The sequence below is a fragment of the Nonomuraea cypriaca genome (assembly GCF_015645445.1).
In the GTDB taxonomy this organism is placed as follows: Bacteria; Actinomycetota; Actinomycetes; order Streptosporangiales; family Streptosporangiaceae; genus Nonomuraea; species Nonomuraea cypriaca.
The window spans coordinates 1-41941 of sequence record NZ_JADOGI010000082.1 but is presented as its reverse complement, the minus strand read 5'-3'; the positions used below and the strand labels follow the sequence as shown (position 1 = coordinate 41941).

Sequence of the window (41941 nt, the reverse complement as noted above, 5' to 3'; positions counted from 1 at the left end):
TGGAGCAGGCGTGGTCCGCGGGCCAGCGCGAGTGGCTCGCGCTGTCCGGCCGCAGCAAGCTGACCACGGCCACGAACAGCGAGCACTACATCTACCTCGACCAGCCCGATGTCGCCGTCCAGGCCATTCAGCGCGTCACCGCGCAGGCCGCACACCAGCGTCCGTCGGCGCTCACCGCCACCGCGAAGACCGGATCGGTGTGACCGAAGAGCTCCCGCTGCCCCTCGCCGGTCGCCAGACCCCACACGCGGATGACCGTACCGTCTCCGGTGAGCCCGATCCGGCCGTCGGCACTCATCGCAAGAGCCTCGACCCGGTCGGCGTCGCCACGCAAGACGTGCGGGCACCGTCCCCGCTCGACATCCCAGACCCGCACGGTACCGTCCAAGCCGCCTGCCGACAGTGCGACCCGATCGTCATCGCTGAGGACGAGGTTGCTGATATATCCGCTGTGACCCTCCAGAAGGTGGCGCCGCCTGCCCTCGATCACGTCCCACACCTGAACGGCATGACCATCCGTGCTGCGGTTCAGCACCATCAGGGCCTCCCGGCCCGCCACGCGCGGTGCGGCCGCGTGCTGTTGCGGGGGTTGGTGCGGTGCGGGTGCAGGGCGCCCAGCCCTCGTCGCACGGTGGCCGGGTCGCGCGGCGTTCACAGGCCGGTGATGGTGACCGGGCAGCACCCGATCAGCGCCACCCGGACGGGGCCGGCCGTGGGCCCTTTGACGCCGACGACCACGCTGCTGCCCTGGCAGCGCGAGCGTGGCGTCCGTAGCCCGGCTCCGCCCTTTGGACTCGACGCCGAGGGCCTGCGCGAATGGCCGGGCGGCGTCCTTTCCCCGCGCCGGCTGACTCGGGCGGGGTGTCCGGGTCAGGGGTCGCCCACGCGGAGGGCGGCGTCGAGGTTGCGGCGGCGGCTCATGGCGGTGTGCACGTACGCCCCGAGCACGGCGCACAGCCCCAGCCCGGCCGCCAGCGCCACGGGCGTGAGCAGGCCCGGCGTGTGATCGGCGACGGGCAGGCCACCGGCGAATGCGGACATGTCCACGCCCGGCCCGAGCGCGGCCGGCAGGGCCAGGCCCAGAGCCAGGCCCACCGGCGCCGTGACGAGGACGACGGGCAGCAACTCCAGCAGGGTCAGCCGCCGGGCCTGCCGGTCGGACAGCCCGAGCGTACGCAGGAGCGACACCGCCCTGGCCCGCCCGGCCGCCCCGACGACCAGCGACAGGACGATCGCGACCAGCGCGTACGCCCCCAGCGCCACCGTCACCACGACCATCGTCGTGCGGACCGTCCCGGTGAGCGGGTCGGCCTGTATGGCCGCCAGCGCCGCCTCCTGCGTCTCCACGGTGGCCGACGGGACCAGCCGCGCCAGCTCGACGGGCGAGATGTCGCCCTTGATCAGCAGCGTGTCAGCCGCGGGCCAGGGCAGCACCTCCCGCGGCACGAGGACGAACTGCCCGCTGGAGTAGAAGCCGGGCACCGCGTCGATCATGCCCTGGGCGGTCAGCCGCACCGGCGACAGCCACATGATCTCGAAGGCGCCCCGGCTGCCCAGGGCGGGCGAGAGCAGCGCGGACGTGTCCCCGGACAGCGCGGGCAGGCCGATGGGCGCATCCTCGTTGACCCGCCCCCACTGCACGAGGTCCACGGCGACGGCGTACGGCCGCTCTCCGGTGGCCCTGATCTGCACCCGGCCCGTCAGCGCGAGCGCCACCTGCTCGACGCCGGGGGCCCGGCGTACCCGCTCGACGGCGTCGGGCGGGATGTTCGCGACCGACGTCAGCTTGATCGGCGCGCCCACCTTCTGCCAGGACGCGAGCCGCTGCGTGGTGGTGATCCCGTCGTGGACCACCGCGGCGAACACCGACAGGCTCAGTGCGGGCAGCAGGATCAGCACCGGCAGCGCGCCCGTGGACCGCCCCCTGGCCGCCCTGGTCAGTCCCAGGAACGGCAGGGCCGCCCGCCCTCGCGCGGTCAGCCGGACGAGCAGCCGCAGCGGGTACGGGTAGCACCGCAAGGTGATCAGCGCGGCCGCGAGCGTCAGCGCGACCGGGATCAGCAGCAGGAACGGATCCTGCTGCGCGGTGCCGGACGGCCCCCGGGCCCTCAGCAGGTACGCCCCCGCCAGCGCGAGCACGACGACCAGCGCCTCCACTGTCACCCGCCGCGCGGACGGCCGGGCGGTGACCAGGTCGGCACGGCGCTCCCGCAGCGGCGCACGATGCGCGAGCATCAGGCGTGCCATGGCGAAGGCCACGGCGGTGACGAGCACGACCGCCGGTCCGAGGTGCACGATCGGCAGCACGGGCCCCGGCAGGAGGAACGACAGGGCGTACCCGGCCAGGGCCGCGGGCCCCACCGTGAGCGCGGTCAGCGCGGCCCCGGCCGCCGCCACCTGCCACAGCGCGGCGCCGCGCGCCCGCGCCAGGGCCATCGTGCGCTCCATCCGGTCGGTCAGCAGCCGCACGCCCAGCGCGATCACCCCGAGCGCGACCGCGAACAGGCCGCCGAGCACCAGGTACGTGACGGTCTGCGCGGCGGACAGCGCGGCCAGGAAGCCGGCGAGCAGCTGGGGCAGCCCGGTGACCAGGCGGTAGCTGGTGGTGCCCGTCCCCTGGACGTCCACCTGCCGCTGGAACTCGGCGACCGCGGCTTCGACGCCCAGCACGTCCAGGGTGCTCGCGGCACGCCCGTCGAGGGGGAGGACCCAGCGGTAGGCCAGGGTACCGCCCTTGTTGGTCAGCGCGCTCAGTCCGTCGTCCGACATCAGCGTCGTGGTGTGGAACTCCTCCGGCCCGTCCGCCGGCACGACCCTGGTGACGTGCAGGACGTCGGCGTCGTGGCTCCAGGAGCGGTCGGCCGGGTCCTTGGCCCTGAAGACGCCGACGATCTTCGCGGCGGTGTGCACGCTCTCGCCGAGCATCCTGGTCTGGCCGACGCGCAGCCCCATCCGGGCCACGGCCTCCTCCACGACGCCCACCTCGATGACCGGGATCGTCGCACCCAGGTACCGCATGGTGGACGGCTTGCCGGGCGCGCGGCCCCGCACCCAGTCCACGCGCCGGCCGGCGTCGGACAGCCAGCCGAGGTTGACGAAGGCGCGGGTCCCGCTCGTCTCGTCGACGGGCGTGCGGTAGGTCTTGGCGCTGATGTGGCCGCCGGGCCCGATCAGGGGCCGCAGCGCCGCCGGGAGGAGTCGACGCCAGTCGAGGTCGCCGCCCTCGAACTCCGCGCGTGAGTGCAGCTCCCCGGCGGGCAGGGCCGGAGTCCCGGTGACGGTCAGGTCGATCCGCACCGCGGCGGCCTCGGCCAGCGACCGGCGCAGCGCCTCGTCGAACGACGCCTGCATCGTCCTGGGCAGCCCGGCGACGAGCAGGCAGGCGACCGCCGTCAGCACGACGAGCAGCGCCGACGTGCCCGCGTGCGCCCGGAGGCCCAGGGGGATTCTCACCGCTCCTCCAAGGTCTGTCCCCGCCACCCGCGCCTGGCCAGCCCGGCGACGATCGCGACCAGCACCGCCGTCACCAGGGCCAGCATCGCGGCGACGGCCGCCCACGGAATGTGGAACAGCACGCCGGGCGTGACCGCCGACGCCTGCCCAGTCAGTACGACGCGCGGGACCACCAGGTTCCCGACGACCACGGCGAGCCCGGTGCCGGCCGCGAGCGACAGCCCGATGACGAACGCCTGCTCCGTGGCCAGCATCCCGAGCACCTGGCGGGAGCCGGTGCCCAGCGCCCGCAGCACGGCGAACTCGGCCCGCCGCTCCCGCGCCGCGACCACAGCGTTCACCAGGAACCCGAGCACCGCGAACCCCAGCGCCGCGGCGAACCCCAGGGTCAGCGCGCCCTGCAGCGCACCGGCCAGCGGATCGTCACGCAGCTTGGCCGCCAGCTCCCGCCGGTCGACCGCGGTCACGTCCCATTGGGGGTTGCGGCGGAGGATCTCCCGCGCGGGCGCGGTGTCGGCGGCGGCGAGCCACCATTCGGTGGCGGGCCGGGACGGCTGCGCCGCGGCCAGCTCGTACGCCTGCAGCGTCTCCCAGTCGGCGAGCACGGCCTGCTGGTCCGGGGCGCTCGTGGGCATGCTTGTCACGATGCCGGCAACCTCGACCCGCACGACCCGGCCGGCGAGGCGGACTGGCCCGCTCTGCCCGACGTCCAGCTTGAGCGCGGCGGCCAGGCCGGAAGTGAGCACCACGGGCAGCGGACCGGGCTCCCGCGACGGCCCGAAGGCGATCACGCCCTGCGGGTGAGCAACGGCCCCGGCCACCGGCACGTCCCGGCCGTCCGCGCTCAGCCCGGTCAGCCTCAGGCCGGCCTGCTCGCCCGCCACGAGGCCGCGTACCGACAGCGGGTAGGTGATCGTGCCGGCGCGTCCGGCCAGCGGGGCCAGGTCGAGTTCGATCCGGTTGCCGCCCTCCCGCAGGTCGTCGAGCGGCAGGTCGTGCCACACGCCCAGCGCGTCGGACAGCACCAGCCGGGCCGGCACGGCGGCGCGTGACTCGACCCGCACGGTGAGGGCGCGCGGCCGTCCGGGCAGCTCCAGCCGGCCCGCCCGATCTCCGGCGAGGGCCGCGGACAGCTGCGCGACCGTCCGCGCCGAGAGGTCGGGGCGCAGGCGGAACAGCTCGCCGAGCCTCCCCGCGTCCAAGGCGAGAAGCAGCGAGCTCTCGCCGCCCACCGCGGTCGGCGCCCGGAAGGCGGGGGAGGCGGCGGTGACGCCGGGCAGCGCCGTGAACGCCGTGCCACGGCCGAGCGCCCCCAGCTCGGGCCCCTCGGCCGGCCCCGACAGGCGCAGGTCGGCCGCCGCCTGGTGATCGGCCTGGTCGAGTTGCGAGGCCTGCCAGGTGGAGGTGGTGGCCATGGAGATGACGCCGATCGCGATCGCCAGGGTCAGCAGCAGCGCGGGGCCGGCGTACTTGAGCGGCCGCCTGCTGACCTGCCAGGCGCCCAGCGCGGGGGCGAGGGTGGGCCGGCGCGAGGTCAGCCGCTCGGCCAGCCGCGACACGCGCGGCACCAGCCGCAGCCCCAGCAGGCCACCCGCGAGCAGGGCCAGGGCCGGGCCGGAGATGATCAGCGGGTCGATGCCGAGCCCGCCCGCCGCCGTCGCGGTGACCGCCGCGCCGTAGCGCTGGAGCTGCCAGATCGCCAGCGCGGCCACCGTCAGCAGTGCCAGGTCCGCGCCCGCCCCTTGGATCAGCCCGCGCCGGCCGCCGCGGCCGCGCGCCGACTGCTCCTCCACATACGTGCGCCGCGCGCCCGCCACGGCCGGCAGCGCCAGCAGCACGGCCGCGGCCAGCGCCACCCCGGACGACACGAGGAAAGTGCCCAAATCCGCCTGCGGCGCCAGCCGCACCCCCGAGGCCCTGATCCAGGGCAGCAGGCTGATCAGTGCGAGCAGCGGCGGCCCGAGGAACGGCGCCACGATCGCGCACGGGACCGCCACCAGCAGCGCCTCGCCTCCCGCCAGCGCCGCCAGCCGCGCCGTGCCCGCGCCGCGCGAGCGCAGCAACGCCATCTCCATGCGACGGTGGCCGGCCAGCAGCCGCGCGGTGAGCATCAGCGCGTACGCGGCCAGCAGCAGCAGTTGCAGCACCGGGATCAGCACCATGGAGCGGGCCACCAGGGACGCGGTGTCGAGCTGGGTGAGGAGCTCGGGCAGGTCGCCGGCGGTCAGGCAGTTCACGCAGCCGGCCGTCGACAGCCGCTCGCCCACCCGGCCGACGGCCTCGGCCAGCGGGCGCAGCCGCTCGGGCGTCAGCGCGCCGAGATCCGGCTCGGCCGCCCAGACGGCCTTCACGCCGGTGGCGAAGCGCGCGACGAACGCCTCCTGCGTCACCATCAGGGGCCCGTACGTGGTGTACTCGCCGCGCTCCACGCCCCTGCTCAGCAGCTCCTCACCGGCCCAGCGCTCACCCACGGGGTCGTCGAGCCGTAAGACGCCGACGACGCGGACCTGGACCGGGTGCCCGCCGAGCCGCGCCTTCGTGACGAACTCCCCGCCGAGCTCGAACCCGGTTGCCGCGGCCGCCGACTCCGAGATCGCCGCCTCGACGGCCTGCCCGCCGGTCCGCGGCCACCTGCCCGCGACCAGCCGGGCGTGCCGGTCGAGCCCGTCGTGGCTGCCGAATCGCAGCAGCTCGGGCAGCTTCTTGCCGTCCTGCCCCGGCATGACGTACGAGTCCGAGCGCAGGCTGGTGGTGACGGCCGGCGGCGCTCCGTAGGCCGCGGCGAGCTCGTCGCGCACCATCCGGTCGTACTGCGGGAAGGTCTTGGCGTCGACCTGGGCGGTGATCATGGTGGTCGTCTGGCTGTACGAGGCCGTCTCCATCGCCCTGCGCACACCCGCGCCGGCGATGGAGGAGGCGTACATCGTCAGCGCCACCAGCGTGGTCGTCGTCAGCAGGATCGAGCCGAACGCGGCCAGGAGGAGCAACGGCTCACCGAGCGCCCGCTTGACGACCAGCGGCCCCCGCATCGTTCCTCTCTTTCCCCGATGACTAGACCTTCGGGTCCGGCAGGACTGAGGGCAAGGGTGATGACGAACCTGATACGCGCATGTGATCGACCGAGGGCGCCCTCGACAAGGCCCCCACCGAATCGTTCAACTCCACCCTGAAGGTCGAATACGTGCACTGCTTGTGTTTGCCGCTGTAGTACGGCCGCAGCGCATCAGCAAGTGGCCGCGGCGGAATCGTTCATCCTCCAAAGGCTCGCGCAACATCCGCCCCACCTCGACGAACTCTTCCTTGCGGGCCAGGTCGGCCAAGTCGTCGATCGGCCACCGGTAGGCCGGCGTGACCTTGTGGTCGAACTGCAGCACCGGACCGCCCTCGGATTCGAAGAAACCGAGCAGGAGGTAACCACCCGGAGCCAGCACCCGGCGGAACTCGGCGAAGTACGGCGGCAGCTCCGGTGGCGGGATGTGGATGGCGGAGTACCAGGAGAGCAGACCGCCCAACTCGCCGTCGGCCACGTCGAATGCGCCCATCGAACCGACCTCGAAACGCAGGTCAGGATGGTCTTTGCGGGCGATGTCGATCAGCGCGGGAGACAGGTCGATGCCGAAGGCGTCCAGTCCGAGGTCACGCAGGTGCGCCGTCATGTACCCGGGACCGCAGCCGGCCTCGGCGACGGGCCGGGGTCCGCCGGCCCGTACGAGTTCGGCGAAGGCGCCGACTATCGCGCGATCCAGTGGCAGACGGTCGAGCGAGTCTCGGGCGAGGTCGGCGTAGAGGTCGGCGACGGCGTCGTAGGCGGCCGCCGTCGCGGTCAGATAGGGGGAGGATTCGGCCATGGCGGACGACTGTAGTTCATCGGTCGGCTAAGGTCGTCGATCACCGACAGGTCGGCGCGTCCGTTCCGTTCCGGTCGGCTGACCGCGACCTCAACGAGTGCGCTTTTACATCTTGGGGAACGGTCCTCTTCGACGAGTTGCAGCACCAGGATCGCGTGCACGAGCGCGGTCGCGCGAGGTGTCGATCAGGCCGACCGTACGAGCGGCGGTCACATCGTGCACGGCAGTGCGGGTGAAGCCCACACCAGTCGGCCCATGGGATCGGCCGGCAGTTACACGTTCATTCCAAGTGGTTAGGCTTGCGGGCATGCCGGACACGCAGTACGAAGACCTGCTCCGCCACGTGCTCGACACGGGCGCCCGTAAGGAGGACCGCACCGGCACGGGGACGCGGTCAATCTTCGGTCACCAGCTGCGCTACCGGCTGTCCGACGGCTTCCCGCTGATCACAACGAAGAAGGTCCACTTCCGCTCGATCGCCTATGAGCTGCTGTGGTTCCTACGCGGCGACGCGAACGTCACGTGGCTCCGGAACAATGGCGTCACGATCTGGGACGAGTGGGCGGCGCCGGACGGTGATCTCGGCCCGATCTATGGCGTGCAGTGGCGGTCGTGGCCGACCCCGGACGGCGGGCATGTCGACCAGATCAGCGAGGTGCTGCGCACGCTGCGCGAGAATCCCGACTCTCGGCGGATCATCGTGTCCGCGTGGAACGTCGCCGACATCCCGCGGATGGCGCTGCCGCCCTGCCATGCGTTCTTCCAGTTCTACGTCGCCGACGGCAAGCTGTCCTGCCAGCTCTACCAGCGAAGCGCGGACCTGTTCCTCGGCGTGCCGTTCAATATCGCGAGCTACGCCCTGCTGACGCACATGATCGCCGAGCAGGTAGGCCTCGGCGTCGGTGACTTCGTCTGGACCGGAGGCGACTGTCACATCTACGACAACCACGAGGACCAGGTCCGCACGCAGCTCGCACGCGAGGCGCGGCCGTTCCCCATGCTTGGCCTGAAGCCGGCGGACAGCCTGTTCGACTACACCTACGAGCACATCGTGCTCGACGGCTACGACCCGCACCCCGCGATCAGGGCATCGGTGGCGGTGTGATCGGGCTGGTCTGGGCCCAGTCGGCGAACGGCGTCATCGGCCGCGACGGCATGCTGCCGTGGCACCTGCCAGAGGACCTGAAGCACTTCCGCTCCCTGACTGCGGGCGCGACCGTGCTCATGGGCCGCCGCACGTGGGAGTCGCTGCCGCCACGGTTCCGGCCGCTGCCGGGCAGACGCAATCTTGTGCTGTCGCGCACGCCGCAGGAGGGCGTGGAAATGTTCCCCGACCTGCAGCAGGCACTCGCCGCGGCGTCCGAGGACGTGTGGGTGATCGGTGGCGCAGCCGTGTATCGGGCGGCGCTGCCCATCGCGGACCGAATCGTGGTCACCGAGATCCGGGAGTCCTTCGAAGGTGACACGCACGCACCGGACGTGGGACGCTCGCCGGACTCCGTCGGGGCGTGGCAGGAGTCTTCGACTGGGCTGCACTACCGGTTCCTGACCTGGGACTGAGGTCAGAAAGACTCGGTGGTTGTGGCCGGACCGGCCGAGCAGGTCAGCGACGGCAGGAAGATCGACAAATAAGTTCAGAGAAGCCTGCCTGACCTGCCCGATGTCCCTGACGACCGCCGAGTTCCTGCCCCAGCACCGTCGCCAGCGCACTGAACTGCCGAACGGCACCCGATCGGCGAGTTGGCTGGTCTACTCATCCGCCCGGACGGCTACGTCGCCTGGGCCTCCGCGGTAGTCGACCCCGAGGGCCTGCCGGATGCCCTCACTTCCTGGTTCGGGGTGCCCGCCGCGGCAGCGGCAACTACTGCTGCCGCACACCACTAGGGGCATACAGATGATTAACACGCGGATGTCTTCGGCGAGGACACGGGCGTGCAGGACCCGCAGCAGACCTGGCGGAGTGGGAGCGGACGTGATGTGAGTGCCGTGCTGGGCGAGTAGTGCGCCGATGCTTCGTTTGGGGTGGCTGGCCGAGGCTGATCAGAGGTAGGGCCTGGTGATCAGTTCGATGGCGTGGCCGGCCGGGGTTCTTGAAGGAGACGCCGTGTCCGCCGCGCTCGGTGTCGGTCTGCCCCGGACGCTTCATCTGGAGTCGGCCCAGTGCTCGAGGCCGGCTGGCCTGCCGTGACGGTGCGGCCCACCGTCCGCCTGGAGCGGACGATGGGCAAGCGCTCCCATCGTGAGGCGATCCCTTGTGGTCGGCCACCGGACCTCCATGCCGGGCTGTAATCCCCGGATGCCGTTACTGGATGGGGACGTGGAGGTCGCGGAACGGGCCGATCTTGACCTTGAGGGTGTCGGCGGTGTCGGGCAGGGCGAAGAGGTTCCAGAACTCGCGGGTCTGGCCCGGTGCGAACTTCTCGGTGCTGATGCGGACGCCGGAGACGTCTGTGCATGCGCAGTAGAAGTCCACGCCGTCGTCGGTGGGGACCTCCAGGCGGCCGGGCAGGTACTGGCGGCGGGCGGCGACGTCGGTCACGCGGACGTTGCTTGCGGCCTGGTACTTGTACGCCTCCCAGTCCTGAGCGAGGTGAAGGTCCCTGAACCAGGTCTCGGCCGATCCCTCATTGGTGATCTTGTAGGTGAGCAGGCCGAGGCCGCCGGGCAGTCGGCGCAGGCCCGCGACCTCCATGGCGATGGGCTGGCCGTCCGCCTTGGTGGTGCCGGTCAGGCCGGTCGCGCCGGGAGAGGTCGTGGCCACCGGTTCCTGGGGAGCGGGCTGAGGTTTGGGGAAGGTCACCGTGACGCGGCGGTTGCGGCGTTTGCCCTCATCGCTGTCGTTGCTGTAGAGGGGGCGGCGCGAGCCGTACCCCTTGGCCTGGAAGCGGACCCCGTCCCTGGACAGCAGCGCCGACAGGGCGTCCTGTACCGCCTGGGCGCGGCGCAGCGACAGTGGGTCGTTGATGGCGTCGTTTCCGGAGGAGTCGGCATGGCCCGCCACCGTCACCACTGTGGCGGGGGAGGCGTCGATGAGCTTGGCCGTGCGGGCCATGATCGACTTGGCTTCGGGGGTGAGGGTGGCCTTGTCCACCGCGAACAGCACGTCGGAGGAGAGGTTGACCTGCAGGTCCTTGCCGTCGTCTGCGGTCTCCTCCGATTTGTCCAGGGATTCGGAGGGGAGGATGAGGCGGCGGGTGAGCGGGGTGACGGGCTCGGCGTCGGGGTCGGGAAAGTCACCGGTCGGAGCTTCGTCGCTGATGGGCACGTTGAGCATCGGCGGGCCCACGGGGGTGACGACGGTGGTCGTCGCAGGGTTGCCCGACGGTGCGGGCAGCACCGCGTAGACGGTGATCGACTGGCCAGGGTCGATGAAGTGGCCGAGGCCGTCGCGGTCCTGGTCGCTGCACAGGCAGGGGGAGCCGGCGGGTTGGTAGGGCAGGAGCCAGGTGCGGGCCTGCGCGTCGAGGACGCCGATGCCGGAGGCCCACTTGATCTCGCCGAGGGGGCGGGTGCGGTCGCCCATCTCGCCGGCCCAGGACAGGTGCTTGTCGGTGCCGGTGTTGGACAGGCGGATCTGGGCGATGAGGTGCTTGCCCTTGACGCGGTTGAGGCCGACGACCTCGACCTTGAGGTTCTCGGTCATGGTACTGCGGGTTTCGGCCAGGGCGGGTCGGGTGTCTTGACCCGATGCCGTGGCGGTGGCGGGCGGAGCGCTGGTGGCCGGGGCACTCGACGCCGGCGCGGTGGTGGCGGGCGGGGGCGCGGCTTCCTGCATCGGCAGCACCCCGCACCCGGCCGCCGCGAACGTGAGTAAGGCGCTCAGGGTCAGGATTCGGCTAGGCATGGGGGAATTTGTGTGACGTTCGAAATGACAGAGCTTGGTCATGGTCCTCAACTGCGGTTGATGGGGTCGATCGCGAGCGGGCCGGGACCGGCGCAGCACCTTGCTCGCCTCCTCTACCTCGTGTACCTCGTGCCGCTCGGCGGCAGGCGCCGCGTCAGCGACTCTAAACGGGTGTCGAAGCGGCTGACGCCGACCCGACACCCGTTCGACGTCCACGCGGCGCGAGTCTTCGTTCTCATCGAGCCACGGTATGGTCCCGGCTCAAGGACCCGACGGGCCCGCGAGGCGGCGTGCCGGGCGAGTGCCCGTCGCTGGCGGGCGCCACCTCGCGGCGGGCGGCCGAGATGGCCAGAGCCGCCAGCAGTGCGGTCACGACTACCGTTACGGCGAGCGCGGTCCACGTAGCCGCGTCGGGGTGGACCAGTGACTGGCCGCGCATCGCCTGCCACGTCGTGATGGCGAACAGCGCGGTGTAGCCCAGGATGACGACCCCGGTCAGCTGGGCGCGCACGCGTTCGCTGCGCAGCCAGCTGATCCGGGCCGCGAGGGCGGTGAGAAGCAGCACCGCGAGCACGAACACCTGGACGGAGTGCAGGCCGATGAAGTGCGGAACGCGCAGGTCGCCACCCACGGTGCTCCAGTTCGTGATCGGCATGCCGTCGCCGTCCGGTGCCCCGACCCCGTGCTGCCCCAGCAGCGTGACCGGGTTCCCGTAGGCGTCCTCGGCCGTCCGTGGCCCGGTCGCGGCCCACCCACGGATGAAGGACGCCAGCGCCATGCCGATGACGGACAGCACGATCCCGACGCGCAGGGCCCAGGTGAGTGCCGTGTCGCCGACCCGCTGGAACAGCAGCATGACGGCGATGAGCAGGCTCGCCCCGAACAACCCGATCACGCCTGAGGAGAAGACCACCTGCCCGATCTGGTTGAACGCATCGGTATTGACATTGAAATGGCTGTAGGTGCCGCGGGCGGCCTGCACCGCGATGAAACCGACGTCGATCAGCCCGGTGACGGCGAAGGCCGTTCCGAGGGTCCACATCGTGCGCCTTGCCCGGCGAAGCTTCGGCAACAGCCAGGCGAGCGTCGCGCCGTAGATGACGAACGACACCCCGAACTTCAACGGCTTCGCCCAGATCGATGCCTGCATGAGCTCACGACCGTCGGCGAAGAGACCGAAGCTCGCGACGACGACGAGCGCGGACATCGCCGCCACCATGATCATCAACGGTCGATGCCACGACCGCACTTCGGCGAACGAGCCGGACAACTGATTCATACGATCCCCATTCCGGTGTCGCCCATGCTGGTGGAGGCTGCGCCGAGCATCATTGGAGCGAACCACCCTCGATCCGGTGGGCAGAACCGCGGCACGAGTGGGCGGCGCACCAGTTCTGTGGTGCCCGCTGTGTTGCCGGGAAGGAGCCGGCGCGCCAGGAAGCTCGGGACCACCTCGGGCGCGTCCGGATGCTCCGTGCCGGGCGCCCGGCCTGTGGTCGGCTCCAGCCACTGCGAGGGGACGAGCTGACGGGCAACGGAATCGCTCAAGAACGCTTCGGCAAGGACGTCCAGCACCGCATGCCGCACGGATGCGTACGGTGTATTTAGCGTCATGCGCACATGGTAAGCCCGACTACGCGAAATGCTTGCACAATCGGTCTTGTGGACCCCAGAAAGTGTACTAGTACGCGGAAATTGAACTAGTACACTTGCCGCAGCGCAGGACACCCATATGGATCGAGGTCCCATGCCGTCGTCAACGCAACGTCCGGATCCGCCCTACCGGCGGATCGTCGCGGAGTTCCGTTCCCGGATTCTGACCGGCGACCTGCGGCCAGGCGATCGGATGCCCTCGATCCGGCAGATCGCCCAGCGAGGGGGCGTAGCGGTCGCGACCGCGACGAAAGTGATGGCTGCTCTCCGCGACGAAGGGCTGGTCGAAACGAAGGTCGGCGCCGGCACGGTGGTCAGCATCCGTACGGTCCAGGAACAGCCGGCCGGCCCGACCACGCCGCCAAGCCCGCGGCGAGCCGACATCCCGAAGCAGACACTGAACCGCGAGCACGTACTCCAAACCGCCATCGCGATCGCCGACCTTGAAGGACTCGACGCCGTATCCATGCGGCGACTGGCGACGGAACTCGACGTCGGTGCGATGTCGCTGTACCGGCACGTGGCGAACAAGGACGAACTGGTGACGCAGATGGTCAACGAAGTCTTCGCCGAACCAGAGCTACCGATCCCCGGGCCGGAGGGGTGGCGAGCCAAACTCGAACTGATCTCCCGCCGACAATGGGAGCTGGGGCGCCGACATCTCTGGCTGCCCAGGGCCGTCTCCTTCACGCGCCCGTTGCTCGTGCCCAACATGATGGCTCACACCGAGTGGACCCTGCGCGCGCTCGACGGGCTCGGGCTGCCCATGACGACGCGAATCCGTGAGGCACTCACGCTACACGCGCTGGTCGTCACCATCGCCCTGTCCATGGCCGACGAAGCCGAAGCGGAGGATGAGACCGGAGTGACGCTCACCCGGTGGCGGCTCGCACAGCAGGGCCGGGCGGACGAACTCCTCGGCCGCGGACGATTTCCTCTCCTGGCCGCGATTCCCGAGGAAACGGTGTCGGACCTGGACGGGCTGTTCGAGTACAGCCTCGCACGCCACCTCGACGGTTTCGCTGCCATGCTGGACCGAGAATCCCGAACGCGGTCATGAAGGCCGCCACTTCCCGACGTCGAGCACGATTATCGTTGCCGTGCGGGCCGCCATGGCGGCGATCACGGCGACGGAGGGCAGGTTCCTTGGCGTCTTCAGTCAGATCGTGCCCAGCGAGATCTCCCCGATGTGTCGCTCGATGAGGGGGAGTGGCAGGTGTGTCCCGCCGTCGATGGGGCCCGCGTCCCACTCGTTGCCGAGGCGGACGTCCACGATCACCTCGGGTGCCGGCGGCGTGACCTGGTCCTCCCCGTGGACCGCGTCGGCCAGGTCTGCAAAGCTCGCGGTAGGCACGGTGCACAGTTGCGATAGCCGAGGAAGATCCTCAACCGACTCCAGAGACTGAACGTCGGCTGTCCAGTCATCGGGCAGCCGACCTGGCTTGCCGCTAGGAGACGAGACACGGTAGCGATTCCCGTTCGGGGTAAGTATGGGCTGGTCGGCATACGCATACTCGCAGGTTGACATCCTTGCGATCGGGGGTTCAGAGCCCATGATCATCAAATCGGCGGTTACCCGCCTCACATCCTTTGCGGCGGGCGTGCTGGTCCTCGTCGCCTGTGGCGATGTGCCGGTGAGCCAGGATATGTCTGCCGTATCCCGTGCTGTCCCCGTCACGACGACAACGAGCGCTCAGCCGAGCGCCGATTTCAATGACGCGGACGTGATGTTCGCGCAGATGATGAGCATGCACCACGAGCAGGCGGTCGAGCTGGCCGATCTGGCTGATACGCGGGCGGCCGACAAGGAGGTCAAGGCCCTGGCGGAGAAGATCAAGGCCTCCCAGGAGCCTCAGATCGAGACGATGGATCATGCCGGGTCAATGGGCGGCTTTCTCCGCTCCTCCTGACCTCGTCACAGGCTGTGATGGGACCTTCGACCCTGCCACTCGGGACTTTCTGCCGTTCCAGCGGGATCACCGGTAGGACAGACTCGACACAGACCTCCTACTTTCGATAGTAGAACGGCGGAGGAATCCATGATCAAGAAATCGCGCTGCCGCTGTGGCGACCGCAGCGGCGCGGGTGGCAATCTGGGCCGGCGCGCCGGTTAGCACGGTCCTCCTCGTGGCAGTCGTCCTGATGTGCCCGGTGATGATGCGGTCCATGGGCGGCCACCAGGCTGACCACGGGCACCAGGTGGCGGAACACGACCGCGCGCGAGAGTCGAAGGGTGGCGATGTCTCATGATCGGAACCGACTGGGTGGTCATCGTCGCATCCGCTGGGTTGGTCGCATTCCTCGCCTGGTATTTCTTCGGCCCGAGAAAGAGCCGCCTCGCCGACCTGCACGGCGGTGTGCAAGAGATCCACGTCGCCGTCAAGGGCGGCTACGCGCCTGACGTCATCCGCGCCCGCCAGGGCGTCCCTCTGCGTCTGGTCTTCGACCGGCACGAGAGCGGCGAGTGCACCTCGCACGTCGTATTCCCCGACTTCAACATCGACCAGGTGCTGCCAGCCTTCCAGTCCACCGCCGTGGAGCTGACCCCGTCCGAGGCCGGCGAGTACGGCTTCGTCTGCGGCATGAACATGGTGCGCGGCCGCCTCATCGTCGAACCAGGCCCGAACGGGCAGCCTGCGCGCGGCGAGACGACCGCGGACGGACACTCTGAGGACGCAGCCGCCCAGGCAGTGGCCAGCACGCCGGTCCTCACCGAAGACGACACCGACACCGAGGCGGCGGACCGGCGGGCGGAGATCCGGGACCTGTCGCGGCGCGTGCTGATCGGAGCGGTCCTGACCGCGCCGGTGGCGGTGGCGGTGATGGCGCACGAGTTCTTCGGCGCCACCTGGATGCCCGCCTTCCTGCTGGATCGCTGGGTGCAGCTCGCGCTGATCACGCCGGTGATGTTCTACGCCGGCTGGCCGATCCACCGGGTCGGCTGGCTGAGCCTGCGCCACCGGGCCGCGGAGATGAACAGCCTCATCACGCTCGGTACCTGTGCGGCTTACGGCTACAGCCTGCTGGTCACCATCGCACCAGGGTTGCTACCGGCTGAGCTGCGTGAGGTGTACTTCGAGGCCGTCGGCGTCATCCTGACGCTGATCCTGCTCGGCCGCTTGTTGGAGGCGCGCGCGAGGGCGGGCACCGGCGAGGCCATCCGCAAGCTGATTGGCCTGCAGGCCAGGACCGCCTGGGTACGCCGCGACGGCGCCGAGCGCGAGATCCCCATCGCCGACGTGGCGCCCGGCGACCTCGTGATCGTCCGGCCCGGAGAGAAGGTCCCGGTGGACGGCTTGGTCGTGGACGGCCGCTCCACGCTGGATGAGTCCATGGTCACCGGCGAATCGATCCCGGTGGGGAAGGAGCCGGGCGACGCGGTGGTGGGCGCGACCGTGAACCAGACCGGCGCGTTCACGTTCCGGGCCGAGAAGGTCGGCGCGCAGACAGTGCTGGCCCAGATCATCCGCCTGGTCCAGGCGGCGCAGGCGTCCAGAGCCCCCATCCAGCGGCTGGCTGACCTGGTGTCCGGCTACTTCGTGCCCGCGGTCATGGCCATCGCCGTGGTCACGTTCGCGGTCTGGTATGTCGCCGGGCCCGCGCCGGCGTTCACCCTCGCCCTGGTTGCGGCGGTGGCGGTGCTCATCATCGCCTGCCCCTGCGCCCTGGGCCTGGCCACCCCGCTGTCGATCATGGTCGGTACGGGCAAGGGCGCCCAGGCCGGCATCCTGATCCGGGACGCGGCGGCCCTGGAGACCGCGCACAAGCTGGACACGATCGTGCTGGACAAGACCGGCACCATCACCCGCGGTCGGCCGGCGCTCACCGACGTCGAGCCGACCGGCGCCTGGACCGCCGATGACCTCCTGCGCCTGGCCGCCTCCGCCGAACGCTCCTCCGAGCATCCCCTCGGCCAGGCGGTCGTCACCGGCGCCACCGATCGCGGCCAGGCACTGACGGACCCGTCGGAATTCGACTCGGTCACCGGCAAGGGCATCTCCGTCACCGTCGAGGGCCACCGCGTGCTGGTCGGCGGCCGTCGGCTGCTGTCCGTCGCCGGAGTGGGGACCGAGGCGCTGGAGACGCCCACCGACCGGCTCGCCGCGGCCGGCCGCACCCCGATCATGGTCGCCATCGACGGCGAGCCTGTCGGGGTGCTCGGCGTTGCCGACACCGTCAAAGACGACTCCCGTGACGCCGTCGCCGCGCTCCAGCGGCTCGGCTTGAACGTCGTGATGATCACGGGCGACAACCAGCGCACCGCCGAGGCCATCGCCCACCAGATCGGTATCACCCGCGTGCTGGCCGAAGTGCTCCCCGAGCACAAGGCCGCCGAGATCGCCCGGCTCCAGAGCGAAGATCGGCGCGTCGGCATGGTCGGCGACGGCATCAACGACGCCCCCGCCCTGGCCCAGGCCGACGTCGGCTTCGCCATCGGCACCGGCACCGACGTGGCCATCGAGGCCTCCGACATCACCCTGATCTCCGGCGCGCTCGCCGGAATCGTCACCGCAGTGCGCCTGTCCCGGGCCACCATGCGCAACATCCGCCAGAACCTGTTCCTGGCCTTCGTCTACAACGTCGTCGGCATCCCCGTCGCCGCGGGCGTCCTGTACCCGTTCCTGGGCATCCGGCTCTCGCCTGTCATCGCCGCCGCCGCGATGGCCCTGTCATCGCTGTCGGTGGTCGGAAACGCCAACCGGCTACGCCGCTTCACCCCGCCAGACCTGCTGCCGACGCCCGAGCCCCCGGCTGGCCAGGCCGTCACCGTCGAGACCGGGAAGGAGCCGGACCAGGCCGTCGACCCGGTCTGCGGCATGAGCGTCGATCCTGCCACCGCCGCCGCCTCTATCGAACGTGACGGCAGCACGTACTGGTTCTGCTCCACCCGCTGCCGCGACTCCTTCACCGCGCAGGGACCGCTGTCACACGCCCGGCCGAGCAAACGGCGCTAGCCCCGGCGGGGCGCAAGTTACTGGCGCTGCCGATCTTCATCGCTTCGGCCGCGGCCTGGGAATATGGATGTTGGTCACGCGCGGTGCGCAGCAGGGATGACGCGTGGTGAACGAACCGACCTTCTCCATGATGCAGAACTTCCTGGCTTCCGCCGTGGTCACCCAGCCCTGGGCGTCGGTCAGGGGCACGTTCACGCTGCGCTGCCCCGTGGCGAGGGCTTCGGAGATGGCTACGCTGAGAAGCCTGCACGTAGATGATCGCTGGGTCACTCGGATCAGTGGCGGCTACTTGTCCAGGGCTCGCATCAACGCGCTGACCATCATGGGCGGACTGCGCCGAGCAGGCGGTTGCGCCAGTAGTCGTCGAGGTCGACCACTTTGATGATGTCGCCGGTCTGAGGCGCGTGCACCATTTTTCCGTTGCCGGCGTACATGCCCATGTGTCCGAGACCATTGCTGAAGAGCAGGTCTCCGGGTTGTAGCGCGTCCAGGGGGACACGGCGGCTGGCGCCCCATGCCCATTGGGTCCAGGTCGTCCGGGGCAGCTCGACTCCGCCGGTGCGCCAGGCGGCTTGGGTGAGACCGGAGCAGTCGTAGGAGCCGGGCCCGGTGCCGCCGTACCGGTAGGGCTTGCCGACCTGGGCGAAGGCGAACTGGAGCGCGCTACGGGCGTTGCCGGAGGCAGGACCGGTGTACTGGATGCCTGGGCTGTTGGGATCACCTGTCTGGAAGGTGCCCAGCCGTCGCAGGAGCTTGGTCTGTTCGTCGACCAGTTTGTCCACTTTCGCTTTCTCTCCGCGCACCTTGTCGCGTGCATCGTCGGTCTCTGTCAGGACGCGTTCGGCTTCGGCGCGTCGATCGCGCAGTTCCTTGGTGGTCGCCTCGTAGGCACGGACCTTGGCCGCTCTGTCCTGCGCCAGTTGCTCGAGAGAGGCGATGCTGCTCAGGGTCGTTTCTGGGTTGGTCTGGAAGGCGAATCCCTGCCAGCGCTCCAACGGGCCGGACTGGTAGCCGTTGATCGCCATCGTGGCGAGTTCCTGGCGGAGAACCTTGGCCTGGGCGTCTTTGCGGCCGAGCTCGGTGTTCAGGGTGTCGTACTTCTTCTTGGCCTTCTTGTACGCCTCGGTGGCCTGGTTGTACCGCTCGACCAGCTGATCTGCCTGCTCGTTGAGCTTCACCAGCTTGGCTCTGACCTTGGCGGGCGATGGGTCGGCGAGAGCGCCGCCAGGGGCTGCGGCCAGTGCGATCAAGGCTAACGCCGTGGCTACTGCTGTTCGCCCCAGCCTCGTCCACATGGCCACTACGATGCCTCCTCGTAAAGCTCCGAACCTGGGCCGAAATAGTACAGAAGGCAGGAAGGATAGTGCCCTGTTCCGCGCAATTTCGCCAGGTAGAGAGGTTTACTATTGGTGATAGCTGATCTCCGTCTCACCTGTGGATACGCACGCAACCGGCATGGCGTTCATGAGAGCAACAACGCGCCCTGCTGAAGGAACTGGTCGACGTCACGATCGCCGGCGAGCGGGTAGCCCGCGGCCCGCAGCCCGCCCAACGCTGGGGGCGCACCTCATGACCTGGCAGTGAGTACGGTGAGGCGCCCCGGATGCGTGAAGCCCGTGGTTCTTCGCCACACGCCCGCTCATCGCCCAGACGCTGAGTCGGTGGGCCACATCCTCATGGACAGCCATCAGCTTGCGGGGGAGAAAGCGGTGGTGAACGACTTGCCGCCGTCCTTGGAGACCAGCACCGTGCCGTCCTCCATGGCGGCCAGCAGGCGCCGGCGGTCCACGGCCGTGAACGCGGCTGCCTGTCCGGGGAGCTTGCCGACGGCCGACCAGGTCTTACCGGCGTCCTGGCTGATGTGGATCTGGCCGTCGGCTCCGGCTCCAACGAGCACGTCGCCTGTGACGACGTCGATGTGGCTGAGGAGGGGGGCCTTCGTGACGTCGTTGTATTTCAGCCCGCCGTCCTCGCTGACCTTCAGCCCGTCGGGTGTCGTGGCGTAGAGGCGCGACGGTTGCCCGGTGTCGGCTCCGAGGTCGATCACCTTCTCCTCCGTGCCCTGTGTCCAGGTGGCGCCGCCGTCGATGCTGCGCCAGACCTTCGAGGTCTGGCTGTCGTAGGCGTACAGGTTGTCGCCGGCGGGCTGGATGGAGTGGAAGTCGGCGGAGCCGTCCTCCGAGAGTGTCTTCCAGGTGAGTCCGGCGTCGGTCGATTTGATGAGGCCGAGGTGCGGCGGGCGTTCCGGCGAGACGTCCTCGGCCGAGGGGTGCCCGCTGGCCAGGAACGTCTTCGGCCCCGTGATGGTGAAGCCCATGTGGTCCTGGTCGCGGTCCGAGCCCCGGGTGGCCGTCGCGGGTGAGGTGATCTTGAAGAGTCCGTAGTGGCCCGCGACGTAGAGGGCCCCATCGGCCGGGTCGATGCCGAGCCCGTGCACGTGACCTATTCCCAGGTCCCGATCGGTCGTTTCGCCCGGCTCCTGCGTCGCCTGGCCGCAGGCTGCCAGTGCAACGCCCAGCACGACTCCCGCAGTCGGCCCAAGCGGCCCTTCTCAGCAGTTTCGGCAGCACCAGGGCCGCGAAGACGCCGTACAGGGCCAGGACGATCGCCACGGTCATGAGCTGCGTCCTCCCGGCGGGAACACCTGGAGCGCCGCCTCCAGAGCGCCGGCCTCCTCGGGACTGAGCCGCTCGAGGAAGTGCACCAGTGTGGCCGCCCTGTTGCCGCTCCTGGCCAGTGACTCGCGCATCACGTCGGCAGTGTAGGCCTCCTTGGACGACACCGCCTCGTAGATGTAGGCCCGGCCGACGGGCTTACGCTTGAGCAGACCCTTGGTGTGGAGATTGTCCATCACGGTCATGACCGTCGTGTAGGCCAGGGTGCGGTCCTGCAGGAGACGCTCCAGGACGTCCCGGACCGAGGCCGGTCGCCTGATGGCCCACATGTGATCCATGATCGTGGACTCGAGCTCGCCTAGACCACGCACCATTTGACAGTCTCCTCCACCTGCGATCTGCTCGATGCTACCGGCGATCGTAGATGCGGGCCAGGAGTGCGTTCCCTCACGCCAGGGAGCCCTGGCGATCACCTGCCACGATGGCGCGTTTGATGCGGATCAGGTCCTTGGGCGCGTTCACCGCGACCGCGCCGACGAGGACGCCGTCCTTGGCGACGGCGATGGCGAAGCGTCCCTCGCCGGGGGTCTCCGGCGCGTGATGCCGTAGAAGAGGCCGGCTACGAACTGGCCTCCGCCTGACCGGGTCTCAATGAGGATCGGCGGGAGCTCCCGGTGAACGATTGAGAGCCGGGTACCGTACATCGGTGTGTGGCGGCACCCGGGCGGCTTCTGGTAGGTGCTACGAGCCGTGTTAGTACACTGACAGTCATCGTGACGTGCCGATGACCTGTGAGGGCGGTGGGACCTATGCGGCGACGTCGTGCAGTGCACGTGGTGCGTGCTGTCCTGCTCGTGGCCCTTGCCCTGGGCGTGTGTGGCATGCATACCCTCGGACACCTGCACGGCCAGCACGGCGCCGCGTCCGGTACCGCACACGCCATGGAGGTTGACCCAATACCTCTTTCGGCGGTTCCCGCTGGGATTCAGGCATTCATTCCGGACCATGTACCCGGGTTCGACCCGACGGACGTGTGCCTGGCCATCCTGGTGTCGCTCATCGTTCTGCTCCTGAGCGCTGGCTGGACCAGAGCGGGACGGCAGAGCGATGCGAGGGGTGGGATGCTCTCACCAGCCCGGCAGGTTGCGCGCCCCCCACCGAAACTCACATCCCAGCGTCTTGCCATTCTCTCGATGTTGCGGATATAGGCCGACAGCCCGCGTGGACAGGGTTCCAGCCTGCCCGCGCACAGGCCGACAGTTCCGACACAATCGAGAGAACAAACAGCAATGCGCATCAACCGCAAGATGTCTGTCGCCGTCGCGGCAGGAGCTCTCGCTCTGGTGACCGCCTGTGGTGGAAACAGCGACTCCATGGCCGGGCGCGAAGGGATGGGAAGCAGCAGCGCGCCTGCCGCCACCACCGCCGGCGCACAGCCCGCCGGCACATTCAACGACGCGGACGTCATGTTCGCGCAGATGATGATCCCGCACCATGAGCAGGCGGTCGAAATGGCCGACCTCGCGCCGGCGCGCGCGGCCGACCCGGAGATCAAGGAGCTCGCGGCAAAGATCAAGGCCGCCCAAGATCCGGAGATCCAGACCATGAAGGGCTGGCTGACCGAGTGGGGCAAGCCCTCACCCGAGGGCGGCATGGGACACGAGATGCCCGGCGTCATGTCGGAGGAGGACATGACCAAGCTCAAGGCCGCCAAGGGAACGGAGTTCGACAAGCTGTTCGCGCAGCAGATGATCGCCCATCACAACGGTGCGATCGAGATGGCCCGCACCGAGCAGGCCAATGGCTCGAACCCTCAGGCCAAAGAGCTGGCCACGACCATAGAAACCACGCAGCAGGTCGAAGTGGAGCAGTTGCAGAAGATCCTCGACCGGCTCTGACCTCGTGACCCGTCCGAGCGCTCACCGCGCTCGGACGGGTCACGACTCATCGGAGCGGATGATTGCGAGAGCGGTGTCGAGAGCCTGGTGCTCGTCTGCCGTGAGCCGTTCGAGGAAGTGGATCAGCGTGACGGTCTGGGTTCCTTAATCGCAGCGAAACTTCTCCTACTAAGCTCAGCCGTAGTTCAAGTGGTTCGTCATACCTGCGGCGTAACGGCCGTGATCAAGGCCGTTACCGTCCTGTGCATGCGGTCGCGCAGGTCGGTGGCGTGTGGGCCGCGGGTGAGCAAGAGTTGGTGTGCGGCGCCTACCAGGACGAGGGCCAGCGACTCGACGTCCGCATCCGTCTTGATGCGGCCGTGTTCTTGTTCCGCCTGGAGGTACGAGGTGAAGGCGCGCTCGCTGGCGTCGAGTTCCAAGGTGCCGTCGGTGAACGCCTCGCCCACGGCGGCACTGACAGGGGTTCCCGATTCGTCCAGCGGTACGGCCTCGTCGCTCCTCAACGTCAGCGCTCAACTCGGCGGGGCATGGGGCTGGCGATTCTGTCCAGCGCCGCGGCCGGTGCGACCGCCGCCGCGTCTGGCGGGTCGGCCGAGGCGCTCGTAGCCGGGTACAGCGTCGGGTTCGGCGTCGCCGCAGGACTGATGACCATCGTCGTCGTCATCGCTCTCGCCGTGCTCCGCGGCAGGAAGGAAAGAACATGACCAGGAGAGCCGTTGTCGTCGGTGCGGGAATCGCCGGACTGGCCGCCGCGCTGCAGCTGCACCGGATCGGCTGGGAACCGGTGGTGATCGAGCGCGCTCCGGCCCGCCGTAGTAGCGGGTACGTTGTCGCGTTCTTCGGCCGCGGCTACGACGCCGCCGAGCGCATGGGGATCCTGCCGGCGCTGTGCGAGCGTCACGTCGGTGCCGCGCGCCCTCAGTGAGAAGATCTCGCTCGCCGTACAGGAATGGATTGGATGCAGCACTGCCTTCAGGCGCACACCGAGGCCGGGCGCACGGCGGGGCTCAGCGAAGACGACATCGCGCTGGCCCGGCAGGCACGTCCACCGACGCCAGGGAGGCTGCGCTCATTGCCATGGCCGTACGTGTCCTCGTGGAGCCGTCCTCGATCACCGATGCGGATGTCGCCGAACTCCGGGCGCATGGCTGGAGCGATCGGATCATCGCGGAGATCGTGGGCGTGGTCACACTCAACCTGCTGACCGGCGCCTTCAACCTCCTGGTCGGCTTGCAACCGGCGGAACGAACCGCGTAGTCGCCGAAGAATCAGCAGTATGACCTTGGCAATGATCGCCGTGATATAAAGCTACGGCTTGTCCCTTGGCCGCCGTCGCGAATTCGGTCTGCCTGCGAACCTGAACAGCCACGACTAAACAACGGTTTCCTTCGGCGACGGCGTCGGTAGCCACGACTTCGACGCCGGCAACTCGTCCCGCACTGCACGAGAGGGACGGAGCAGCGCCAGGCCTCGGCCACGCTCAGCCCACCTGGTGTCATCGGTCTTCCGACGTAACGGGCTCGTTGCCGATCGTTGCCGCGGTCTTGGGACTTTCCGTGCCTGCTCATCATCGGTCCTGGTGTCAACTGAACAGAAGAGGTCGATCGGGACCAAAGCGACATCCATCACCGACGTCGCAAGCGCATCGCGGCCAAGAAGGGCTGGTTCGTCCGGGCTGCCCGCTCTATTCGTGGAGGAGGGGATCGGCATGGGTCTGGCCCGCCGTATCGCTGACCTGTTCCGGGTGAAGGCGCATAAGGCGCTGGATCAGGCGGAAGATCCCCGAGAGGTGCTCGATTACTCCTACTCCAAGCAGTTGGAGCTGCTGAACAAGGTGCGCCGCGGTGTGGCGGACGTCGCCACCAGCCGTAAGCGTGTCGAGCTGCAGCTGAGCCAGCTGCAGGCGTCCGCGGGCAAGCTGGAGGGACAGGCGCAGCAGGCGCTGTCCGCAGGCCGGGAGGAGATCGCCCGCGAGGCGCTCAGCCGCCGCGCGGCCGCCTTGTCCCAGGCGGACAGTTTGGAGGAACAGCACGCCTCGCTCCGTGCGGAGGAGGACCGGCTCACGCTGGCGAGCCAGCGCCTGCAGGCCAAGGTGGAGGCGTTCCGTACCCGCAAGGAAACGATCAAGGCGACGTACACAGCGGCCGAAGCGCAGACGAGGATCAGCGAATCCGTCACCGGGATCTCCGAGGAGATGGGCGACGTCGGGCTGGCCGTCCAGCGGGCGGAGGACAAGACCGCTCATCTGCAGGCTCGCGCGGGCGCTCTGGACGAGCTGATCGCCTCAGGCGCCTTGGAGGACGCCACGCTCCCCGCAGGACGCGATGACCTCCAGGTTCAGCTGGACGGACTCACCTCGGGGCGCGACGTCGATGAAGAGCTGGCGCGGCTGAGGCGGCAACTGGACGCCAGGCCAGCCCCTCCGGCCCTGCCCGCCGAGCCTGCCACCGATGAACGACGCGGACAGGAGGGCGCATCATGATCGTACGCATTCTCGGGGAAGGGTGACCGGGTGCGGCCGTTGGGGAGCATGGCATGAACGCCTGGCCCAGGCCGGCGACCGTTCCCAGCCGCCGGCGCGACGTGCCGAGGCGCTGCACCGCCTGCACACCGCGCTGGGCCGCCACCTGGACGACGAGGAACGCGACGCGGTCCCCCTCATCCGCGCGCACATCACCGCCGCCGAGTGGCAGGCCCACGGCATGGAGGTCATCCGCGGCTACGACCGCAAGCGGGTGCCGCTGCTGTTCGGCTGGGCCTGCGCCGCCGGCTCCCCAGAATTGGTCCGCCAGGCGCTCACCGACTTCCCCGCCCCGATCCGGCTGCTGTTTCGCCTGCGGTGGTGGCCCGCCTACCGCCGCCGCCACACCCGCCTGTACGGAACCCCGCCCCGCCGCCACCCCGACCGCGCCTAACCCGGCCCCCGGTTTCACTGTCATCTCCCTGTTTCGACGGGCCCGGGGTCGGTTCGCTTGCGCTGGCCTTCCCGACTCCGGATGACGCATCACGTGCACCTTGTCCTCAACGCTCACCACGACCGTTTGTGTCCAACCCGGTTTGAGGTGTTTTGACGTCTCCGCCGCAGAAGACGCCGAAGGGCCAGACCTTCATCTCCTGCACAGCACCGCATCCAGCAAGGTCGCCTACACAGAACTTCGCCTTCTGCGCTCCTTACGCACTTGAAAAGGAGCTGAGGCCTGTCGTCGAACTCGGCTTTCCTGTCCACGCCCGCGTTGACCTCTGATTACGTGCTGCGCCGCAAAAGGGTTTCAAGTATTTCGCAAGCAATCGCGTCCATCATTAAAACATGAAGGCCCCGCACCGGGGCTCCGGAGACCTCAGAAATAGGGAGTACATCATGGGCCGCCGGATCTACTTTTCGATGACGGCTACCCTCGCGCTTTCCGCGGCTCTGGTGGGGCTTCCCGCCCACGCCGGCAGCGCCACAACCGCCACCGCCACGTCCGCCGCGTGCAACCCCAAGTTAACGCCCTACGGGCTGATCGGTGACAAGTGGCTGGCATCCGGCGGGCAGAACGGCGTTTACGGCTGCCCGATAAGCGCCGAGTATGGCTTCACCACCAACAAGTCCCGCAGACAAAACTTCCGTAACGGCCAGATCGGCTGGGTCCCGGCTCTGGGACCGAAAGCGATGATCCGAACGTACGAATCCGGCGGCGAGGCCTTCTTCTGGTGGGGGCCGACCGGACGAGACTGGGACTACTTCGAGCTCCGCTACCAATTCAACAACAGACCGGTCAACACGTACAGAGTGCAGCGCACCGACCCATGGAACGGTGGGTTCAAGACAAATTCGCCAGGACCAGACAACCCGAATTGCGAACCCGGCGACGGACCACCATGCGGCGACGACTGGCACTATTTCTCAGTCCGAGGCTGCGATAGAACCGGACTCTTCCAAGACGGTGCCGAGTGCGGTAAATGGTCGCTACCAGGACGGTTGCTCACCAAATCATAGTCGTCTCCAGCCCCACCGACGAGTTCATGGATTTGTGCGGCTGCCGCCTATACGAAGGGATGGTCATGGAGCTCTTCAAGAAGTTGATGCACGCCGCGATCCTCGGCAGTGCGCTGGCCTTGGTCGCGGCTTGCGGAGGCGGCGGCGACTCGGGTGGTGGTCCTCCCGGTGCGGACCCCGGCGGGAGGGGCTCCGGTGGCAGCGAAAGCTGCGAGTTCCTCACCGAGGAGGAGGTCGCTGAGGCGATCGGCCCGAGTGACGGCGGCCAGCATGACTATGCGTTCGGCGGATGCGTCTGGACGGCGTCGAGCGCCAAGGGCGGCATCAATGAGGCGGTTTTCGCGGCGGTGCTGCCCAAGGCCCAGTACGAGTCCTTGGCCGAGATCGGAGAGCCGGTGAGCGGATTCGTCGACGGCGCCACCTACGCCGAACTGCACGGCGAGCTGTGGTTCCCCTGCCGTGATGGGGACTATTGCGGGATCAAGGCGCGAACCGCCGGCGCGGACGACCGCCAGGAGATCGCGCTGCGGCTGGCCAAAGCCCTTCAGGGCCGTGTGTAGGTGGTCGTCCCGTCACGTCGACGTAGGGCGCGGACGACCCAGATCTCCTTGCGTCGCAGCTGGTCCTCCGCTGACGACCGGATGCGCAGACGGCCGAACCGACCAAGCACATCGGGTATCGACACCAAGGAAAGAAGATCATGAAGGTCATCGCTTTAGGAATAGCCGCACTGGCGGCTGCCGGACCGACCATCGCTACAACACCCGCCGCCGCATCGGCCATAACCGCGCCGCCTTGCGTCGTCGAGCAAAAGTACTATGACCGTGCTCCGTGGAACGGCAGCAATGGCTTCTGGCTGAGCCGGGCGGTGCACTGTCTCATCAACGCTGAGCGCGCCAAGGCCGGGCTACCGCCGCTCACGCGCCGCATCGCGACCAAGCATCCCTTGGATGCCGCAGCCGAATCGCATGCTGTCGCCGCCGTGAGACAGAAGTGGTGGAGGCCGGGTGCGGACTCGCACACCAACCCGCAGACCGGCTCGACACCGGCGAGCCGCGTCAGGGGCGCGGGCTACTGCCCAAACCCCCGGTCGTGGGCGGTCTCCGAGATCACCTACACCGGCTGGGGCGGTTCAGGCACTCCGAAGGCCGCCGTCCACTGGTGGACGAACGTCAGCAAGGCCGGTCATCGCGAGATCGTCCTGAGCCCGTCGTTGACCGATATCGGCGTGGGGGTCAGGCAAGGCGCGGCGGATCCAGCCGGTGCGGGTGCGAGCCAGGCGGGGACCTACGTCGTCGCTTTCGGGCGCTGTCAGCAATAGCACCCACCGCCGATGCCGATCCCGACACGCGACCTGGGTGGCCTTGAACCCCCTGAACCGCTTGGGGATCGCGTTGGCTACCAGTGAGTCCTCGGGAGTCGGCGCGGTAGCCGTACCGGGTGCGGACCCCCGCTGGCCGCCACCCGCGCCGGCATGATCCAAACCCTTCGGCGGATCAAGGCCGCCGCCGAAGCGGCCTCACTCGTCCAGCCATGACAACACCGCCGTCATAACACGACATCAAGGAGATCGCCAGGAGCCTCGCTCTGGCCCTCAGGGCCGTGATACCTCCACGACGCGGGTAGCCCGTGCCTCGCCATGACCCCGTGCTTGATCGCACGAGCATCACGGCCGCACGCATCCCCTGATCACCCCCAGCAAGGAGAACCAGATGAACACCAGCTCACGTGCGTTGATCGCAATCACCGCGGCGACGCTGCTGACGATGGCCGCGGTCCCCGCCTCCGCCGCCTCCGCCGCCTCCGGCGCGGATGGCGCAAGGCAGACCTGATATTGTCCGTGCCGGATCAGGTGGAGACCTTCCAGTCGTCGGTGAGCCAGGCCAGGTTTGCTTCGTGACACTCGCGGGCGAGACGCTCTCGTTCGAAGAGGTCTTCTGTCTTGGTCAGCACCAGGGTGTACGGGCGGCCCTGCCGTCTGGTCTCGTGACGGACGGGCAGCTCGGCGTCATCGATTCGGGCGTGGACATGCCTGCGCTTGTCCTTCGCGAGCGGCCAGTCGAGAGCACGCCGTTCAGGATGCCGGAGGAACGTGTCGACCACTTCGCACAGCTCGCACGCGCATCCGGTGGGCAGCTCGATCGACCAGTCGCCCGGCGCGCGTTGTGGCTGCGCCAGTAATGCCCGGATCCGTTCGGCACAGTGGACGGCCAGCTCGCCGAAGCCCGCTTGCTGCGCACCGGCGGCGCGAAGCGTGGCCATCGCCAGCACGTGCGCCCGACCACCGGCTGTCCGTGCGAGCTTCTGGGCGTCCTCCAATACGTCCGTCGATCCCAGTCGGGTCGCGGCCGCGATGATCCCGGAGCATGGCGCCCCCAAGGCGGTCAGCCATGCTTCCTGCCGGGAGGTGAGCGGTCCGTCGAGCGCTGGACCGACCTGGCCCGCGAACATCGTCCACGACAGGCCGACGATGCGGCGGGCGGCGGTGATGGATGGGCTCCCCTCCACCGAGAGCGCGGTACACAGCCGTGGAAGATTTTCGAGCCATTCCAGCGGCGCCTGGGCGAGGCCGTAGGAGCCGGGCCGCCAGCCCTCGGACCAATCGCGCAGCAGACCGTTGATCCAGGTGCTGCCGTAGTGCGTCGCCAGGCCGGCGAATGCCGGGCCGTGTTCAGGGACCAGCCGCTCCAACGCGAACGGCCGCAGTAGCATGGCGGCGATCTGCGCGTCATCCAGCTCCCTGGCTGCTTCCAGCGCCTTGCCGAGAAGTTCGGTCTGGCCGGCGTAGCGGCCTGCGGCGTGCCAGAAGGACTCCAGCGATCGCGCCGCCTCACGGGCCTGCGCGATCTCCCCGGCGCCGGCCATCGCGGTGAGTTCGTCCAGCGCCCATCCTGGAGACGCCTCGGCCCGGCTGGCGAAGCCCTGGCCGCGGGGCCAGATGACCAGCGCCGCTCGCCGGTACCAGCGGTCCAGGGTGTTGCCGTAGTTGCCCATGTAACCCTCGTACTCGGAGGAGTAGGGCGTCATGTCGGCCGTTGGGGTCGTCGAGGCCACCTCGGCGTCACTGAGGTCCAGTGAGATGTCCTCGAGCCGCCCTGTTTCCGGGCCGATCCAGTGGGCGAGCGTGGTCGTGGTTTCGATCAGATCCTGAAGGACGTACTGCCTGTTGTCCGCGCTGCCCGAGTCCTCGCCGTAGTCGGGGTCCTCGTCCTCATGGTCGCCGTACCATGCATCCTCGTCCTCGTCGGGATCGTAGGCGTCCCAGGTCTCCTGGATCTCCGCGAGGGCCAGGGCGATCTCGCAACCCGCCCGCTCCGCGGCGGCCCGCAGCAGGGCGCCCCGCGCGGCGTCGGAGCCCTTCAGCCGAGACCAGCTCAGCCCGCGGGCAGTGTACTCGTGGTCGAGCAGGTACGCCAGCCGCGCCGGCGGATCGCCCCTGCGATGGCTGTACGGGAGGACGACCGGGGTGGTGAAGTGCGTGTGAAGGCAGGCTGCGAGATCACTGACCAGCGGATGCTCGGCGGCCGCATCCTGGCTGTCGCCCGTCAGGAGCAGGTTGTAGGTGAGGGTGAAGCGGTTGCCGCTCTTCACGGGAAGAACCTGGTGCCGGCAGTCGGCGTAGAAGGCTACCAGCGAGACCGCGGTCTTCAGCCCCCGGTATTTCTTGGTCTGGCCCTGATGCTCGATGACGAGCTCGCCGCCGGTGTGCGCGGACGGCAGCGTCACCACCAAGGTCGCGACCATGGCGTCGTCCTTTTCGGAGTCCTGGTGGGCGACGAAGAACTGTCCGGTCTCGTACAGCAGCATGGAGTGGAGCTCCGGCGTGAGCTCGCAGTGAGGCGGCAGCCCCAGTTCCGCGCGCATCCCGTCGAGGACGGCCGCGAACGCCTCTGTCCACTCGATGCGCACCGACTCCTTGGGAATCTCCCAGGTGTCGCGAACCTCCGGGTCGGTCAGGGTCTGCTCACCGCGCCCGAACCGCGCACGGCGGCCGAGCCCGCGCAGCTGGACGCCCTGCTCATCGGAGACGGGAAACCGCAGCGGGCCGACCCCATCCACCACCACCGACAGATCGGTCGCGGAAAGTTTTCGATACACGCTGGACGCGGCCGGCGCCGCCGACGCATCGAGCAACTCGGCCAGTCGTTCACGGGCCATGCCGGGCACGGAATCCACTCCTTTGTCGCGGAACCAAAATCACTGCGCGGGGAGAGCGCTCCGGGGGCGCTTTCATGAATGCCGTCCGCGGATGCCGAAGACCGCGATCGGGACCTCTGCGCGGTACTCACATCGGCCAGTGGGACGCCACGTGGTACCTCCAACTGATCACGGGAGAAGGCTGCGTGCGAGTCGTTCGGCGTTGAGTGCGCGGATGGCGTCGTCAACGGCTTGCCGGTCGGTGAGGTCGACGCCGCTGTCGGCGAGAGCGGCGGCGATCTGCTTGGCGGGACCCCAGGAGGTGTCGTCATCGAACGCCTGGCGGAACTCGTGAAGGTGGTCATCGACAGCATCGACGACCGGGGTGATCCATCGGGGATCGATGCCGCGCTGCTCGAGGGCGTAGGCCAACCACTGGCGAAGGACGTCGGGGAGGGCTGTGCGCTGGGCGGCATCGAGGATGGCCTTGCGGGGCAGCCAGTCGGTGAGCAGCAGCATGACCTCGGCAGGGCTCCAGGCCAGCGGGCCGGAGACGATGTAGCCCTCGCCGTAGTCCAGGAACAGCTCGGCCAGTGACCTGCTCACCTCGTCGTCCAGGTTGTTGGTGGCGGTGAACTGCTGGATCAGGCGGTGGCGTTCGGCCTCGGGCAGACTGGCTCGTTCGGGCCACTCGGGCAGGTGCTCGCGGCAGCGGGACCAGGCCAGCGCCCGGTTGTCGATGAAGTCCTCATCGTCGTTGCGCGGCCAGGTGATATCGGTGGTGCGCAGCGCATCGGCCAGGTCAGCGAGCACGTCGGCCACCGGAGCCTGGCTGATCGGCATGGGAACCTCGTCGTCCTCGCGTAGTTGGTCCCACTGCGCGGCGGCACCGGGTTCCAGGATCGCGATCTTGCCGATCATCAGCCCGCCGGGCTTGAGGACCTGGGCCATCAGCGTGTGGGGGTGGGGGCCGTCGTAGTCGATGAGCAGCACCTGTTCGCTGTCCCACACGTCCACCGCTCGCCTCGCCGCCGCCGCGGTCCATGCCGTGTCCGCGGACCTGGTGGTGTGCCAGGGCGGCAGTGGCTGGGTTTCGGTCAGGATGTCGATCGTCTCGGCCAGCATGGTGACGTCGGCGGCGGGTGCGACCCGCGCCAGCGCGGCGATCGCGGCCAGGCCGTGCGGTGAGGGCGTGGTACATGCCCGGCCGGTCATCTCCATGCACAACCGATGCTCGGCCTCGCGTTCGCCCAGCTCCGCGGTCAACCATGCCCCGCCGAGCCAACCGCTGGCCCAGGTCTCGGCCATCAGCGGATCGGCCAGTCCGGTGAGCTGCCGGGCATCGCGCAGCAGCAGGTCTGATCGGCGTGGCGGGAGAGGCGAACGACGGACTGATCTGCTGCTGGTGGCCTTGCGGCGGCCGCGGCTCTTGGGCATGTTTCAGTCCACCACACCGGCGACCGGGTCGCATCTTGATCAGCGCGTCGACCGCGCGCCGGGGCTTCCAAGCCGACTCGATGAAGCGCTCGAAGGCCATGGCCGGCCCGGCAGCACGCAAACGGGCGGGAGCGCTCACGGTACGGCGTGATATCGGGCCGTGTCCCCGTCTCCGGCTCGTCAGCCCGAGCTGACGGCGCGGTTGAGCAGGACCATGAGCTGCCGCAGTTCGCTACCGGTCAGCACCGCCAGCGGGGTCTTCTCCAGCGCCGTCCGGACCAGTTCGTCGCGAACCTCGCGGCCCTTGGCGGTCAGGACCAGGACGCGAGAGCGGCGGTCGGCCGGGTCCACGGCACGCTCCACCAGGCCCCGGTCGGCGAGCTGGTTGGTGATGAAGGTCAGGTTGGGGGCGTTGCAGTACAGGCGCTCGGCCATCACCTTCATCGAGGGTGGCGGCTCGGCCGGGTCGATGGCCCACAGCGCCTGGAATGTCGCCGGTGTCAGGGCGTGCCTGGCCAGCGCCTGCCCGATCAGGTCGTTGGTTCGCATCCAGATGTCGTGGGTCGCGGCGACCACCGCGGTCAGCTCGGGCGTGGTCATGCCGGCATTCTACCGATGTTTCGAGTTTCGAAGGATCGTGTTAGCGTTAATGCTTCGAGACTTGAAGCAATGGAGGATGTTGTGACCGACGACTATCGCGGCGTCACCGTGCTCGTCACGGGCGCGTCCAAGGGGCTGGGGCGGGCGTACGCGCTGGAGCTGACGCGCCGGGGAGCGCGGGTGATCCTGCTGGCCCGTTCGGACGGGAACCTGCGGGAGCTCGCCACACACATTCGGGAACGGCACGGCAGACCGGACGCCGAGGTCATCACCGGTGACCTCGCTGCTCCGGATGGTCCGGAGCGGGTCCTACGGGAGCTGCGTGACCGCGGCCTGACCGTCGATTTGTTGCTCAACAACGCGGGCGCGGGCAGCGCAGGCCCGTTCCTCGGCCGCCCGCTCGAGCCGCAACTGCGCTCCGTCGGGCTCAACGTCGTCGGCCTGATCGCGCTGACCCACGCGATCGGGGCCGAGTTGGTCGCCCGCGGCTCCGGCGGCATCATCAACGTCTCGTCCACCGCGGCCTTCCAGCCCATGCCCTACCAGGCCAGTTATGCCGCGACCAAGGCTTTCGTGCTCTCCTTCACCGAGGCGCTGGCCGAGGAACTGCGCGGCACCGGCGTCCATGTCATGGCCGCGCACCCCGGCGCGATCGCGACCGGCTTCTTCGACGGCACCTCGGCCACGATCGACTCCCGGGTTGCCGACGCGCCGGCCACCGTCGCGGCCCGTACGCTGGACGACTACGCCCGGCGGCGCGCGGTGTCCTACCCGGGCCGGGCCGTGAACCGGGCCATGACCTGGCCCGCGCGCCTGCTGCCGCGCACCGTCGTCGCGCGGATCGCCGGCGAGGTCAACCGCCGGCAGCGCCTGCACGAAGTCGCCGACCTTGCCTAGCACTCCAGTGACACATCGCGATCATGGTTGGGATCCGCGCTGGTAGTGGTAGTGACGCGCTGACGACGAGTGGGACCTCGGGATCCATGCGCCAGGCGCTGGAGTTGTCGATGACCAGCACGCCGGCCGTCGCGAACCGCGGCGCCTGCGTGCGTGACGTGGCGGCCCCCGCGGAGAAGATCGCGACGTCCAGCCCGCTCGGGTCGGCGGTGGCGGCCTCTTCGACGGGGATCTGGGTGCCCTTCCAGGGCAGAGTGGTGCCGGCGCTTCTGGCGCTGGCGAAGAAGCGGATCCGGTCCACGGGGAATTCGCGTTCCTCGAGGATCGCCCGCACGACCGCGCCGACCTGACCGGTGGCGCCGACGACGCCGATGCTGAGGCCCATCTCAGTGTGCTCCTGCGGTTGTGGTGGTGTCTGCTGCGGGAACTCGGCGGCCGAGCCATTCGGCAGCGGTGAGGGCATAGATCACGGTGTCGCGCCAGCCTGTCTGGTCGTGGCGGTCCTGATGGAACGTTGCTTCTTTGCGCATGCCGAGTCGTTCGCAGAGAGCAAGAGATGGCTCGTTGGCCGCGTCCACCGTCGCGGCGATCCGGTGTGCGCCGAGGCCCGCGGCGAGGTCGAGAAGGGCTGCGGCCGCCTCGCGGGCATACCCCTGTCCCTGGAAGTCCGGGTGCAGGACCCATCCCACCGCGACCTGGGCGTGGGCGGCACTGGTGAGGATGAGGGTGAGATCGCCGATGGCCCGGTCCTCGATGCTCGGTTCGCCGGGCAGCACGATTGCGAGGGCGACCGCGTCCCCGTCGGCGGTCAGGGTGTGCTGCTTCGTGCGCTGTTCGGTGTGCTCATGGCTGGCTTCCCAGTCGCGCAGGGGCCAGGGCAGGTACGCCACGAGTTGCTGTTCCGCCGCGGCGGCCGCGCCGGCCGCCCCACCCCGCGGCGGCGGCTTCAAAACCAAAATCGATCAGTACTGCGACCTGGTCACCCTCAACGTCTTCTACAAGAACTCCCGCATCAAGCAGTACCTCAAGGACGGCCGCGCGCTCCGCGTGGAGACCGTCACACCTCCTGGAGACTGAAACCGTCGGCCAGGGCACGACACTTGTGAGTCCAGTCATCGAACGGATCACCAGGCCCACCGTCACCGACGACGGCAGGAAGGCGCCCGCACTCCGGTTCGGCGACCTTCGAGTCCAAGCCCTGGCCGGCGCGAACTCCGCGACGCCCTGGCCACCGTTGACCTCTCGCAGCGAACGGTTCCTCCTGGTCGGTGGAGTGCAGGTGCCCGGGCCAGAGGCTCCCGGCTGGATCGTGTGACTGGACGCGATGAGTTTTGCCGCTCAATACGGTCTACCACAGAGGCCGCATTAGGACGGGCCGGAACCACCGAGCCGAGCGATACTCAGAGGAGGACCACCATGGGCAAGATCTTCAGCCACATGACGATGTCGTTGGATGGCTACATCGCACAACCGGATGACCAGGTCGGCGAGCTGTTCGACTGGTACCAAGCCGGAGACGTGACCGTGCCGAACCCCAACGAGGACATCTCGGTCAAGGTCGATGATGCGAGTGCGGAGGCATGGCGAGACCTGACCGAGAACACCGGTGCGCTCATTGCCGGCCGTCGCCTGTTCGACATCGCCGGCGGTTGGAACGACAAGCACCCGGCCGGCGCACCCGTCGTTGTGGTCACTCATCGGCCGCCGGCCGACGCCGCCGAGAAGTGGCCGACGACCACGTTCGTCGATGGAGTCGAGGCGGCGATCAATCGGGCGAAACAGATCGCCGGCGACAAGAACGTCACGATCGCCAGTGCGAACGTGACGCAGCAGGCACTCGCTCTGGGCCTGGTGGAGGAGGTTTGCGTCAGCCTCGTACCGGTACTGTTCGGCGAAGGCATCCCGTACTTTTCGAAGATCGAGGGCGGGCACCTACTACTCGACGACCCGGTCGTCGTCCAGGGGCGACGTGCCCTCCATCTGCGGTACCCGGTCCGTCGCCAAGCCCTTTGATCGAGCGGGTTCCTAGCTGGGTGAGCTCGATCTGAGGCGTGACCAGTGAGTGTCCTTGCCCGGCGTGGGTGGTCGCCACGACCACGTCTTCGACCTGGTCGAGCAGGATCGAGGGGACGTCCCGGCCGCGGCTCGTCCATCAGCCCGTCCAGGCGGGCTGCTGGAACTCTGCCCCGCCAGCGGGTCACCGTGGCGTCTGCGGTGCCCAGGTCCGCGGCGACCTGCTTGTTCGTCCGGCCCTCCGCACAGCGCAATATGATCTTCGCTCGAGGTGCGAGGTACAGCGCGGTCTTGGCCCGGCGCGCCCAGCGTGTCAGCTGGGCACGCTCGATTTCGGTGAGCAGGAGATCCGCCTTGGGCCGGCCCGGGCGCGCGGCGTCGCTGAGCCCCGCCATCCGTCGGGCAACAAACCGCGAGCGCCACTTGCCCACCGTGTCGGCAGTGGCCCCGACCTCCTGCGCCACAGGAGCGTTCGGCATCCCCTCGGCACACGCCAACACGCGTTCGCCGAACCGGCGGACGCGGTGCGCGCCGAGGTACCGCAAGGGCCCGCCGACCGGAAGGCGGTGGCAGCAATGGGCGGCGCCTACGTGGTATGTCGGCCAGTGGAGCGTGGACATGAGCGCGCCCACCTCATCCGCGCATTCTCCCGAGCCGCATTCTCTGTTCTGAGGCTCACGAAGCCGTGGGGAACTGGGCCGGCAGGCCGTCCAGCAACTGGCTCAGCAGCGGGTAGCCGCCATCGATGCGGATCACCTGGCCGGTGACCGTGGCGAACGCGCCGTCCACGAGCGCGGCGATCGGGCGAGCCAGGTCCTGCGGCCGCAGCATCGTGCCGGTCACCGACCGGTCGCCGAAGTGGCGCCGGATGCCATCGGTGAACACCTCAGCGGTGGCATCGGTACCAACCGCGCCAGGGGCGACGGCATTGACGGTGATGCCGTCCCGTATGGCCTCGCCGGCGACCTGCTGGGCGAAGGCGTTCACGGCGGCTTTGGCAGTGGACTGGGCGGCGCTGCCGATGATCAGCTCGGCCGCGGTGGCGGAGACGTAGACGATCCGGCCGGACCGCCGTTGGCGCATGACCGGCAGCACCCGCCGGGTCAGGTGGTAGACGCCGGCCAGCTCATCGCTCATCTTGGCTGCGAACGCCTCCCACGGCACATGCTCCAGCGGGCCGAACGGCGGCGCCGCGGTGTGGGCGTTGCCCACCAGCACGTCGATCCGTCCGTGCTCGGCGATCACCTGGTCCACCAGCGTGGTCACCTGGGCCTCGTCAGTCACGTCGGCCTGGATCGCCTGCGCGGCGTCGATCTGCTTGGACAGCAGCTCTGCGGACTCGGCGTCGCCGTTAGGTTTTGGGCTTACCTTTTGTAAGTACGCACCTTCAGGTAAGCCCTAGAGATAGCGGTAGGTGAGCAGGTGGATGAGAGCGACGCCCGGTGGATCAGTGACACGTTTCACAGCGACTGCCCCGGGCGGGAGGTGATGGAACATGTCACCGGACGGTGGGTGCCGCTGATTCTGGCCGCCCTGACGCCTGGGCCGATGCGCTTCTTCGAGTTGCGCCGGCGCATCGACGGCATCAGCGAGAAGATGCTCTCCGCCAAACTGCGGATTCTGGTCCGCGACGGGTTGGTAGAGCGCACCGTGGAGCCAACCACCCCGTCGCAGGTCAGCTATGAGCTGACGGAGCTTGGGCAAGGTCTGTCCCGCCCGTTCGCCCAACTGGTCCGCTGGATTTCGGCGCACACCCCGGAGGTCATCGCGGCCCAGCAGCGCTATGACCACAGCGTAAATCCTGCGGGTCAGGTGATTCCGAGTCCGTAATATTGGGTTGCACCGCCCTTGGAGCGCAGGGGCGCTTTGCGTTCCTCCAGGAGGAGGTTCTCGACGTTGAGGGAGAGGATCTCCGAGGCCCTGGCCGCGGCTTCGCCGAGGTGGGTGGCGGCGCTGTGGCGCAGCTGGTGCAGGTCGAGGCCGGCGTAGGTGTCGAGATCCTTAGCCTCTTCGGCCCGCAGGGCAAACGCGCCCACACCCGAGCCAAACCACCCACGCCGAGATCCGCCCCTCATCCCAACTCCTGATCTGGAGCTCTGGCGAGCAGTCGGCTCGACCTCGAGCGTGGTCCCGGTTGTGCCGCTCACTGCGCGGGCAGTGGTCCGAGGGGCAGTGGTCGTCGAATCAGCAGCAGGACGCCGATGAGCAGGCAGGGGAGGTAATGGAAGGTCGGCAACGTATTGCCGGTGCTGAGGAGATGCAGGAGTGTTGCGACGCTGATCGCGATGGTGGTCCAGCCGGCCCAAGTGGGAACCAGCTTGATCATCAGCAGGGAGCCGCCCATCGCGGCGAGGCCCACGCATCCAAGCACGGTGTAGATCTGAAACAGGCCCGAAGCCCATTGGCTCCATGGGTCGTAGTAGGGCGGCACGGCGCCGGTCGAGACCGTCTCACGCGCCGCACTCATTGTCACGGTGGACCTGAAGGCTGAATAGACCAACCACAGCAGCGCAGCCAGCAGCAACGTGGTCAGGGCGATCCGGGACAGCATCCGCTCGTCAACCCTCTCCAGCATTGTCACCAGGATCGTCATCCCGAGAACCAGCAGTACAACCGCGGTGCTCATGAACAGGTTGGCCCACCGCCAGCTGCCCGGGTTACCGGCCACAGCCTGCAGATGCTCTCGGACCGGCAGCGTGAAGATCTTGCTGTTGCCTTTGGCGCCGACCAGCGGCAGCGTGGCGCCCACCGTGAAGGTGACGAACGACAGCACCAGGAACGCGCCGGCGATCCGTTGTTGGTCGGCCCTGTGGAGCGGGGTCATGGCGTTACTTTGTCGTTAGCGTCCAGGCCGGTGCTGGCTTGTGACGCGGCTAGGCCAAGGCGGACGAGGTCGGCCCGGAGGGAGTCGGTGCGGTCGTGGTGTTCTGGAAGCAGGAGGGCGACCGTCGGCTCGAAGACTTTCCAGATGCGCGGTACTTCGAACGTTTGTTGGACCCGGGTCGCGGCTCCGGCCGGTTCGAGCTGGAAGCTCCAGCGTGTGCAGTGGGACCGGCTGATCGTCTCGAACCGGTATTGGTGTGGTCTGTCGGCCCTTTCTTCCATGGGACCGGCGAGTCGCCGGTGGTCCGCGTCCATCTGGTCGAGGAGCGCCGCGGCCGATGGGTCGCGACGCCGGATCTCCGGCCAGACCTGCTCGTCCTCGCCGCTGTGATGCCGGTGCAGCGTGTGCATCAACCAGGCCAGGTGCGTGCCGATCGCCTGTCGCCGGCTGTCGGTGAGCAGTGCCGGATCGGATGCCACCATCCTGGTCCGCTCGAGATCGCGGCGCAGTGCGGAATGGACGATACGCATGTCCTGGATGTCTGCCGGGCCGTCGTGGTTCATCTCCCCTACTTTCCGGCACCGCGCCGACCAATTCGGGCCAAGTGCTCGGACAGTGTGGCGGCAAGCCAGTTGACGTACGACGCCCTGTCCATGCCGACCTCCCGGGTCAGCAACAGGTAGACGTCGCTAGACGTCACCGCCAGTACTCCGGCAACCTGTTCCTCGGTCGGCGACGGGACCCCCATTTGCTCGAATACTTCCCGAACGCCGCGCAATTGGGCGGCGCGGCTCTTTGCCTGCAAGGCAGCCGCCCGCGTCCGCGCCGCATTCGCCCGCCGCAACGGGCTGTTGTAACTCCGCGCACGCGCCGAGGACGTGGCCACATCAAAAATCGGACGGCCTGCCTGGGCTCAGCAAGCTGTTCGGAAGTTCGTCTCGGTGTCACGGTGCAGCCGGAAACGTGACGGTTCGGCGGGCTGCTTGTTGCTGCTCCACGATCCGTCGGGGTTGGTGACGTGCAGGGTTGCGGTGATGCTGATCTCGTCTCCCCCTGCCCAGGTGGCCTCGAGGTGACCCAGGTGGGTGCCCGGGGCCCGGGTGTCGGGGTAGGGCCAGCTGTCCAGGGTGAAGCGGCCGGCGTTGCGGTCCGCCGCCTCGCCCGAGAGCCGGTAGTCGATGGAGCGCCCCGCGACGCACACCGTGGCTTCACCCTCGATGTCGTCGGAGCATCGGGAACACGTCGTCGCACGCAGATGCATGACCACCGGCCGCGTGTCGCCTCGCCCGAATGACATCTCGCCGTGCCAGTATCCGGGTAGCGTGGGCCGGCCGGTCAGCGAGAGAGCCCACGGGCTGAACAGCGCCTGACTCAAATACGGCAGGGCGGCGATGACCAGGACGCCGAGGATCACCAAGCCGAGCTTCTTCGACATCCGGCGCCTCGGGGTGGATGGGGCTTGACCGTCCCGCCTCTGGCCGGATCCCCACCCGGGCAGTTCGGCGCGGCTCTTGGTCATGCTCGATGCCTTCCTTTCGCCCGATCGACGACGGGCCTGGCGGAGGGGTGTTCACCGCGGTGTTCGCCGAGGAGGTGCCCGAGGCCGTTGCCGGCCATGGGCGGGGTGTCGTGGGGCTGGCGTGATCCGGGTGGCCGGTACGTGCCGATCCGGGGGCGCGGCCACTGCACCGCCCACTCGTTGCCCGAATCGAGGGTGTCGCCAAGCCGCAGAACGAGCTCAGCTGTGGGAAGAGTCTGTGACCTATTTGCCGGCTGGCCCGAGCTTAGAAAGAGCGCAACCGTACTGGTATCGACCATACACCGCACTCAGAATTGGTCTGGAAAACTCCAGTATTATCGCAGCCTCGGACGGAGAAATAGTGGGCGAAGCCGCATGAGGATCCGTCGCTGACGATGCACCGCAAGGGATCCGGTCCCGGTCCCCCCGAATCCATGCCGAACCCACCGTTCCATGCGTCGCTGCGCTTCACCTTGTACTTCTTGACCGGTCCGTTGGAGAATGCGTAGCGGACCTCGAAGTAGTCCCAGTCGCGTCCGGTCGGCCCCCACTGGAAGTTGGCCTTCCCACGGGTTCGGTACGCTCGGACCATCGCTTTCGGTCCCAGCGCCGGGGACCAGCCGATCTGGCCGTTCTTGAAGTCTTGCCTGCGGGCCTTGTTGGTGGTGAAGCCGTACTCGGCGCTTGTCGGGCAGCCGTAAGCGCTGTTCTCCCCGCCGGAGGCCCGCCACTTGTCACCGATCAGCCCGTAGGGCTTGTACTTGGGGTTGCACGCGGCGGACGTCGTGGTGGCCGTTGCGGTGGCGGTTGTGGCGCTGCCGGCGTGGGCGGGAGACCCCGCCAGCAGGGTCGTGGAAAGCGCGAGGGTAGCCGTCATCGAAAAGTAGATCCGGCGGTCCATGATGTTCTCCCTATTCCTGAAGTCTCCGCACCCTGTGCGGTGCTTTCCTGACATGGTGATAGACACGTGGTCGCTTGCTGAGAACCATGAGCCCCGACTGCAGTGCCGCCCGGCTTCGACGCGGCCCGGGTTTCCGAGTCGAAGCCAGGTGGCGTTCACAACCGCCCTGGTAGCGACCATCCGCCGCAGTCAGACCCGAGCTGGAAAACTCCGCTGTCATCGCAGCCCCGGACGGAGAAATAATGCAGAGGAGCGTTGCTTCCCAAGGGCTCTGGTCCTGGTCCTGTCGCCGGCCGACTGAACCCGCCGTTCCATGGGTCGCGGCGCTTCACCTTGTATTTCTTGACCTCTTCGTTGTTGAATGAGTAGCGGACCTCGAAATAGTCCCAATCTCGCCCGGTCGGCCCCCACTGGAAGACGGCCTTGCCGCCGGATGCGTACGTCCGGACCAGCATTTTCGGTCCCAGGGCGGGGACCCAGGCGATCTGGCCGTTACGGAAGTCCTGTCTGCGTGACTTATTGGTGGTGAAGCCGTACTCGGCGCGTGTCGGGCAGCCGAAAACGCTGTTCTCCCCGTCCGAGGCCCGCCACTTGTCACCGATCAGCCCGTAGGGCTTGTACTTGGGGTTGCACGCGGCGGACGTCGTGGTGGAGGTTGTGGCGCTGCCGGCGTGGGTGGGAGACCCCGCCAGCAGGGTCGCAGAAAGCGCGAGGGTAGCCGTCATCGAAAAGTAGATTCGGCGGTCCATGATGTTCTCCTTATCCCTGAAGCCCGCAGCCCCGTGCGGGGCTTTTCATGATTTGATAATGGATGCGATCGCTTGCAAAACACTTGACACCACTTTGCGGCGCAGTCAGGCATCCGGCGATGCCTGTTCAACCCGGGTCAACCACATCTTTGGAAGTACTCCCTCGGAGTAATCGACGTCAAAGCAGGCGCGCAGAAAAGCCGCTTGTTCTTCTTAAGTGCGCCACGTACGAGCGCAGAAGATGAGGTTGTTGTGTTGGGTGACCTCGCTGGATGCGGTGCTGTGCAGGAGATGAAGGGACTGGCCCTTCGGCGTCGCTCTGCGAGGGAAACGTCAAAACGTCTCCACACCTCCACGATCGTGGAGCCGTTGCTGCCGACGACGGCGTTGGGCGGGGTGTAGACCGTCCGGTAGCCGTTATCGTTCAGCGCCGATGCGGCGAATTTGCGTGCGTCCCGGTGGCACATTTCCTTGGCGAACCAGCCGGAGTGCCCTCGATGTCGTGCGCCCGAGATCCTGGCGAAGAACGACAGGATCAGAAGGACGAGGGCGAGGACGGGGATCACGAGGCCGCTGTTGATCCCGTGCACGATGATGCCGACGACCTCGGGGAAGGGGA

Annotated in this window: 44 protein-coding genes and 4 pseudogenes; 20 read left to right on the top strand and 28 right to left on the bottom strand. The window is 68.5% G+C overall.

Features of this window, described 5'->3' with window-relative positions:
- A pseudogene (locus ITP53_RS25910) lies at positions 1-203 on the top strand (hypothetical protein); the annotation flags it as partial.
- Here ITP53_RS25910 and ITP53_RS61240 read toward each other — a convergent pair.
- The 5 genes and pseudogenes from ITP53_RS61240 to ITP53_RS25885 all read right to left on the bottom strand — a co-directional run.
- Positions 128-538 (bottom strand): WD40 repeat domain-containing protein, encoded by a 411-nt coding sequence (locus tag ITP53_RS61240; RefSeq protein ID WP_195898044.1) that lies wholly within the window; start codon positions 536-538, stop codon positions 128-130. The pseudogene ITP53_RS25910 and the gene ITP53_RS61240 overlap by 76 nt on opposite strands.
- A 332-nt stretch (positions 539-870) precedes the next feature.
- Positions 871-3453 carry an FtsX-like permease family protein gene (locus tag ITP53_RS25900; RefSeq protein ID WP_195898043.1) on the bottom strand — a complete coding sequence of 861 codons (2583 nt, stop codon included), beginning with the start codon at positions 3451-3453 and terminating at the stop codon, positions 871-873.
- Positions 3450-6482 (bottom strand): ABC transporter permease, encoded by a 3033-nt coding sequence (locus ITP53_RS25895; protein ID WP_195898042.1) that lies wholly within the window; start codon positions 6480-6482, stop codon positions 3450-3452. The genes ITP53_RS25900 and ITP53_RS25895 overlap by 4 nt, the downstream gene beginning before the upstream one ends.
- A gap of 126 nt (positions 6483-6608) precedes the next feature.
- Entirely contained in the window at positions 6609-7301 is a 693-nt protein-coding gene (locus tag ITP53_RS25890) for a class I SAM-dependent methyltransferase (RefSeq protein ID WP_195898041.1), read from the bottom strand.
- Positions 7302-7481: 180 nt separating this feature from the next.
- A pseudogene (locus ITP53_RS25885) lies at positions 7482-7573 on the bottom strand (IS5/IS1182 family transposase); the annotation flags it as partial.
- 35 nt (positions 7574-7608) lie between these two features.
- On the opposite strand from ITP53_RS25885, the gene ITP53_RS25880 reads away from it, so the two are divergent.
- From ITP53_RS25880 to ITP53_RS60430, 3 genes are all read left to right on the top strand, one after another.
- Positions 7609-8406, top strand: coding sequence for a thymidylate synthase (locus ITP53_RS25880; RefSeq protein ID WP_195898040.1), 798 nt, complete (start codon positions 7609-7611; stop codon positions 8404-8406).
- Positions 8403-8861, top strand: a complete 459-nt coding sequence (locus tag ITP53_RS25875) for a dihydrofolate reductase (protein WP_195898039.1) — start codon at positions 8403-8405, stop codon at positions 8859-8861. Before ITP53_RS25880 ends, ITP53_RS25875 begins: the two co-directional genes overlap by 4 nt.
- Positions 8862-9032: 171 nt before the next feature.
- On the top strand, positions 9033-9185 hold the full coding sequence (locus ITP53_RS60430) for an aromatic-ring hydroxylase C-terminal domain-containing protein (protein ID WP_328815755.1): 153 nt from the start codon (positions 9033-9035) through the stop codon (positions 9183-9185).
- A gap of 418 nt (positions 9186-9603) precedes the next feature.
- On the opposite strand, the gene ITP53_RS25870 is transcribed toward ITP53_RS60430, so the two are convergent.
- The 3 genes from ITP53_RS25870 to ITP53_RS25860 all read right to left on the bottom strand — a co-directional run bounded on the left by ITP53_RS25870 (position 9604) and on the right by ITP53_RS25860 (position 12759).
- On the bottom strand, positions 9604-11145 hold the full coding sequence (locus ITP53_RS25870) for an OmpA family protein (protein ID WP_195898038.1): 1542 nt from the start codon (positions 11143-11145) through the stop codon (positions 9604-9606).
- A gap of 235 nt (positions 11146-11380) precedes the next feature.
- Positions 11381-12424, bottom strand: a complete 1044-nt coding sequence (locus ITP53_RS25865) for a hypothetical protein (RefSeq protein WP_195898037.1) — start codon at positions 12422-12424, stop codon at positions 11381-11383.
- A complete protein-coding gene (locus ITP53_RS25860) occupies positions 12421-12759 on the bottom strand; it encodes a hypothetical protein (RefSeq protein ID WP_195898036.1) in 339 nt (112 codons plus the stop codon). The genes ITP53_RS25865 and ITP53_RS25860 overlap by 4 nt, the downstream gene beginning before the upstream one ends.
- A 118-nt stretch (positions 12760-12877) precedes the next feature.
- On the opposite strand from ITP53_RS25860, the gene ITP53_RS25855 reads away from it, so the two are divergent.
- Positions 12878-13858, top strand: a complete 981-nt coding sequence (locus ITP53_RS25855; RefSeq protein WP_328815750.1) for a TetR/AcrR family transcriptional regulator C-terminal domain-containing protein — start codon at positions 12878-12880, stop codon at positions 13856-13858.
- Positions 13859-13957: 99 nt separating this feature from the next.
- Here the strand turns inward: ITP53_RS25855 and ITP53_RS25850 are convergent, their stop codons facing one another.
- Entirely contained in the window at positions 13958-14152 is a 195-nt protein-coding gene (locus ITP53_RS25850; RefSeq protein ID WP_195898034.1) for a rhodanese-like domain-containing protein, read from the bottom strand.
- Positions 14153-14351: 199 nt separating this feature from the next.
- On the opposite strand from ITP53_RS25850, the gene ITP53_RS60425 reads away from it, so the two are divergent.
- Both ITP53_RS60425 and ITP53_RS25840 read left to right on the top strand, forming a co-directional pair.
- Positions 14352-14708: a DUF305 domain-containing protein gene (locus ITP53_RS60425; protein WP_195898033.1), complete on the top strand. Its 357-nt coding sequence runs from the start codon at positions 14352-14354 to the stop codon at positions 14706-14708.
- Between the two features lie 336 nt (positions 14709-15044).
- Positions 15045-17753: a heavy metal translocating P-type ATPase gene (locus tag ITP53_RS25840; protein WP_195898032.1), complete on the top strand. Its 2709-nt coding sequence runs from the start codon at positions 15045-15047 to the stop codon at positions 17751-17753.
- A gap of 36 nt (positions 17754-17789) precedes the next feature.
- Here the strand turns inward: ITP53_RS25840 and ITP53_RS25835 are convergent, their stop codons facing one another.
- From ITP53_RS25835 to ITP53_RS25820, 4 genes are all read right to left on the bottom strand, one after another.
- Positions 17790-17948 (bottom strand): hypothetical protein, encoded by a 159-nt coding sequence (locus ITP53_RS25835; RefSeq protein ID WP_195898031.1) that lies wholly within the window; start codon positions 17946-17948, stop codon positions 17790-17792.
- Positions 17949-18073: 125 nt separating this feature from the next.
- Positions 18074-19003, bottom strand: a complete 930-nt coding sequence (locus ITP53_RS25830) for a C40 family peptidase (RefSeq protein WP_236051181.1) — start codon at positions 19001-19003, stop codon at positions 18074-18076.
- A gap of 437 nt (positions 19004-19440) precedes the next feature.
- The gene (locus ITP53_RS25825) at positions 19441-20274 is read right to left on the bottom strand and encodes a F510_1955 family glycosylhydrolase (protein ID WP_195898029.1); all 834 of its coding nucleotides are present in this window, start codon (positions 20272-20274) and stop codon (positions 19441-19443) included.
- Between the two features lie 93 nt (positions 20275-20367).
- The gene (locus tag ITP53_RS25820; RefSeq protein WP_195898028.1) at positions 20368-20742 is read right to left on the bottom strand and encodes a BlaI/MecI/CopY family transcriptional regulator; all 375 of its coding nucleotides are present in this window, start codon (positions 20740-20742) and stop codon (positions 20368-20370) included.
- 915 nt (positions 20743-21657) lie between these two features.
- On the opposite strand from ITP53_RS25820, the gene ITP53_RS25815 reads away from it, so the two are divergent.
- On the top strand, positions 21658-22266 hold the full coding sequence (locus ITP53_RS25815; protein ID WP_195898027.1) for a DUF305 domain-containing protein: 609 nt from the start codon (positions 21658-21660) through the stop codon (positions 22264-22266).
- A gap of 197 nt (positions 22267-22463) precedes the next feature.
- Here ITP53_RS25815 and ITP53_RS25810 read toward each other — a convergent pair whose 3' ends face one another.
- A complete protein-coding gene (locus ITP53_RS25810; RefSeq protein ID WP_195898026.1) occupies positions 22464-22769 on the bottom strand; it encodes a hypothetical protein in 306 nt (101 codons plus the stop codon).
- Between the two features lie 24 nt (positions 22770-22793).
- On the opposite strand from ITP53_RS25810, the gene ITP53_RS25805 reads away from it, so the two are divergent.
- From ITP53_RS25805 to ITP53_RS25770, 8 genes are all read left to right on the top strand, one after another.
- The gene (locus ITP53_RS25805) at positions 22794-22970 is read left to right on the top strand and encodes a hypothetical protein (RefSeq protein ID WP_195898025.1); all 177 of its coding nucleotides are present in this window, start codon (positions 22794-22796) and stop codon (positions 22968-22970) included.
- Positions 22967-23191: an FAD-dependent oxidoreductase gene (locus ITP53_RS25800; protein ID WP_195898024.1), complete on the top strand. Its 225-nt coding sequence runs from the start codon at positions 22967-22969 to the stop codon at positions 23189-23191. The genes ITP53_RS25805 and ITP53_RS25800 overlap by 4 nt, the downstream gene beginning before the upstream one ends.
- 152 nt (positions 23192-23343) lie before the next feature.
- Positions 23344-23523 carry a carboxymuconolactone decarboxylase family protein gene (locus ITP53_RS56200; RefSeq protein ID WP_207756428.1) on the top strand — a complete coding sequence of 60 codons (180 nt, stop codon included), beginning with the start codon at positions 23344-23346 and terminating at the stop codon, positions 23521-23523.
- 451 nt (positions 23524-23974) lie between these two features.
- Positions 23975-24748, top strand: coding sequence for a PspA/IM30 family protein (locus tag ITP53_RS25790; RefSeq protein ID WP_195898047.1), 774 nt, complete (start codon positions 23975-23977; stop codon positions 24746-24748).
- A gap of 22 nt (positions 24749-24770) precedes the next feature.
- A complete protein-coding gene (locus ITP53_RS25785) occupies positions 24771-25181 on the top strand; it encodes a hypothetical protein (protein WP_195898023.1) in 411 nt (136 codons plus the stop codon).
- Between the two features lie 443 nt (positions 25182-25624).
- Positions 25625-26245, top strand: coding sequence for an LGFP repeat-containing protein (locus ITP53_RS25780; RefSeq protein WP_195898022.1), 621 nt, complete (start codon positions 25625-25627; stop codon positions 26243-26245).
- A gap of 65 nt (positions 26246-26310) precedes the next feature.
- Positions 26311-26805 (top strand): hypothetical protein, encoded by a 495-nt coding sequence (locus ITP53_RS25775; RefSeq protein WP_195898021.1) that lies wholly within the window; start codon positions 26311-26313, stop codon positions 26803-26805.
- A 140-nt stretch (positions 26806-26945) separates the two neighbouring features.
- Positions 26946-27566, top strand: coding sequence for a CAP domain-containing protein (locus ITP53_RS25770; RefSeq protein WP_195898020.1), 621 nt, complete (start codon positions 26946-26948; stop codon positions 27564-27566).
- A 527-nt stretch (positions 27567-28093) separates the two neighbouring features.
- On the opposite strand, the gene ITP53_RS25765 is transcribed toward ITP53_RS25770, so the two are convergent.
- The 3 genes from ITP53_RS25765 to ITP53_RS25755 all read right to left on the bottom strand — a co-directional run bounded on the left by ITP53_RS25765 (position 28094) and on the right by ITP53_RS25755 (position 32419).
- The gene (locus ITP53_RS25765) at positions 28094-30403 is read right to left on the bottom strand and encodes a 2OG-Fe(II) oxygenase (RefSeq protein WP_236051184.1); all 2310 of its coding nucleotides are present in this window, start codon (positions 30401-30403) and stop codon (positions 28094-28096) included.
- A gap of 168 nt (positions 30404-30571) precedes the next feature.
- Positions 30572-31819: a hypothetical protein gene (locus tag ITP53_RS25760; RefSeq protein WP_195898018.1), complete on the bottom strand. Its 1248-nt coding sequence runs from the start codon at positions 31817-31819 to the stop codon at positions 30572-30574.
- A gap of 180 nt (positions 31820-31999) precedes the next feature.
- A complete protein-coding gene (locus tag ITP53_RS25755) occupies positions 32000-32419 on the bottom strand; it encodes a MarR family winged helix-turn-helix transcriptional regulator (protein ID WP_195898017.1) in 420 nt (139 codons plus the stop codon).
- Positions 32420-32500: 81 nt separating this feature from the next.
- On the opposite strand from ITP53_RS25755, the gene ITP53_RS25750 reads away from it, so the two are divergent.
- On the top strand, positions 32501-33316 hold the full coding sequence (locus tag ITP53_RS25750; RefSeq protein WP_328815742.1) for an SDR family NAD(P)-dependent oxidoreductase: 816 nt from the start codon (positions 32501-32503) through the stop codon (positions 33314-33316).
- On the opposite strand, the gene ITP53_RS25745 is transcribed toward ITP53_RS25750, so the two are convergent.
- Both ITP53_RS25745 and ITP53_RS25740 read right to left on the bottom strand, forming a co-directional pair.
- Complete coding sequence (locus ITP53_RS25745; protein WP_207756427.1) at positions 33273-33701, bottom strand: aspartate-semialdehyde dehydrogenase; 429 nt, start codon at positions 33699-33701, stop codon at positions 33273-33275. The two genes, ITP53_RS25750 and ITP53_RS25745, sit on opposite strands and share 44 nt — an antisense overlap.
- Position 33702: 1 nt before the next feature.
- Positions 33703-34272, bottom strand: coding sequence for a GNAT family N-acetyltransferase (locus tag ITP53_RS25740; protein ID WP_195898015.1), 570 nt, complete (start codon positions 34270-34272; stop codon positions 33703-33705).
- A 146-nt stretch (positions 34273-34418) separates the two neighbouring features.
- Between ITP53_RS25740 and ITP53_RS25735 the strand changes: the two genes are divergently transcribed.
- Positions 34419-34631, top strand: a complete 213-nt coding sequence (locus ITP53_RS25735) for a hypothetical protein (RefSeq protein WP_195898014.1) — start codon at positions 34419-34421, stop codon at positions 34629-34631.
- Positions 34632-34732: 101 nt separating this feature from the next.
- Entirely contained in the window at positions 34733-35329 is a 597-nt protein-coding gene (locus ITP53_RS25730) for a dihydrofolate reductase family protein (RefSeq protein ID WP_195898013.1), read from the top strand.
- A gap of 164 nt (positions 35330-35493) precedes the next feature.
- Here the strand turns inward: ITP53_RS25730 and ITP53_RS57855 are convergent.
- Together ITP53_RS57855 and ITP53_RS25720 are read right to left on the bottom strand one after the other, a co-directional pair.
- Positions 35494-35724: pseudogene (locus ITP53_RS57855) on the bottom strand (helix-turn-helix domain-containing protein); the annotation flags it as partial.
- Between the two features lie 280 nt (positions 35725-36004).
- Positions 36005-36661: pseudogene (locus ITP53_RS25720) on the bottom strand (SDR family NAD(P)-dependent oxidoreductase); the annotation flags it as partial.
- Positions 36662-36751: 90 nt separating this feature from the next.
- Between ITP53_RS25720 and ITP53_RS25715 the strand changes: the two are divergent.
- Positions 36752-37159 (top strand): winged helix-turn-helix transcriptional regulator, encoded by a 408-nt coding sequence (locus ITP53_RS25715; protein WP_328815739.1) that lies wholly within the window; start codon positions 36752-36754, stop codon positions 37157-37159.
- On the opposite strand, the gene ITP53_RS25710 is transcribed toward ITP53_RS25715, so the two are convergent.
- The 7 genes from ITP53_RS25710 to ITP53_RS25680 all read right to left on the bottom strand — a co-directional run.
- Positions 37138-37365 carry a hypothetical protein gene (locus ITP53_RS25710; protein ID WP_195898012.1) on the bottom strand — a complete coding sequence of 76 codons (228 nt, stop codon included), beginning with the start codon at positions 37363-37365 and terminating at the stop codon, positions 37138-37140. The two genes, ITP53_RS25715 and ITP53_RS25710, sit on opposite strands and share 22 nt — an antisense overlap.
- Before the next feature lie 107 nt (positions 37366-37472).
- Complete coding sequence (locus tag ITP53_RS25705; RefSeq protein ID WP_195898011.1) at positions 37473-38153, bottom strand: hypothetical protein; 681 nt, start codon at positions 38151-38153, stop codon at positions 37473-37475.
- The gene (locus tag ITP53_RS25700) at positions 38150-38716 is read right to left on the bottom strand and encodes a hemerythrin domain-containing protein (RefSeq protein ID WP_195898010.1); all 567 of its coding nucleotides are present in this window, start codon (positions 38714-38716) and stop codon (positions 38150-38152) included. The genes ITP53_RS25705 and ITP53_RS25700 overlap by 4 nt, the downstream gene beginning before the upstream one ends.
- 350 nt (positions 38717-39066) lie before the next feature.
- On the bottom strand, positions 39067-39672 hold the full coding sequence (locus ITP53_RS25695; RefSeq protein ID WP_195898009.1) for a hypothetical protein: 606 nt from the start codon (positions 39670-39672) through the stop codon (positions 39067-39069).
- A gap of 265 nt (positions 39673-39937) precedes the next feature.
- Positions 39938-40573 carry an LGFP repeat-containing protein gene (locus ITP53_RS25690; protein WP_236051180.1) on the bottom strand — a complete coding sequence of 212 codons (636 nt, stop codon included), beginning with the start codon at positions 40571-40573 and terminating at the stop codon, positions 39938-39940.
- 155 nt (positions 40574-40728) lie between these two features.
- Positions 40729-41322 (bottom strand): LGFP repeat-containing protein, encoded by a 594-nt coding sequence (locus ITP53_RS25685; RefSeq protein ID WP_195898007.1) that lies wholly within the window; start codon positions 41320-41322, stop codon positions 40729-40731.
- 137 nt (positions 41323-41459) lie between these two features.
- Positions 41460-41941: hypothetical protein (locus ITP53_RS25680; protein ID WP_207756426.1), on the bottom strand; the 482-nt coding region annotated here is incomplete at its 5' end.

Bases quoted from the DNA above. Each gene is read 5' to 3' on its own strand.
- ITP53_RS61240 (WP_195898044.1), bottom strand. From the start codon at position 538: ATGGTGCTGAACCGCAGCACGGATGGTCATGCCGTTCAGGTGTGGGAC.
- ITP53_RS25895 (WP_195898042.1), bottom strand. From the start codon at position 6,482: ATGCGGGGGCCGCTGGTCGTCAAGCGGGCGCTCGGTGAGCCGTTGCTC.
- ITP53_RS25890 (WP_195898041.1), bottom strand. From the start codon at position 7,301: ATGGCCGAATCCTCCCCCTATCTGACCGCGACGGCGGCCGCCTACGAC.
- ITP53_RS25880 (WP_195898040.1), top strand. From the start codon at position 7,609: ATGCCGGACACGCAGTACGAAGACCTGCTCCGCCACGTGCTCGACACG.
- ITP53_RS25870 (WP_195898038.1), bottom strand. From the start codon at position 11,145: ATGCCTAGCCGAATCCTGACCCTGAGCGCCTTACTCACGTTCGCGGCG.
- ITP53_RS25865 (WP_195898037.1), bottom strand. From the start codon at position 12,424: ATGAATCAGTTGTCCGGCTCGTTCGCCGAAGTGCGGTCGTGGCATCGA.
- ITP53_RS25860 (WP_195898036.1), bottom strand. From the start codon at position 12,759: ATGACGCTAAATACACCGTACGCATCCGTGCGGCATGCGGTGCTGGAC.
- ITP53_RS25855 (WP_328815750.1), top strand. From the start codon at position 12,878: ATGGATCGAGGTCCCATGCCGTCGTCAACGCAACGTCCGGATCCGCCC.
- ITP53_RS60425 (WP_195898033.1), top strand. From the start codon at position 14,352: ATGATCATCAAATCGGCGGTTACCCGCCTCACATCCTTTGCGGCGGGC.
- ITP53_RS25840 (WP_195898032.1), top strand. From the start codon at position 15,045: ATGATCGGAACCGACTGGGTGGTCATCGTCGCATCCGCTGGGTTGGTC.
- ITP53_RS25820 (WP_195898028.1), bottom strand. From the start codon at position 20,742: ATGGTGCGTGGTCTAGGCGAGCTCGAGTCCACGATCATGGATCACATG.
- ITP53_RS25815 (WP_195898027.1), top strand. From the start codon at position 21,658: ATGCGCATCAACCGCAAGATGTCTGTCGCCGTCGCGGCAGGAGCTCTC.
- ITP53_RS25805 (WP_195898025.1), top strand. From the start codon at position 22,794: ATGGGGCTGGCGATTCTGTCCAGCGCCGCGGCCGGTGCGACCGCCGCC.
- ITP53_RS25800 (WP_195898024.1), top strand. From the start codon at position 22,967: ATGACCAGGAGAGCCGTTGTCGTCGGTGCGGGAATCGCCGGACTGGCC.
- ITP53_RS56200 (WP_207756428.1), top strand. From the start codon at position 23,344: ATGGCCGTACGTGTCCTCGTGGAGCCGTCCTCGATCACCGATGCGGAT.
- ITP53_RS25790 (WP_195898047.1), top strand. From the start codon at position 23,975: ATGGGTCTGGCCCGCCGTATCGCTGACCTGTTCCGGGTGAAGGCGCAT.
- ITP53_RS25780 (WP_195898022.1), top strand. From the start codon at position 25,625: ATGGGCCGCCGGATCTACTTTTCGATGACGGCTACCCTCGCGCTTTCC.
- ITP53_RS25775 (WP_195898021.1), top strand. From the start codon at position 26,311: ATGGAGCTCTTCAAGAAGTTGATGCACGCCGCGATCCTCGGCAGTGCG.
- ITP53_RS25770 (WP_195898020.1), top strand. From the start codon at position 26,946: ATGAAGGTCATCGCTTTAGGAATAGCCGCACTGGCGGCTGCCGGACCG.
- ITP53_RS25765 (WP_236051184.1), bottom strand. From the start codon at position 30,403: ATGGCCCGTGAACGACTGGCCGAGTTGCTCGATGCGTCGGCGGCGCCG.
- ITP53_RS25760 (WP_195898018.1), bottom strand. From the start codon at position 31,819: ATGCCCAAGAGCCGCGGCCGCCGCAAGGCCACCAGCAGCAGATCAGTC.
- ITP53_RS25755 (WP_195898017.1), bottom strand. From the start codon at position 32,419: ATGACCACGCCCGAGCTGACCGCGGTGGTCGCCGCGACCCACGACATC.
- ITP53_RS25745 (WP_207756427.1), bottom strand. From the start codon at position 33,701: ATGGGCCTCAGCATCGGCGTCGTCGGCGCCACCGGTCAGGTCGGCGCG.
- ITP53_RS25730 (WP_195898013.1), top strand. From the start codon at position 34,733: ATGGGCAAGATCTTCAGCCACATGACGATGTCGTTGGATGGCTACATC.
- ITP53_RS25705 (WP_195898011.1), bottom strand. From the start codon at position 38,153: ATGACCCCGCTCCACAGGGCCGACCAACAACGGATCGCCGGCGCGTTC.
- ITP53_RS25700 (WP_195898010.1), bottom strand. From the start codon at position 38,716: ATGAACCACGACGGCCCGGCAGACATCCAGGACATGCGTATCGTCCAT.
- ITP53_RS25695 (WP_195898009.1), bottom strand. From the start codon at position 39,672: ATGACCAAGAGCCGCGCCGAACTGCCCGGGTGGGGATCCGGCCAGAGG.
- ITP53_RS25690 (WP_236051180.1), bottom strand. From the start codon at position 40,573: ATGGACCGCCGGATCTACTTTTCGATGACGGCTACCCTCGCGCTTTCC.
- ITP53_RS25685 (WP_195898007.1), bottom strand. From the start codon at position 41,322: ATGGACCGCCGAATCTACTTTTCGATGACGGCTACCCTCGCGCTTTCT.